General features: G+C 30.8%; 50 protein-coding genes and 2 pseudogenes. 48 read left to right on the top strand and 4 right to left on the bottom strand.

Annotation, left to right across the window (positions count from 1 at the left end; translation table 11 throughout):
• On the top strand, positions 1-258 hold a 258-nt coding region (locus HGPB_RS06505; RefSeq protein WP_019132887.1), incomplete at its 5' end, for an IS3 family transposase.
• 68 nt (positions 259-326) lie between these two features.
• Here HGPB_RS06505 and HGPB_RS06500 read toward each other — a convergent pair.
• Positions 327-1,343 (bottom strand): PTS sugar transporter subunit IIC, encoded by a 1,017-nt coding sequence (locus HGPB_RS06500; RefSeq protein ID WP_019132886.1) that lies wholly within the window; start codon positions 1,341-1,343, stop codon positions 327-329.
• A 241-nt stretch (positions 1,344-1,584) separates the two neighbouring features.
• On the opposite strand from HGPB_RS06500, the gene HGPB_RS06495 reads away from it, so the two are divergent.
• From HGPB_RS06495 to HGPB_RS06380, 23 genes are all read left to right on the top strand, one after another.
• Positions 1,585-2,511 carry a substrate-binding domain-containing protein gene (locus HGPB_RS06495; RefSeq protein WP_019132885.1) on the top strand — a complete coding sequence of 309 codons (927 nt, stop codon included), beginning with the start codon at positions 1,585-1,587 and terminating at the stop codon, positions 2,509-2,511.
• 48 nt (positions 2,512-2,559) lie between these two features.
• A complete protein-coding gene (gene pstC / locus HGPB_RS06490; RefSeq protein ID WP_019132884.1) occupies positions 2,560-3,474 on the top strand; it encodes a phosphate ABC transporter permease subunit PstC in 915 nt (304 codons plus the stop codon).
• Positions 3,471-4,361, top strand: a complete 891-nt coding sequence (gene pstA, locus HGPB_RS06485; protein WP_019132883.1) for a phosphate ABC transporter permease PstA — start codon at positions 3,471-3,473, stop codon at positions 4,359-4,361. Before pstC ends, pstA begins: the two co-directional genes overlap by 4 nt.
• Entirely contained in the window at positions 4,358-5,110 is a 753-nt protein-coding gene (gene pstB / locus HGPB_RS06480; protein WP_019132882.1) for a phosphate ABC transporter ATP-binding protein PstB, read from the top strand. Before pstA ends, pstB begins: the two co-directional genes overlap by 4 nt.
• A 4-nt stretch (positions 5,111-5,114) precedes the next feature.
• On the top strand, positions 5,115-5,747 hold the full coding sequence (phoU, locus tag HGPB_RS06475; protein WP_019132881.1) for a phosphate signaling complex protein PhoU: 633 nt from the start codon (positions 5,115-5,117) through the stop codon (positions 5,745-5,747).
• A 1-nt stretch (position 5,748) separates the two neighbouring features.
• Positions 5,749-6,432, top strand: a complete 684-nt coding sequence (locus HGPB_RS06470; RefSeq protein ID WP_019132880.1) for a response regulator transcription factor — start codon at positions 5,749-5,751, stop codon at positions 6,430-6,432.
• Entirely contained in the window at positions 6,425-8,104 is a 1,680-nt protein-coding gene (locus HGPB_RS06465) for a sensor histidine kinase (protein ID WP_019132879.1), read from the top strand. Before HGPB_RS06470 ends, HGPB_RS06465 begins: the two co-directional genes overlap by 8 nt.
• A 684-nt stretch (positions 8,105-8,788) precedes the next feature.
• The gene (locus HGPB_RS06455; RefSeq protein WP_019132877.1) at positions 8,789-9,472 is read left to right on the top strand and encodes a hypothetical protein; all 684 of its coding nucleotides are present in this window, start codon (positions 8,789-8,791) and stop codon (positions 9,470-9,472) included.
• 160 nt (positions 9,473-9,632) lie between these two features.
• Positions 9,633-11,015 (top strand): bifunctional UDP-N-acetylglucosamine diphosphorylase/glucosamine-1-phosphate N-acetyltransferase GlmU, encoded by a 1,383-nt coding sequence (gene glmU, locus HGPB_RS06450; RefSeq protein ID WP_019132876.1) that lies wholly within the window; start codon positions 9,633-9,635, stop codon positions 11,013-11,015.
• A gap of 9 nt (positions 11,016-11,024) precedes the next feature.
• Entirely contained in the window at positions 11,025-11,981 is a 957-nt protein-coding gene (locus tag HGPB_RS06445) for a ribose-phosphate diphosphokinase (protein WP_019132875.1), read from the top strand.
• A gap of 4 nt (positions 11,982-11,985) precedes the next feature.
• Positions 11,986-12,549, top strand: coding sequence for an aminoacyl-tRNA hydrolase (gene pth, locus HGPB_RS06440; RefSeq protein WP_019132874.1), 564 nt, complete (start codon positions 11,986-11,988; stop codon positions 12,547-12,549).
• Positions 12,550-12,595: 46 nt separating this feature from the next.
• Positions 12,596-16,066: a transcription-repair coupling factor gene (gene mfd / locus HGPB_RS06435; RefSeq protein ID WP_019132873.1), complete on the top strand. Its 3,471-nt coding sequence runs from the start codon at positions 12,596-12,598 to the stop codon at positions 16,064-16,066.
• 46 nt (positions 16,067-16,112) lie between these two features.
• Positions 16,113-17,240, top strand: coding sequence for a peptidylprolyl isomerase (locus HGPB_RS06430; protein ID WP_019132872.1), 1,128 nt, complete (start codon positions 16,113-16,115; stop codon positions 17,238-17,240).
• 127 nt (positions 17,241-17,367) lie between these two features.
• Positions 17,368-18,228, top strand: a complete 861-nt coding sequence (locus tag HGPB_RS06425) for an SAM-dependent methyltransferase (RefSeq protein WP_019132871.1) — start codon at positions 17,368-17,370, stop codon at positions 18,226-18,228.
• A 235-nt stretch (positions 18,229-18,463) separates the two neighbouring features.
• The gene (locus HGPB_RS06420) at positions 18,464-18,745 is read left to right on the top strand and encodes an HU family DNA-binding protein (protein WP_019132870.1); all 282 of its coding nucleotides are present in this window, start codon (positions 18,464-18,466) and stop codon (positions 18,743-18,745) included.
• A gap of 57 nt (positions 18,746-18,802) precedes the next feature.
• Positions 18,803-19,045, top strand: a complete 243-nt coding sequence (locus HGPB_RS06415; RefSeq protein ID WP_019132869.1) for an RNA-binding S4 domain-containing protein — start codon at positions 18,803-18,805, stop codon at positions 19,043-19,045.
• An 84-nt stretch (positions 19,046-19,129) separates the two neighbouring features.
• On the top strand, positions 19,130-19,438 hold the full coding sequence (locus HGPB_RS06410) for an FtsB family cell division protein (RefSeq protein WP_019132868.1): 309 nt from the start codon (positions 19,130-19,132) through the stop codon (positions 19,436-19,438).
• 24 nt (positions 19,439-19,462) lie between these two features.
• A complete protein-coding gene (locus tag HGPB_RS06405) occupies positions 19,463-19,762 on the top strand; it encodes a S1 RNA-binding domain-containing protein (protein WP_019132867.1) in 300 nt (99 codons plus the stop codon).
• A 139-nt stretch (positions 19,763-19,901) separates the two neighbouring features.
• Positions 19,902-21,239 (top strand): tRNA lysidine(34) synthetase TilS, encoded by a 1,338-nt coding sequence (tilS, locus tag HGPB_RS06400; RefSeq protein ID WP_019132866.1) that lies wholly within the window; start codon positions 19,902-19,904, stop codon positions 21,237-21,239.
• Positions 21,232-21,774: a hypoxanthine phosphoribosyltransferase gene (hpt, locus tag HGPB_RS06395; RefSeq protein WP_019132865.1), complete on the top strand. Its 543-nt coding sequence runs from the start codon at positions 21,232-21,234 to the stop codon at positions 21,772-21,774. The genes tilS and hpt overlap by 8 nt, the downstream gene beginning before the upstream one ends.
• Positions 21,775-21,816: 42 nt before the next feature.
• Positions 21,817-23,736 carry an ATP-dependent zinc metalloprotease FtsH gene (gene ftsH / locus HGPB_RS06390; RefSeq protein WP_019132864.1) on the top strand — a complete coding sequence of 640 codons (1,920 nt, stop codon included), beginning with the start codon at positions 21,817-21,819 and terminating at the stop codon, positions 23,734-23,736.
• Positions 23,737-23,897: 161 nt separating this feature from the next.
• The gene (locus tag HGPB_RS06385; protein WP_019132863.1) at positions 23,898-24,431 is read left to right on the top strand and encodes a hypothetical protein; all 534 of its coding nucleotides are present in this window, start codon (positions 23,898-23,900) and stop codon (positions 24,429-24,431) included.
• Between the two features lie 46 nt (positions 24,432-24,477).
• Positions 24,478-24,861 (top strand): DUF1284 domain-containing protein, encoded by a 384-nt coding sequence (locus tag HGPB_RS06380; RefSeq protein ID WP_019132862.1) that lies wholly within the window; start codon positions 24,478-24,480, stop codon positions 24,859-24,861.
• Positions 24,862-25,161: 300 nt separating this feature from the next.
• On the opposite strand, the gene HGPB_RS06370 is transcribed toward HGPB_RS06380, so the two are convergent.
• Positions 25,162-27,555, bottom strand: a complete 2,394-nt coding sequence (locus tag HGPB_RS06370; RefSeq protein ID WP_019132860.1) for a transglycosylase domain-containing protein — start codon at positions 27,553-27,555, stop codon at positions 25,162-25,164.
• Positions 27,556-27,702: 147 nt separating this feature from the next.
• On the opposite strand from HGPB_RS06370, the gene HGPB_RS06365 reads away from it, so the two are divergent.
• Complete coding sequence (locus tag HGPB_RS06365) at positions 27,703-28,251, top strand: hemerythrin domain-containing protein (protein WP_019132859.1); 549 nt, start codon at positions 27,703-27,705, stop codon at positions 28,249-28,251.
• Between the two features lie 27 nt (positions 28,252-28,278).
• Here HGPB_RS06365 and HGPB_RS06360 read toward each other — a convergent pair whose 3' ends face one another.
• Positions 28,279-28,695 (bottom strand): biotin transporter BioY, encoded by a 417-nt coding sequence (locus HGPB_RS06360; RefSeq protein ID WP_245543865.1) that lies wholly within the window; start codon positions 28,693-28,695, stop codon positions 28,279-28,281.
• Between the two features lie 214 nt (positions 28,696-28,909).
• Positions 28,910-29,335: a biotin transporter BioY gene (locus tag HGPB_RS06355; protein WP_019132856.1), complete on the bottom strand. Its 426-nt coding sequence runs from the start codon at positions 29,333-29,335 to the stop codon at positions 28,910-28,912.
• On the opposite strand from HGPB_RS06355, the gene HGPB_RS09010 reads away from it, so the two are divergent.
• From HGPB_RS09010 to HGPB_RS06250, 23 genes and pseudogenes are all read left to right on the top strand, one after another.
• A complete protein-coding gene (locus HGPB_RS09010; RefSeq protein WP_019132855.1) occupies positions 29,334-29,501 on the top strand; it encodes a hypothetical protein in 168 nt (55 codons plus the stop codon). The genes HGPB_RS06355 and HGPB_RS09010 overlap by 2 nt on opposite strands.
• A 166-nt stretch (positions 29,502-29,667) precedes the next feature.
• Positions 29,668-30,459 (top strand): type III pantothenate kinase, encoded by a 792-nt coding sequence (locus HGPB_RS06350; protein WP_019132854.1) that lies wholly within the window; start codon positions 29,668-29,670, stop codon positions 30,457-30,459.
• A complete protein-coding gene (locus HGPB_RS06345) occupies positions 30,452-31,408 on the top strand; it encodes a tRNA dihydrouridine synthase (protein WP_036738573.1) in 957 nt (318 codons plus the stop codon). The genes HGPB_RS06350 and HGPB_RS06345 overlap by 8 nt, the downstream gene beginning before the upstream one ends.
• Positions 31,409-31,495: 87 nt before the next feature.
• Positions 31,496-31,972, top strand: coding sequence for a transcription elongation factor GreA (gene greA / locus HGPB_RS06340; RefSeq protein WP_019132852.1), 477 nt, complete (start codon positions 31,496-31,498; stop codon positions 31,970-31,972).
• A 9-nt stretch (positions 31,973-31,981) separates the two neighbouring features.
• Complete coding sequence (gene lysS / locus HGPB_RS06335; protein WP_019132851.1) at positions 31,982-33,904, top strand: lysine--tRNA ligase; 1,923 nt, start codon at positions 31,982-31,984, stop codon at positions 33,902-33,904.
• Positions 33,905-33,967: 63 nt separating this feature from the next.
• Positions 33,968-34,249 carry a CD1845 family protein gene (locus HGPB_RS06330; RefSeq protein WP_019132850.1) on the top strand — a complete coding sequence of 94 codons (282 nt, stop codon included), beginning with the start codon at positions 33,968-33,970 and terminating at the stop codon, positions 34,247-34,249.
• Between the two features lie 83 nt (positions 34,250-34,332).
• Positions 34,333-35,106 (top strand): replication initiator protein A, encoded by a 774-nt coding sequence (locus tag HGPB_RS06325; RefSeq protein ID WP_019132849.1) that lies wholly within the window; start codon positions 34,333-34,335, stop codon positions 35,104-35,106.
• Positions 35,103-35,930 (top strand): ATP-binding protein, encoded by an 828-nt coding sequence (locus HGPB_RS06320; RefSeq protein WP_019132848.1) that lies wholly within the window; start codon positions 35,103-35,105, stop codon positions 35,928-35,930. The genes HGPB_RS06325 and HGPB_RS06320 overlap by 4 nt, the downstream gene beginning before the upstream one ends.
• Positions 35,923-36,408, top strand: coding sequence for a PcfB family protein (locus tag HGPB_RS06315; RefSeq protein WP_019132847.1), 486 nt, complete (start codon positions 35,923-35,925; stop codon positions 36,406-36,408). Before HGPB_RS06320 ends, HGPB_RS06315 begins: the two co-directional genes overlap by 8 nt.
• Entirely contained in the window at positions 36,405-37,139 is a 735-nt protein-coding gene (locus HGPB_RS06310; protein WP_019132846.1) for a phage antirepressor KilAC domain-containing protein, read from the top strand. Before HGPB_RS06315 ends, HGPB_RS06310 begins: the two co-directional genes overlap by 4 nt.
• Positions 37,132-38,127: pseudogene (locus HGPB_RS06305) on the top strand (type IV secretory system conjugative DNA transfer family protein); the annotation flags it as partial. The gene HGPB_RS06310 and the pseudogene HGPB_RS06305, both read left to right, overlap by 8 nt.
• A 96-nt stretch (positions 38,128-38,223) precedes the next feature.
• Entirely contained in the window at positions 38,224-40,050 is a 1,827-nt protein-coding gene (locus HGPB_RS06300) for a recombinase family protein (RefSeq protein WP_019132844.1), read from the top strand.
• A gap of 100 nt (positions 40,051-40,150) precedes the next feature.
• A pseudogene (locus tag HGPB_RS09035) lies at positions 40,151-40,303 on the top strand (TetR/AcrR family transcriptional regulator); the annotation flags it as partial.
• Positions 40,304-40,363: 60 nt separating this feature from the next.
• On the top strand, positions 40,364-40,762 hold the full coding sequence (locus HGPB_RS06295; RefSeq protein WP_000184354.1) for a hypothetical protein: 399 nt from the start codon (positions 40,364-40,366) through the stop codon (positions 40,760-40,762).
• A gap of 171 nt (positions 40,763-40,933) precedes the next feature.
• Positions 40,934-41,527 (top strand): MptD family putative ECF transporter S component, encoded by a 594-nt coding sequence (locus tag HGPB_RS06290; protein ID WP_001005732.1) that lies wholly within the window; start codon positions 40,934-40,936, stop codon positions 41,525-41,527.
• Positions 41,528-42,214 carry an energy-coupling factor transporter transmembrane component T family protein gene (locus HGPB_RS06285; protein WP_000398547.1) on the top strand — a complete coding sequence of 229 codons (687 nt, stop codon included), beginning with the start codon at positions 41,528-41,530 and terminating at the stop codon, positions 42,212-42,214.
• 12 nt (positions 42,215-42,226) lie between these two features.
• Positions 42,227-43,642 carry an ABC transporter ATP-binding protein gene (locus HGPB_RS06280; protein ID WP_019132843.1) on the top strand — a complete coding sequence of 472 codons (1,416 nt, stop codon included), beginning with the start codon at positions 42,227-42,229 and terminating at the stop codon, positions 43,640-43,642.
• A 3-nt stretch (positions 43,643-43,645) separates the two neighbouring features.
• Positions 43,646-45,358, top strand: coding sequence for an ABC transporter ATP-binding protein (locus HGPB_RS06275; RefSeq protein WP_019132842.1), 1,713 nt, complete (start codon positions 43,646-43,648; stop codon positions 45,356-45,358).
• A 1-nt stretch (position 45,359) separates the two neighbouring features.
• On the top strand, positions 45,360-47,102 hold the full coding sequence (locus HGPB_RS06270; RefSeq protein WP_019132841.1) for an ABC transporter ATP-binding protein: 1,743 nt from the start codon (positions 45,360-45,362) through the stop codon (positions 47,100-47,102).
• Between the two features lie 256 nt (positions 47,103-47,358).
• Positions 47,359-47,775, top strand: a complete 417-nt coding sequence (locus HGPB_RS06265; protein ID WP_019132840.1) for a sigma factor-like helix-turn-helix DNA-binding protein — start codon at positions 47,359-47,361, stop codon at positions 47,773-47,775.
• A gap of 83 nt (positions 47,776-47,858) precedes the next feature.
• Positions 47,859-48,188, top strand: a complete 330-nt coding sequence (locus HGPB_RS06260) for a DUF3847 domain-containing protein (RefSeq protein WP_019132839.1) — start codon at positions 47,859-47,861, stop codon at positions 48,186-48,188.
• Positions 48,189-48,435: 247 nt separating this feature from the next.
• Positions 48,436-50,088: a MobQ family relaxase gene (mobQ, locus tag HGPB_RS06255; RefSeq protein ID WP_019132838.1), complete on the top strand. Its 1,653-nt coding sequence runs from the start codon at positions 48,436-48,438 to the stop codon at positions 50,086-50,088.
• Between the two features lie 2 nt (positions 50,089-50,090).
• Positions 50,091-50,703: phage replisome organizer N-terminal domain-containing protein (locus HGPB_RS06250; RefSeq protein ID WP_019132837.1), on the top strand; the 613-nt coding region annotated here is incomplete at its 3' end.

The raw sequence follows: 50,703 nt of genomic DNA, 5'->3' as shown, positions 1-50,703 counted from the left end.
GATGAGCTTAAAAAGCATGGTATAAGACAATCAATGTCAAGAAAAGGGAATTGTTATGATAATTCTATTATGGAAACATTCTTTGGAAGATTAAAAAATGAAGTGTATTATGGCTATGAAAAGAGCTATAGTTCTTATGAAGAATTTTCTAAAGCAATAGAGGAATACATCTATTATTACAATAACGAAAGAATTCAATCAAAAACAAAATGGATGCCACCTACAAAGTATAGGTTAGCATCCACTACAACTAATTAATTAAATATTGTGTCCAGTTTTATGGGTACACATCAATTTAAATCTCTGATCTTTCTTTTTTTGCAGTTTTAGTTAAGTTTCATATCTCCATCTTTTATAAGTCCTTTAGATCTCATAATAGCATAAACTATATAGGATATAAGTGCGGGTAATATTATATGAAGTCCAATTATTAATAAAAATAATTTTCCTGATGGAGTGTAAGAACTCATAGCATTAAAGGTTCCAATTTGTCCAACAAGACCGGATGTACCCATGCCTGCACCAAGTGGTGTGTTTTCCATTTTAAATATGCAGGTTGATATTGGTCCAAGTATTGCCGATGCAATAATTGGTGGAATAAATATTTTTGGATTTTTAATTATATTTGGAACTTGTAGCATGCTGGTTCCAATTCCTTGGGCTGCTAGGCCTTCAAGACCATTATCCTTAAAAGAGATTACAGCAAAACCAATCATATTTGCACAACAACCAACTGTTGCTGCACCAGCTGCAAGTCCTGATAAGGATAGCATAATACAAAGTGCTGCAGATGATATTGGTAGAGTTAGGACAATTCCAACAATAACAGAAACTAAAATTCCCATTATAAAAGGTTGTTGATTAGTAGAAAACATAATTAGGTTTCCAAGACCAAGCATTAAATTTTGTATGTAAGGTCCTATAAATGTTGCAACAAACATTCCAGAAAGAACTGTAACAACAGGTGTTACAATTATATCTAATTTTGTTTCTTTAGATATAAGCTTTCCTAATTCAACTGCGATTATTGTTGCAATAAATACTCCAATTGGTCCACCTTGTTCGTAGGCACTTATGCCCACTAAAGTGGATGAAAACATTACAAGGTCTGGAGCCATTAAAGAATATGCAATTGAGATTGCTATTGCAGCACCAGCTGCTTGATTAGCAACAGGCCAGATTACATCTGTAAAAAAGCCAATGTTAAATTCTTGACCTATGGTGTTAAGAATAGTACCAACTAACAAAGAAGCGAACAAACCATAAGCCATGGCACCCATAGCTTTAATAAAATAAATTCGCCAAGAAACATATACATGTTTTCTTTTTAAAAATTCTTTCATGTCATTTCCTCTTTCGCCGAATTTTATCACTTTGTAAAGTGATTTTATAAGTATGATAACAATAAAATTATAACATAGATATAAATAAGTGAAACTCAAAGACTTAAATTTGCAGAATTACAGGAAAAAGTTTTGTAAAATATTTTACAATAAATTTACACTTTAGTTTATGGAACTTTACATATCATTTCTATAATGTAAATGAAATTTAAATAATAAATCATTTGAAAGGGAGAAAGAAATGAAATCAAGAATTTTTGGTAAGAAAATAACTTTAGCTGTTTTAGTAGGTATTTTAACTTTATCTTTAGCAGCATGCTCTGGAAAAAATAATGCAACTAATAATACAGCTGATGCTAATGCTAAAGAAGACACAAAGACTGAAGCAAGCGCAGAAGGAGCAATTAATGCTATCACAAGAGAACAAGGTTCTGGTACAAGATCAGCATTTACTGAAATTACAGGTGTAATGGAAAAAGATGCTGATGGAAATGAAGTAGATAATACTTCAGAAGAACTTAGTGTTCAAAATTCAACTAATGCTGTTCTTACAGCTGTATCAAATGACGAAAATGCAATTGGATATATTTCACTTGGATCATTAAACGATACTGTAAAAGCTCTTAAAGTTGAAGGCGTTGAAGCAGATCACGATAAGGTTAAATCAGGTGACTACAAAATAGCAAGACCATTTAACCTAGTTTATAAGTCTGATCTTGATCCAGCAGCTCAAGACTTAATTGACTTTATTATGTCTGATGAAGGACAAGAAATTGTATCTAATGAAGGATATGTTGGAGATCCTCAAGGTAAAAAATATGAAGGATCTGGATCAACTGCTCATTTAACAATAGCTGGTTCAACTTCTGTAACTCCACTTATGGAAAAACTTATTGAAGGATACAAAAAATACAATCCAGACTTCCAAGGCGATATCCAAGCTACAGGTTCATCAGCAGGTGTAAAAGCTGCTCAAGATGGTTCAGCTCAAATTGGTATGGCTTCGAGAGAAATCAAGCCAGAAGAAACAGGCGTTGAAAAATTAGTTATAGCTATGGATGGTATTGCAGTAATTGTAAATAATGATTCTCTAGTAGAAGATTTAACAATTGAACAAATAAAAGATATCTTTACTGGCAAAATAACTGACTGGTCTGAAATTAAATAAGTAAGTTTAATTTAAAGAAAAGAGTTTATTATGGAGAATAACACATTGATGGAGAATAAAACTTATATACAAAAAAAATCATATAAGCCAAATAATTTTGCAGGCAAAGATTTTAAAGAAACTATAGTAAAATATTTATTCTTGCTATGTGCTCTTCTATCGGTTCTATTCATAATATTGATATCTGTCTTTATATTTCAAGGTGGATTCAATGTTTTTAGGGTAGTGGGGATTAAGGATTTCATCTTTAATAAAAGTTGGGCTCCGATGAATACCCCGGCATCATATGGAATATTACCAATGATATTTGGATCTGTAATAATTACTTTTTTGGCATCTATTATGGCAATTCCAATTGCTGTATTTTCAGCGATTTATCTAGCAATAGATTGTCCAAAGAAAGTCTATAGATTTTTAAAACCAGCACTAAATCTAATGGCTGGGATTCCTTCTATAGTCTATGGCTTTTTTGCACTAACTGTTATAGTTCCAATGATGAGAGATATGTTTGGTGGAAATGGAATGAGCATATTAACTGCTTCAATACTATTATTAATAATGATACTTCCAACAATTATAAGTATCTCAGAATCTGCCATAAGAGCGGTACCTAAATCTTATTATCAAGGGGGTATCGCTCTTGGTGCTAATCACGAAAGAGCAGTATTAAAAATTGTACTTCCTGCAGCAAAATCAGGAGTTTTTGCAGGAATAATTTTAGGAATAGGACGTGCTATAGGAGAAACTATGGCTGTTATATTAGTAGCTGGGAACCAAACAAGATTAACATTTAATATATTTAAAGGAATCAGAACTATGACTACGAATATAGTTCTTGAAATGGGATATGCAACCGGCATGCACGCTGAAGCTTTAATCGCAACAGCTTGTGTATTATTTATATTTATTTTAATAATAAATATATCTTTCTTTGTCGTAAAGAAAAGGAGTGAATACATGTGATTACTGCTTTAAAAATTATTTTCGTTCTTGCAGCTATTTTGATAGCTTCAGCTCTATATCTAAAAAAAAGAAACGAATTAAATCCATATAGATACTTTTCACTAGTATCTATAATATTTACATTCGGATCATTAATATCAATAGTTGTTTATATAATAACTATGGGCATACCTCATATAAATACTCAGATGTTTTCTCTAGAATATACAACAGATAATGTGACCATGCTTCCATCTATTATTACTACTTTAATAGTTGTTGTACTTGGAATATTAATAGCAGCACCAGTTGGAATATTTACGGCAATTTATCTAGTTGAATATGCAAAAAGTGGCTCAAAAGTTGTAGAAGTAATAAGACTAGCAGCAGAAACTCTACAAGGAATACCATCAATAGTTTATGGACTTTTTGGTATGTTGTTTTTTGTAAATAGGATAAATCTTGGATATTCAATATTATCGGGCGTATTTACAATATCAATAATGATTTTACCTTTAATAATAAGATCAACCGAAGAAGCACTAAAATCAGTAGATAATTCTTTAAGAGAAGCAAGTTTTGGACTTGGAGCAGGAAAGCTTAGAACAATATTTAAAGTTGTACTACCAGTTGCAATACCAGGAATACTTGCAGGAGTTGTACTTGCTGTTGGACGTATAGTTGGAGAAACTGCTTGTCTAATTTATACATTAGGTACTGCAACATCTTTACCAAAAGGACTATTCTCCTCTTCAAGAACTCTAGCCCTTCATATGTATATGCTTTCATCAGAGGGACTATACGTTGGAGAAGCTTATGCAAGTGCCATGGTGCTACTTTTAGTAGTAGTTTTGCTTAACTTTATAGCAACAAAAATTGGAAATAAAATATCGGAGGTAGAAGTTTGAGCAAGATAGAAGTTAAAGATTTAAATCTTTGGTATGGCGATTTTAAAGCTCTAAAATCAATAGATATGGACATAAATGAAAATGAAATAACAGCCTTTATTGGGCCATCAGGTTGTGGAAAATCAACCATGCTTAAATGTATAAATAGGATGAACGACCTTGTAGAAGATTGTAAGATAAAGGGTTTAATAACACTCGATGGGGAAGATATATACCAATCAAACTACAATGTAAATACTTTAAGAAAAAGAGTTGGCATGGTTTTTCAACATCCAAATCCATTTCCTAAATCAATTTATGACAACATAGCATTTGGACCAAGAACTCATGGAATAAATAAAAAAAGTACTCTTGATGAAATTGTTGAAAGATCTTTAAAACAAGCGGCTATTTGGGATGAAGTTAAGGATGATCTTGATAAGAGTGCAATTTCTTTATCAGGTGGTCAACAACAAAGACTTTGCATAGCAAGAGCCTTATCAGTTGAGCCAGAGGTAATATTAATGGATGAACCAACATCAGCACTTGACCCAATTTCTACAGGAAAAATTGAGGACTTGGTAATAGAACTTAAAAAGCAGTATACTATAGTCATGGTAACTCATAATATGCAACAAGCATCGAGAGTTTCAGATAAAACTGCCTTTTTCTTAACAGGAGAAGTAGTTGAGTTTGGAGATACATTAAATATTTTCTCAAAACCTGAAGATAAAAGAACCGAAGACTATATAACTGGAAGGTTTGGGTGATAGGATGAGAGAAAAATTTGACAGAGATTTAGAAAGGTTAAATGAACGACTACTAGAAATGGTAACTTTGAGTGAAAGAGCCATTGATAAGGCAGTTACCTTAATAGATGTTGAAAATGAATTAGTAAGAAGAGAAGTTTATAACCTAGAAGAAGAAATTGATAGCATGGAAAATCTAATTCAATCAGATTGTTTAAGGATGATAGTTGAGCAACAACCAGTAGCAAGTGATTTAAGGACAATAACAGCGGCCTTAAAAATGATAACAGATCTTGAAAGAATTGGAGACCAAGCAAGAGATATTGCAGAAGTTACTAAAAATCTAAACCATAAATATGACTTTGAAGATATTGATGGTATAGAAAAAATGGCAAATGCAACTACAAAAATCGTAAAAGAATCTGTTGATAGCTTTGTAAACAAAGATTTAAAAGCAGCAAAAACAATTCGAGAAAAAGATGATATTGTAGATGATTTATTTGTTGAGCTTAGAAATAAGCTAACTAAGCACATAGAAGAAGGCCATCCAGACTCTGCAAATATTGTTGATTTAATTATAATTATAAAATACTTAGAAAGAATTGCAGACCATGCAGTAAATATCTCAGAATGGGTTATTTTCTCAATTGAGGGATAATATGTTGATATATATAGTTGAAGATGATAATTCTATACAAAAACTAATAGAATATGCATTAAAATCAAAAAATTATTCATGCAAGGGTTTTGAAAAGGGAAAAGAGTTTTTCAAAGAAATGGATAATGAAATTCCAGATTTAATATTATTAGATATTATGCTACCAGATATGGATGGGATAGAAATACTAAAAATATTAAAACAAAATCCCAAGACAAATGATATACCAATTATGATGATAACAGCAAAAACATCTGAATATGATATAGTTAGTTCCTTAGACATGGGGGCAGATGACTATATGAAAAAACCATTTTCTGTCTTGGAACTACTTTCTAGAGTGAATGCACTTCTTAGAAGAAAGAGTAAGAATGAGCAAGAATTTCTAGAATTTGAAGGAATAAAAATTGATTTATTAAGAAGAAAAGTTTTTGTTGATGGCAAAAATATAAGTTTGACCTATAAAGAATTTGAATTATTAAAATATATGATAAGCAATGTTGATATAGTCTTATCAAGAGAAAATCTTTTAAATTCAGTGTGGGGCTATGACTATGAGGGCGAAACAAGAACTGTTGATATGCATATAAAGTTTTTAAGAGAAAAATTGGGTGATAAAAGAGATTTGATACACACTGTAAGAGGTGTTGGTTATAAAATCTCAATGAGGGACGATAATGAATAAAAGAATTTATAGAAGCCTTATATTTATTGCATTTCTAACTCTTATATTAAGTACAATTGTATCTTTATTTGTAAATTATAAATTCTATGAAAAATCCAGCATAGATAATATGAGCAATCTTACAAATATAATAAAAGAAGACTTAGAAAACACTGATGATAGAATTGAATATCTAGAAAGGGCATCAAGAATTAATAGCAAGATAAGAATATCCTACTTTGACCAAGGAGCCAATCCTATATTTGACTCAAAAGCCGATGTAAAAACTATGGAAAACCATGGCAATAGAAAAGAAATAATTAATGCCAATAGTAGCATAGAAAAAAAGGCAACTAGGTATTCTGAAACTTTATCTACCGATAGTGTATATATTGCTTACAGGCTAAGTGATGGATCTTATATAAGACTAGCTAGTCCAATAAATACAATTGCTGGCAGCTTTTTTAAGATTTTGCCAATCAATCTGATTTTAGCAGTCTTTATTTTTATTATAGCTATGTTTATATCCAAGAATTCCACTAAAAAAATCTTGGAACCACTAAACAAATCATCATCTGATCCTGAATCAGTAGATTTAAGTGAAATACCAGAAATTTCTCCCTTTGTAAGAGAAATAACAGCTCAAAAAGATATAATTGCTAAGCATCTAGAGCAAATAAAAATCGAAAGAGATACGATTGGACTTATACTTGAAAATATGAGAGAAGGTCTGTTGATCTTAGATAGCGAAAAAAATATCTTAGTTATAAATAAAAAGGCTACAGAATTTTTATCAAGCAATCTAAACTCTTCAATGGGACTAAACGATAAAAATATTTTATATGTAACTAGGGAAGAAAAATTAATAGATTCAATAGAAAATTCCTACAAGGGTAAATCCTATTCTGATTCAATAGAAGTAGGAGATAAAATAATAAAATATTATGTAAATCCTGTCTATATTGGCGATGAAATATCAGGATCTATCGTATTATTAATAGATGAAACAAAAAGACAAAGGCTTGAAAAAATAAGGGAAGAATTTTCTGCCAATGTTTCTCATGAATTAAAAACACCACTAACTTCAATATGTGGATTTGCAGAACTTTTAAAAAACGATATGGTTGCAGTAGATGATCAAAAAGAAATAATAAATAGCATCTATTCAGAATCTAATAGACTTTTAGACTTGATAGATGAAATTATTAGAATTTCTAGCCTAGAATCATCCGTAACAGTAAAAAAAGAAGATGTAAATTTAAGAGAAATAGCAGATGAGCTAGCTTATCAGTTTAGAGATAAGGCAGAAAAGAAAAATGTTAGAATTATCGTTAATGGAAATGAAAAATTGATGGCTAATAACACCATGATGTGGGAACTTCTATCAAATCTTTTAGACAATGCCATAAAATACAATAAGGAAGACGGCAGTGTAAAAATTGATATGTCCAGAGATAATGACAATGTTATCTTGTCAGTAGAAGACACAGGAATTGGCATTGATAATAAAGACCTCGATAGGGTTTTTGAAAGATTTTACAGGGTAGATAAGTCTAGGTCCAAAAAATCTGGTGGAACAGGACTCGGTCTAAGTATAGTAAAACACATAATTAAAAATCATGATGGTAATTTAAAAGTAGAATCTGAATTAGGAAAAGGAACAAAAATAACTGTTTATCTTCCAATTGACTAATTCATATAAAAGATAAGCGGCTTAGCCGCTTTTTTTATGCCTTCTTACATATACTTATTTGATTTAAAAATATATACATGATAGCCTTGACTCAGAAATGAAATCAAATCAAGGAAAGGATGGTTAAATATGAGAAAATGTGTACTTACTTTAGGAATATTTGAGATAATATTTTGTCTTTTCACCATATCTTATTATATAGGATTTGAAAAATTTTCTTATTTTAAGCTATTCCTTATACTTCTTCCAAGTCTTGCTTGTATTTGGATAGCAATAAGCAAAAAACCACTTGAGAATGAAATTTTTGGAAAGTTTTTAACATATGCTTTTACCTTATTTTATTTTATAGTTTATTCAAATTTAGTAAAGGATTTGGATTTCGGTTTTTTTAAAGAAACTTTATTTTTTCTTGTTTATATTTTAAGCTTAGGTGTTTTTCTTACATTGAAAGGAAAAATTTTATTAAAAGAATAGAATAAAATCATATAACTTTTAAAAATTCACTCAAGAGACAAATTATATTATAAATTTTATTAAATTATACAATTAAAAACAGGAATTTGTTGAATTAATTTTACTTAAAAATATATATAAATTTACTTAAAAAGGGACTAAAAAGTCTCTTTTTTTGTGGTCTTTATCCCTATAATAATTTATAATTAAGAAAAGATTATGAGGTGAAATATGAAAAAACTACTGGATAATATAGGGGGATTAGATTTCTATTTACTAGGCCTTAATGAGGTCGATGAACTTCTAGACTTTTCTGATAAGATATACCAAGAAATAGAAGATAAATCCACTTTTTTTCGTACAAGCAAGGAAGAAATTGTAAACTATTTAGAAAACGGATCTTTTCTTCTTGGAGTTTATGATGATGATAAACTTGTTGCCTTCAGAATGACAGTAATTGAAAAATATAAAGATTCTTTGATTTATAATCTTATTGACAAAATTGATGAGGAAGAAGATATTATCTGCAATGACTCTTGCATGGTAGATAAAAATTATAGGGGAAGATCACTTCAAAATATTACAAGAGATTTGACAATAAATAACTTGCTAAAAGAAGATTTTAGACATTTTTATTCGACAGTTTCGAATAAAAACTACCATTCTTTTAAAAATGTATTTAAAAATGGATATACTATGGTAGATTTTAGGACTGTTTATCATGATAAAGAGACTGGCGAAGATTATGATAGGTGTATTTTTTACAAAGATATTCAAGATCCTTTTGAATTTTTAGATCATGAAAGAAGGATCCATCATGAGGACATAGAAGAGTTTAAAGAAGCCTTAAATTCTGATTACTATGCTTGTGATTGTGATGAAAAAGATATAATTTTTAAAAAAGTGAGGAAGTAAGGCATGTTTATCATGCCTTATTTTTAACTTGGTCTAGATATTTTTATTTTTTTGTTTTATCCTTGTAATGATAGTATAATTTAAGTAAATAAATAGTGTTGTGATAATTAATTTTCGAATATATAATATATTTAGAAAAATAAAGAGGTGCGATGATTTAATGAGAGTCTGCGTAATACTTGCAGCGGGTGAAGGCTCAAGAATGAAGTCCAGTGAACCGAAGGTGCTTCATGAAATTCTGGGCATGCCTATGCTTGAGTATATTATTTTAAATGCTAAAGAATCAAATATAGAAAAAATTAATATTGTTGTTGGACACGGAGAAGAAAAGATCAGATCACATTTTAAAGATGATGATTCCATATCTTTTAAATCTCAACCAATAGGGGACCAATATCCTTATGGAACAGGTTTTGCTGTCATGCAAACCCTAGACAGTTTCTCAGATGATGATACTGTCTTAATTTTAAATGGTGATACCCCTCTTATAAGATCGCAAACTATCGATGAACTTATAAAATTCCACGAAATAAATAACTATTCAGCAACAATACTTACAGCTAATATGGATTGTCCTTTTGGATACGGTAGGATTGTAAGGGACGAAAATGCTGAAATCAAACAGATTGTTGAAGAAAAAGATGCTTGTCAAAAAGAAAAGCTAATCAGAGAAATAAATTCAGGGATTTTTGTATTTAAGGGAAAATATTTAAAAAAGGCTTTAGAAGATTTGGATACAAACAATGAACAAGGTGAATTGTATGTAACTGATACGATTGCAAATCTTGCTAAGTCTGGCAAAAAAATTGGTGGATATAATCTAAAGGATAACACTGAAATTCTTGGTGTAAATTCTAGAGATAATCTTGCAAATTGCACAAGGATTATGAAAGATAGGATAAATAAAAACTACCTAGTGAATGGAGTTACAATGATAGATTCTCAATTTGTAACTATTGAACCAAAGGTAAAAATAGGAAAAGATACAGTAATTTATCCTGGAGCAGTCCTACAAGGAGATACTGAGATAGGCGAAAATTGTGTGATTTATGGAACTTCAAGAATTGTTGATTCAAAGATTGGAGATAATGTTTCAATAGACAATTGCCTAATAGAAGAATCAGTTGTAGGAGAGGGAACAAAACTTGGACCTTATGCTCATTTAAGACCTAATTCTAATATTGGAAAAAATACAAAGATAGGAAACTTTGTTGAGGTTAAAAATTCAAAAATCGGTGATGGAACAAAGGCTGCCCATTTAGCTTATATTGGAGATGCTGATATTGGCGAAAATGTAAATATAGGTTGCGGTGTAATCTTTGTTAATTATGATGGAAAAAATAAATTCAGATCAACAGTAGAAGATAATGCCTTTGTTGGATCGAATTCAAATATAGTTGCTCCTGTTACTGTTAAGGAAAATGGATATATAGCAGCAGGCTCAACTATAACTAAAGATGTTGAAGAAGGAGAGCTTTCAATAGAAAGAGCTAGTCAAAAAAATATAAGTGGATGGGTAGAGAGAAAAGGTTTATTAAAATAGGAGGATATAATGGCCAATTGCGACGTTAGAGAGATTAAGATTTTAACAGGTAATTCTAATCACAAGTTAGTAGATAAGATTTGTGAAATTTTAGGAGTTGAACAAGCTAAGTGTAAAGTTTCGACATTTTCTGATGGAGAGATTGCCATAGATATTGCTGAAACAGTAAGAGGTGATGATGTTTATGTAATTCAATCTACATCAAATCCTGTAAACAATAATCTAATGGAAACCTTGATCCTTCTTGATGCTTTAAAAAGAGCATCAGCTTATAGAATAAATGTAGTTATGCCTTACTATGGATATGCTAGACAAGATAGAAAAACTAAGGCAAGAGAACCTATAACATCAAAGCTAGTAGCAGATTTATTGACAGCTGCTGGAGCACAAAGAATAGTTGCAATGGATTTACACGCTGGTCAAATTCAAGGATATTTTGATATACCAGTTGACCATTTAACTGCAGTCCCAGCCCTAGCTAATTATTTCAAAGATTTTGTCAATCCTGAAGAATATATAGTAGTTTCTCCAGACCTTGGAGGAGTAACAAGGGCGAGAAATTTTGCTAATGAATTAAATTTACCAATAGCAATTATAGAAAAAAGAAGACCAAAGCCAAATGTTTCAGAAGTAATGAATATAATTGGCGATATTGAAGGCAAAAATGCAATCTTAGTTGATGACATAATTGATACAGCAGGAACTATTTGCAATGCTGCAGTTGCTCTTAAAAAGAATGGAGCAAAAAATGTTTATGGCTGCGCAACTCATGGAGTTTTATCAGGACCAGCAGTAGAAAGACTAGAAAATTCAGTTATGGAAAAATTTATTATAACTGACACAATAGACTTTAAAGATGCAGATAAGTGCAAAAAAATAGATGTAGTTTCAGTTGCTCCAATTTTAGCTGACGCAATAAAGAGAGTAAACACTAACACTTCAGTATCAGCTATGTTTACAAGGTGATAATTTGTATATAGTAGCAGGACTTGGAAATCCGGGAGACGGATATAAGAGAACTCGTCACAATGTTGGCTTTCTTGCAATAGATAGTTTGGCAGATAAGCTCGGGGTCCAAGTAAATAGATTAAAATTTAAAGCCTTAATTGGCGAAACAAATATAAAAGGTGAAAAAGTTATACTAGTAAAACCACAAACTTATATGAATAATAGTGGAGAATCCATAAGGGACATAGTAAACTTTTATAAAATTGATCTAGCAAATTTGATAGTCATAGTTGATGATATAGATATTGATTTTGCAAGTCTTAGGATAAAAAAGAAGGGATCAGCTGGAACCCACAATGGACTAAAATCGATAATATATCAATTAATAGATGATGAATTTCCAAGAGTAAAAATTGGAGTTGGCAAGAAAAGACAAGGACAAGACTTGGCAGATTTTGTACTTAGCAAATTTTCTAAAGATGAAAAACCAGAAATTGAAGATGCAATAGATAGAGCTTCAGATTCAGTTATAGAAATAATAGAAAATGGAGTAGAATCTGCAATGAATAAATTTAATGGAAAATGATGAATCGGGAGAGTTTACTTTCCCGATTTATTAATGAGGTGATGATTTGAATTTTTTAATAGACCCAATAATAAATACTAAAAACTTTGCAGCTATAGAAAGTTCAATAAATAATAAAAAAACACCACTAGCCGTATTTGGAACAGTTGAAGGTCAAATAAGTCAACTCTTGTACAGTCTTATTTATAAAAAACACAGGCCTATAGTTTTTGTAGCAAAAGATAGCCTAAGAGCTAGGAAGGTCTATGAAGACTTAAATTCTTTGGACCTAGAAAATGTTGATCTCTTACCTAAAAAAGATATCTTTTTATATGATAGATATTTAAAAACTGGAAACAATATAAAAGTAAGGTTAGAAAGTCTTGAAAATATAGCGACAAATTCCACAGATGTTTTAGTTACTAGCCTAGACTGTCTTATGGAAAAATTAAGCCATGTAGACTTATATAAATCCTATTTAAGTGAATTTAAAATTGGCGATGAAGTTGATATCAAAAATTTAAGTCAAAAACTTATTGACATGGGATATGAAAAGGTTGAACAAGTTGAATCTTTTGGACAATTTGCCATAAGAGGGTCAATAATAGATATTTATACTGGCAAGGGAGCTATAAGGATTGAATTATTTGATGTAGAAATTGATTCAATTAGGTATTTTGATGTAGTAAATCAAAGATCAATTGAAAATATAGAAAGCTTTATAATATCTCCAGCTAGCGATTTTTTAATAAAAGATGAATATAAAAAAGATATATATAAAGCCCTAGAAAAAGATATGAAGTCTGCAAAAATTAAGGATAAGACTAGGCTAGAAAGCAAATTTTCAAAATACTTAGACTATTTAAGAGAAGATATGGCAATAAATAATATCGATCTTTTAATTCCTTATCTAGGAGAAGATAGGCTTTCAAGCTTTTTGGATTATTTCGAAGAAAAACCCCTCATAGTTTTTGAAGAATCTAATATTTCTATAGATAAATATTTAAATGAGGACCAGTTATTTAAGAACAATCTAGCAGAGATGATAGAATCGGGAGAGGCTTTAAAGTCTCACGAAAATATAAACTATGACTTTAATGATTCTATAGAAAAAATAAAAACTTATAACTTAATTTTACTAAGCAGTCTATCTACTAAACCCCATTATTTTAACCCAAGAGAAATAGTAAATATAAGAGCACGCTCAGCAATTTCTTACAAGGGCAGGATAGATTTATTTGTAGAAAATTTAAAAACCTATTTTGATAAAAACTACAAGATAGTGATAATGGCTGGTGATGAAAAAAGAAGCAAACTTCTCAAGGAACTTTTATTTGACAAGGGAATAAATGCAGTTTACAGCCAGGACTTTAATAGAGAAATTAAAGAGCAAGACATAATTATAACCAAGGGCACCATAAACGAAGGTTTTGATTTAGTCGAAGAAAAATTTTTATTATTAAATTATAGGGAAATTTACGGGACCAACAAGAAGAAAAAAAGATCCAACAAGAAAAAACCACTTAGTTTTGAAAATTTAAATGTCGGCGACTATGTAGTCCACGAGGCTCATGGAGTCGGAAAATATATTGGCACTCAAAAACTAAAGGTAAAAGATGCGACAAAAGACTATGCGGTAGTTGAATATAGGGGACAAGATAAATTATTTCTTCCAATTGAAAACCTAGACTCAATTTATAAATATTCTTCCCAAGAAGCCAAAGCTCCAAAAATAAATAAATTAAATTCAGTCGATTGGAATAGAAAAAAAGCCAAGGCTAAAAAATCTCTTGAAAACATAGCTGAAGACTTGGTAAAACTCTATGCAAGTAGGATGCAAAAAGAAGGCTTTAGATTTAGTGAAGATAGCGTATGGCAAAGAGAATTTGAAGACTCTTTTGAATACGAAGAAACTCCAGGCCAGCTAAGAGCCATAGAAGAAATTAAAGAAGACATGGAATCAAATAGGCCAATGGATAGGATTTTATGTGCAGATGTTGGATATGGAAAAACAGAAGTTGCACTAAGGGCAGCTTTTAAGGCAATAATGGATGGAAAACAAGTTGCTTTTTTAGTTCCTACAACAATACTTGCCCAGCAACACTATCAAACCATGGTAGATAGGTTTAAAGATTTTCCAATAAGAGTTGCACTTTTATCAAGATTTAGGACAAAAAAAGAACAAACCATAGACCTAGAGGATTTAAAAAAAGGTTCAGTAGATATAATAGTTGGAACTCATAGGATTTTATCAAAAGATGTAAAATTTAAAGATCTTGGGCTTTTAATCATAGACGAAGAACAAAGATTTGGAGTAAGAGATAAGGAAAAATTAAAAATGATTAAGGAAAATGTAGACACCTTAACCTTAACAGCAACTCCGATTCCAAGGACTTTACAAATGTCTATGATAGGGATAAGAGATGTATCTGTTATAGAAGAGCCACCAGAAGAAAGATTTCCAGTTCAAAGTTATGTAGCAGAATACAACGACATGATGATAAGAGATGCTGTGATTTCAGAACTTGAAAGAGATGGACAAATCTATTTTGTTTACAACCAAGTCGCAAACATGGACAAAAAATTAATAGAATTACAAAATTTAATTCCGGAAGCTAGGATAAAAGTTGCTCATGGACAAATGCCTACTAATTTATTAGAAGATACCATGTATGAATTTATGAACCATGAATTTGATCTTCTACTTTGCTCAACAATAATTGAAACTGGCATGGACATAAAAAATGTAAACACCATGATAATTTCAGATGCCAATAGACTTGGTTTGTCTCAGCTTTACCAATTAAGAGGCAGGATAGGTAGGTCGAATAAAATTGCCTATGCATACTTTGTATATCCTGCAAATTATTCTTTAACAGAAATTGCCCAAAAAAGATTAAAATCAATAAAAGAATTTACAGAGTTTGGATCGGGCTATAAAATTGCCCTAAAAGATTTAGAAATTAGGGGATCAGGAAGTATTTTAGGAGCAAAACAAAGCGGTCATATTAATAGCATAGGTTATGATCTTTATATTAAATATTTAAAAGAAGCAGTTTCAAAACTAAAAAATCAAGACATCGAAGAAGAAATCGATACAAGCATCGATTTAAAAGTCGACTCTTATATACCAGAAGATTATATAAAAGATGATAATTTAAGAATTGATTCTTACAAAAAAATAGCCAGCATAGAAAATGAAGAAGATAAGATGGATCTTATAGATGAATTAATAGATAGGTTTTCAGATATTCCCTATGAACTTATGAATCTTATAGAGATAGCTCTTTTAAGAAATAAGGCAAAGAAACTTGGAGTAATTTCAATAATACAAAAAAATAATGAATTTGAAATTAAATTAAATGATCTAGAATTAGAAACAATAAATAGGATTGCTGCAAAATATAAAAAATTTGAAATTAGTGCAGATAAAGAGCCAAGTTTTAAAGTATTTAATCTAAAAGACCCAATCAATGATATAGGAGAAATTTTAGAAATTTTAAAAGTTACACAAAAATCACACAAGAAAACTAAATAAATAGTGTATAATGATTAAGATGATGAAATATGAAAGGATGATAAATTTGAATAGTAAAATTAAAGCTTTTATGAAAAATATTGCTTTAACTTTTATGGTAGCAATCTTAATGTTTACAACTGCTTGTAACAAGGGACCAGAAGGTGTTGTTGCAAAGGTTAATGATGCAGAAATAAGTCAAGAAGAATTTGATAGAGATTATGCTGCTCAAGCAAATAATGCAATACTTATGTCAAACAATGCAGACATTTTAGAAGAAACAACTGATCAAAATCCACAAGTAACTATGGGACAAGAAATCAGAAGACAAGTTCTTGAAAATTTAATTCAAATGGAACTTGTAAAACAAGATGCTCAAAAGAAAAATATAAAAGTAGATGAAAATAAGGTTACTGAACAAATAAATGCTGTAAAAGAACAAATCGGTGGAGAAGAAGTTTTTAATGAACAATTAAAAACAGTTGGTATGACTCCAGAATTTTATGAAAATTATGTAAGAAATACAGTATTAATGAATGATTATTATGAAGCTTTATTAAAAGAATTTGAAGCAGACGATAAGCAACTTGAAAAGTATTACAATGACCACAAAGATGAATACTTTACAGCAACAGCTTCTCATATTTTAGTAGCTGATGTTGATGAAGCTAATAAAATAAAGAAAGAACTTGACAAGGGAGCAGACTTTGCTGAAATGGCAAAGGAAAAATCACTTGATCCATCAGGAGCACAAGGTGGAGATCTTGGAACTTTCAACAATGGAGAAATGGTTCAACCATTTAATGATGCTCTAAAAGTTATGAAAAAGGGAGAAATCTCTGATCCAGTAAAAACAGATTATGGCTATCATATAATCAAACTTACAGACAAAAAAGCAAGAACTTTTAAAGACCTTAAAGATGAATTAAAACAAACATATGCACAAGAAAAAGTAAAAGAATATGTTGATAAGCTTCAAAAAGATGCAAAAATCAAGAGATATCTTGATCCTAAGGATGACTACAAGTTACCAGAAAAATACCAAGTAGCCCTTCCTAAGACTGCAGAAAACGAAAAAAATGATAAGGCTTCAAAAGAAGCAAATAAAAATGCAAAAACAAATGCTAAGGTAGAAAACAAGGCTGAAGAAAAAGCAAATAATACTAAAGCAGAAAATAAAGCTGATAATAAATAATTATCTAAAGATACAGGGAATATTTTTATTCCCTGTTTTTTTATTGATAAAAATATTAAAAATAAATTAAATGCTTTTAGACTTTACAATTATTTTAAATAAACATAAAATACAAGAGAGGTGAAATATGATATACATTATTGGTTTAGGTTCGACAGATGAAAAAGGTCTTAGCCTTGAAGCTTATGAGCAAATAAAATCAAGCAAGAGAAATTTTTTAAGAACCGATAAACACCAATCTATAAAATTATTTAAAGACCAAGAAATTCCATATAAGAGTTTTGACTATCTTTATGAAGAAAAAGATAGTTTTGAAGAAGTTTATGATGAAATTGTAGACATCTTACTAAAAGAAAATCAAAAAGCAGATTTGAATTATTGTGTTCCAGGAGATCCTTTTATAGCTGAAAAAACAGTTGTAAAATTACTTGAAAAAACAAGTGACTATAAAATTATTTCTGGCATGTCTTTTATTGAAGCAATATTAAGAGCTGTAAAAATTGATCCGACAAAAAACTTTCAGCTTATGGATGGGGATGATTTTGATCCACACAAAATTAATACTAGTGCGGATATAATAATCACCCAAGTTTATAATAAAAGAATTAGCATAGATTTAAAACTTGCCCTTAGTGAAATATATACAGATGACTACATGATATATTTAGTAACTGATGCAGGACTTGCTAGCGAAGATATTTATCATATTCCAATCTATGAGCTAGATAGGATAGAAAATATAAACCATCAAAGTGCAATTTTTATACCAAAAGATGAGGATAATATAAGTCTTGGAAAAATTATAAAAAAACTTGAAGAAAATACAGATTTAAAAGAAGATTTTTATATGGAAGAAAACGAACTTGATGCTATGTTAAATGAAACATCAAAATATTTAAAATCCATAGTTAAATTAAATTTAGAGGGGTATTATTCATATAAAGAAATTCTTGAACTTATATATGAAAATATATCTAAAAATCAATGATTTAGCTATTTTACTATGGAAAATCAAGATTTCTTAATGTATAATTGTTTATAGCCTTTGAATTTATTGGATGAGCGTTTAGATCAAAGACGCAACAAAACAATAATCAGCACGGATAGATAGTAATTGATTTAATAAAAACTTTTATTTATTAAAAGTTAGGAAAATATATTATATTTCAATAAATGTATAGGCTTATAGTATAAAATTATGAACTTATTATTAGGAGGATTTTATGAACAAATCAGAATTAGTTGCAAGTATTGCAGAAAAAAGTGAATTATCAAAAAAAGATGCAGAAAAGGCTCTTAACGGATTTTTAGACTCAGTTCAAGAAGCTCTTGCAAGTGGAGAAAAAGTTCAATTAGTTGGATTTGGAACTTTTGAAGTTAGAGAAAGAAAAGCAAGAGAAGGAAGAAACCCAAGAAATCCAGAAGAAGTTATCAAGATTCCTGCATCACTTGCTCCTGTGTTTAGATCAGGAAAAGCTCTTAAAGAAGCAGTTAATAAAAAATAAAAATTTTAGGGAAGCTTAGCTTCCCAATTTTTTTATTTTAAATAGAAAGTGGTAAATATGAGAATAGATAAGTTTTTAAAAATATCAAGAATAATAATAAGAAGAACAGTTGCCAAAAAAGCTTGCGATGCTGGCAGGGTAAAAATTAATGATAAAGTTGCTAAAGCAGGCGATGAGGTAAACATTGGAGATCTTATTGAAATAAGTTTTGGAGACGATACAAGAAAATATAAAGTTCTTGAAATTAGAGAACAAGTTGGCAAAAAAGAAGCACAAGATTTATATGAAATAGTTGATTAATTTTAAGCTTTTATTTATCTTAGAAGCCTTTAATTCTTGAAATTCTAGGACTTTAATGTAATAATTAACTTGGAGGTCATTATTATGAAAAAGGCTAGTAGATTTCCTTTGATGCTTTTTTTAGTTATACTAATTTCTGTTTCTTATGGAGCTTTTGTTATTAGTTCAAATCTTTCACAAAGAAACGAAAAATTGGCAGAAATATCAGATAAAAAGCAAAAAGTCGAACAACTTAATAAGGATATAAAAGGGCTGGAAAAAGAAATTAAAAATTCAGGCTCTATTAAGTATGTAGAAAAAGTGGCAAGAGAAGAATTGGGCATGGTTAAACCTAAAGAAGTGGTATATGTCGATAAAGAAAAAGCCAAGGAAAAGAATAATAATGATTTTTAAAATTATTACAGGAGGATTTTATTAATGGAATTATCTGTTGGTCAGATAGTTGACGGAGAAGTATCTAATATAATGAAGTTTGGAGCATTTGTTGATCTGGCTGATAATAAAAGTGGCCTAGTGCACATTTCAGAAATATCAGATGATTATGTAGAAAAAGTATCAGACTTTTTAGAAAAGGGACAGAAGGTAAAGGTAAAGGTTTTATCAATTGACGATTCGGGCAAAATTGCTCTTTCATTAAAGGATGCTAAAGAAAAGAAAAAAGTTGAAGAAACTGATTTTCCAAAGGAAAAAAAAGCAAGAAAAAGACCTCTCATTTGAAGATAAAATTGCAAAGTTTTTAAAAGATTCTAATGAAAAGCTTGAAAAAGCTAGATCTAGACAAAACTCAAAAATGTCAAATAGATCAAGAAGATAAATAATAGGTCATCAATGATGACCTTGTTTTTTTATTAAGAATATGAAGGAAAAATTTTTAAATAATATAAAAAAATTTAATATGATAAAAGATGGCGACCGGGTCATCGCTGCAGTCTCTGGTGGAGCAGATTCGATTTTCTTGCTTCACAATCTGATTGAGCTAAAAGAATATATAAATTTTGACTTAATAGTTGCTCATGTAAACCATGGTATAAGAGAAACGGCTTTAAGAGATCAGGAATTTGTAAGAGATTTATCTAAAAATTACAAGTTAGATTTTGAACTAGAAAAAATTAGGATGGATCTTTATGCAAAAGAAAACTCCATGACAGAAGAAGAGGCTGGAAGATTTTTAAGATATAAATTTTTTAACAAGATAGCCGGGAAAAATGGTAAAATATTTCTTGCCCACAATGCGAATGACCAGGTTGAGACACTTTTGCAAAGAGTGATCAGAGGAACTGGAATAGAAGGGCTTGCTGCCATGGACTATGTAGCAAATAATTTGTATAGACCCATGCTAGATATAAAAAGATCTGAAATCATTGATTATCTAGCGACCAATAATTATTCTTTTGTTGAAGATGAAACCAATCAGATGGACATCTATGGCAGAAACAAGATAAGACTAAATGTTATTCCCTATCTTAAAGAAAACTTCAACCCACAGGTTGATGATGCCATACTTAGACTAGTAGACTTATCAAGAGAAAATATGAATTTTATCAAAGAACTTGTAGATAAATATCTTGATAAAAATTATAAAAATGGTATTTTAAATATTAAAGAACTAAGAGCTCAAAATCCTTATTTTATAAGTGAAATTTTAAGAGAATATTTAAGAAGAGAGCTTAGGACAATTGAAGGAATAAGCAGGCTAAACTATGAAATCATAGTCCAAGCTATAATCAAGGAAACTTCCTTTAAAAGCAATATAGTAAATAATAATTTTCTAGAAATTTCCTATGACAGTTTGTATATAAAAGATGAGGATAAAAAGATTTTTGAAGAAGAAATCTTTTTAAAAGAAGGCAAAAACGAGACTAGCTTTGGAAATTTTGAGCTTGAATTTAACTCAGAATATAAAAGTGGTAAAAATATAATTTCTATAGACCAGGATAAAATCGTAGGGAAATTAAGACTAAGATACAGAAAAGCTGGAGATAAATTTGTTCCCTTTGGTATGCAGGGCTATAAGAAATTAAAAGACTTTTTTATAGATGAAAAAATTGAAAAATATAAAAGAGATAAGATAGCTATCCTGACTGATGATGAGAATATTATTTGGATAGTGCCTTATAGGATGGATAATAGGTATAGGCTTAGCAAGGATAGTAAAAATATTTTAAATATTAAATACGGAGGTTATGATGACTAATAAGCTAGCAGATGATATTAAAGAAATCTTGTATGATGAAAAAGACATTGCTAATAAGGTTCAAGAATTAGCTGATAAGATTAATGCAGACTATAAAGATGGCCTAGTTGCCATAGGCATATTAAAGGGATCAATACCTTTTATGGCAGACCTTATTAGAAAAATAGATGTGCCTTTAGTTATGGATTTTATGGATGTTACTAGCTATGAAGGAACTACTAGTTCTGGAGAAGTTAGAATTTTAAAAGACCTATCAACTAGAATTGAAGGAAAAGATGTTTTAATTATTGAAGACATAATAGATACGGGCATAACCTTATCTTATTTAACAGAAGTTTTAAAAAGTAGGGGAGTTAAGAGTCTTAAACTTTGCACTCTTTTAACTAAACCATCAAGAAGATCTGAAAAGATAAAAGTAGATTACGTAGGCTATGAAATAGAAGATAATTTTGTTGTAGGCTATGGAATGGACTATAACGAAAACTATAGAAACCTACCATATATAGGTATTTTAGACGAAAAAGTCTATAAATGATATATATCAAATATGTTATAATTTGATGAGGAGAGTGATAGTTTGAAAAAGAGAATAAGTGGTGTGTCACTCTATCTTATGCTTATAGTGCTTGTGCTAGTGGGACTGAAGTTCTTTTCTCCACCAGTAGAAACTATTCCAGAGGTAGATATTACACAATTTATAAATTCAGTAAAAGCAAATGATGTAAAAGAAATTGTCTATGATTCTAGAGAAGTAACTTATCAAACAAAAGATGACAAAAGTTATCACACAGTTATTCCTCAAGAGGCAAGAGTTTATATATATGATAATTATATTTCAAAAGCAATAGAAGAAAATAATATAAAAGTTACTAGTTTAAAGGATAAGGAAACTCCTTTTTATATTGAGTGGATTCCAACAGTCTTTATGCTTGTTATATTTATAGGATTTTGGTATTACATTATGAACCAGTCTCAAGGTGGAGGCTCTAAGATGAACTCCTTTGGAAAATCAAAGGCAAGAGTCCTAAAGCCAGATGATAAAAATCATGTAACCTTTGATGATGTTGCAGGTTTAAAGGAAGAAAAAGAAGAACTAAAAGAAATTGTAGACTTTTTAAAAAATCCTAAAAAATTTATAGATATGGGAGCAAGAATTCCTAAGGGAGTTTTATTAGTAGGACCTCCAGGAACTGGTAAAACATATCTATCAAAAGCAGTTGCAGGCGAAGCCAAGGTTCCATTTTTTATAATGAGTGGATCTGATTTTGTTGAAATGTTTGTCGGAGTTGGAGCATCTAGGGTAAGAGATTTATTTGAATCTGCCAAGAAAAATTCACCTTGCATAATCTTTATAGATGAAATTGATGCAGTAGGTAGAAAACGTGGTGCAGGACTTGGCGGCGGCCATGATGAAAGAGAACAAACTCTTAATCAACTACTTGTTGAAATGGATGGATTTTCAAACAACGAAGGCGTAATAGTTATGGCTGCAACAAACAGACAAGATATACTTGATCCAGCTCTTTTAAGACCAGGTAGATTTGATAGAACTGTTTTTGTTGGCAAACCTGATGTTGCAGAAAGAGAAGCAATTTTAAAAATTCACTCTAAAAATAAAAAGACTTCTGATGATATAGTATTAAAAAATATAGCCAAAAAGACACCAGGCTTTACACCAGCAGACCTTGAAAACCTAATGAATGAAGCAGCTCTTTTAGCCGCAAGAAGAAATAGTCCTCTTATAGAAATGGAGGATGTTGAAGAAGCATCTATAAAAGTTCAAGCAGGACCAGCAAAAAGATCAAGAGTTGTAACAGAAAAAGAAAGAAAACTTACTGCAATCCACGAAGCAGGACACGCAGTAGTTTCAAGATCACTTCCTGGAACAGATCCTGTTGATTTAATAACAATAATTCCAAGAGGAATGGCAGGAGGCTTTACAGCCTATATACCAGAAGATGAAGTAAACTTTATGACTAAAAGCCAGCTTGAAAATGAGCTCGTTTCCTTGCTTGGAGGAAGAGTTGCAGAAGCTTTAGTCCTAGAAGATATTTCAACTGGAGCTCACAATGATATACAAAGGGCAACAGCCATGGCAAGAGAAATGGTTAAAGAATATGGCATGAGCGATAATATTGGACCAATCAACTATGGCGATGGAGATGAGGTCTTTATAGGAAAAGATCTTGGAAGAAGCAAGTCTTATTCAGAAAAAACAGCAGCTCAAATAGATGAAGAAGTCTCTAGGATGCTAAATGATTCCTACGATAAGGCTAAAAAAATTCTTACAGAAAACATGGTTAAACTAATAAAAGTATCAGATGTTTTATTGGAAAAAGAAACCATAAAACGTGACGAATTTGAAAGAATATTTTCTGGTCAAGAAGAAATTTCTAAAGACCACCAAGATGGATCATCTTATATAAAAGATGAAGACCTTTCCAAGGAAGCAAGAGATATAATAGATAAAGATGGACAAAGTGATTTGACTAAATAAGATATAAACCCCGAGAGGGGTTTTTTCTTTGCCTAAAATTATAGAAATAAAATAAATAATAATATATAATTTTATTAAGATAAATTTTATTTTAGCTATGAGAAATAGAGAAATAAAATTTTAATTTATGATTTGTTAGGAAGAGCAGAAGGAGGGAAACTATGTTACTTAGACAAAGCATGATAGTTTTTGGAATGTTCATACCGATTATATTACTTGCAGTTAAGATAGGACTTATTGTTTATATCTATAAAGATGCAGAGAGAACTAATAGAGATCCTTGGCTTTGGGTTTTACTTGCCTTATTTACTTCATCTGTAATAACTTTGATAATTTATATGATTGTAGTTGATGAAAGTAAGGATTATAAGAAAATTAAATGCAGTTTTTGTGGAGAGGAACAAAGCCTAGATTATGACACTTGTATTTCCTGCGGCAAAAGTTTAGTTAAAGATGAAAGATACATAGTTAACAATAAAAAGCCAAACACAATAGTAAAAGTATTGCTTGGACTAGGTATAGTAGGATTTATATTAACAATATTTTTATTTATAGACATGATTTTTGGTGCAGTATCATACAATAGTTATCCAGAACATGTGGAAACAGACAATTTTATATATGAAATGAATAGCAATGAGCGAGTTGAGCAAGAAGCAACTGATGGAAGTAATGGCTATATTTTAGAAGAATAATTGTATCTTATGATCATTTTATAGAGATTTGACAGGAGGTAATGAAATGAAAATAAGAGCCCACCACGGACTTTGCACAAGAAATTTTGTAGGTGAAGGTTATAGTGATGACTTTTCAAGAAATATGAAAAAAGTTATAGACTATTTGGAAGAAGAAAATCCTCAAGTAGAAATTGTAGCTGAATTAGACGAAATATGTAAAAAATGCCCAGAGAATTTAGGAAAAATTTGCCAGTCTCAAGAAAAGGTCATGAACTACGATAAAAAAGTCCTTGAGCTAACTGGGATAAAAGAAAATACCAGGATGAAATGGAAAGAATTTTACCAAGCTTGCAGCGATAAAATTTTTGACCAAAGCCTAAGACCAAAAGTTTGTGGAGCCTGTCAATGGAACGAACTTTGCCTTGAAGTTGAAAGTAATAGACAATAATATTTATTTAAACGATACGAGATTTTTGTATCGTTTATTTTTTTATATACCTTTAAAAGTAATTTATATATTTAGATTTTATTTATTAGCTATTAATAAAAAATTTAAAATTATTCAACTTAAGGGTGGTAAGGTAAGAGTTAGGATGAAAGCCACTATTAATAAAATCTTCTATAAAATGTGTCCTAATATAAAATTTATAATTTAATATTCTTTTGTAAAAGAAAAGTGTAGACTAAATGCTGATAAAAAAAGATCTTATGGAAATCCATAAGATCTTTTTTTAATTAATCAAAGATTTTAATCATTGTTATTTGATTTTCTCGATTTTTTCTTGCTCTTCTTGTTATTATCCTTGTTCTTTTTCTTGTTGTCATTGTTATTATTATCGTCGTCTTTTTTCTCTACTTTTTTCTTTTTAACAAAAGCCCACTTGTTTTGGTAGTGAGGAGTAGTTCCTTCTACAAAGTATTCATAATGACCGCCAACATACTTTCTGTATAAACCAGTTTCTGGTTTTTCGAAGTCTTTATTTTCTAGGTCCTTATGAATTGGCTTCATAAGTTGTCTCCAAAGTGATGCAGCTGCAGAGGAACCAAAAGGTAAAGGTTCATGAAGGTCATTACCTATAAAGACTGAGCATACATAATAAGGAGTATATCCAATGAACCATACTTCTTTTTTATCATTTGTTGTACCAGTTTTACCAGCTATAGACATGCCAGAAAAGTTTGCATTTCTACCGGTTGAGCTTGTTACAACTTCTTCAAGAATATCTGTCAAGATAAAAGCGTTTTGTGGAGATAGAACTTTTTTGCCTTCATCCTTTTTCTCATAAATTACATCCCCAGAAGAGTTTGTTATCTTATCTATAAAAGTTGGTTTTTCATAAACTCCACCATTAGCAAGGGCTGTATAGGCTCCTGCCATTTCAAGAGGTGATATACCATGAGTCATTCCTCCAAGTGCTAAGGCTGATGGGTTTTGGTCGTTGTGTTTAGGATTGTCTTTTGGCCATACAAGAGTTGAAACGCCAAGGTTTTCAAGATTTTCCATGATAAGCTTCATAGCTTTTTCTTCATCTACTGCCTTAGAATAAGAGAAGTTTTTATTAGAAGCTGCATTAAAGTCAACTCCGATATCTCTAGAAACTAAATATGATCCAACATTTGAAGATCTGACTAGTAATTTTCTAATTGTGGACCAACCTGCGTATGATCCAACGTTTTTTGGTCTCCAGCTTGGGAATAGATTACTTGGAAGAGGTGCATCTAAATAGATATCTCCAGCAGTCGATCCATTATTAAAGGCTGTCATGTATACTGAAATTGGTTTTATACTTGATCCTGGTGATCTTGGAGAAGTTGCTCTATTAAAGTTTGAACTTCCAGCAATTCCTCTACCACCTATTAGAGCCTTAACTTGTCCAGTATGTGGATCTAGTAAAACAGAACCAACTTGAGGTTGTTTAACTCCATTTTCATCAAGTCTTGTTCTTGGGAAAATATTGTCGTTATTAATTATATCATCCATTTGTCTTTGAAGTTCAAGATTCATTGATGAATAGATTTTGAAGCCACCAGTGTATAATTTATTGTGAGCTTCTTCGTCGGAGTAGCCAATAGATTTTAATATTTCTATTGCCTCATTTTTAACTTCATCAACAAAGTATGAAGAAAGGCCTTTTTCTTCTCTTTGTCCAATATTTATAACAATATCTTCATTTATAGCTTCTTGGTATTGGTCTTCATTTATATATCCTTGTTTTTTCATAAGCTCTAGAATTAATTCTTGTCTTTGCTTAGATACAGGATTAAAGACGGCTTTCATAGGAATCAAAACATTGTTTTGAATCTGCTTGTAATCAAAATTATCTATTCTTCCTAATTCTAAAAGTTGTTTTGCATAGTCAAGAGTTTCATCATTATTTACAGTTCCTGATGTGAGAGGGATAAGTAAAAGTTGTAAACTCTCAAGATCATCCTCAGGAGTTATAAATTCTTGATTGTAAGGTGTGTATTTTTCAGGTCTATTAGTAACACCTGCTATAAGAGCAGACTCTGCAAGACTTAGCTGGCTAACATCTTTGTTAAAGAAAGTTTGTGCAGCTGCTTCAACACCAACAGTTCCCTTTGAAAAACCTGCTGAATTTAAATATGCTTCAAGTATTTGATCTTTTGAAAGGTTTGCTTCTAATTCAAAAGCATAATAAACATCAGTTAGTTTTCTCTCTATACTTTTATTTGAAGATGTATATAAGTTTTTTGCAAGCTGCATACTTATTGTTGAACCACCTTGAACTATTCTTCCTGCCTTAATGTTTTCAACCAAAGCTCCAACAAGTCGTCTAAAGTCGACGGCATCATGTTTATAAAATCTCTCATCTTCAACAGCAATTACTGCATATTTTAAAGAATCAGGTATTTTATCTAGGCTAACATATTGTGAAAATTCATTTAGTACAAGAGTTTGTACAAGCTCACCCTTGTCATCATAAACGCGTGAGGTTTCATTTATAAGACTTCTATAGTTTTCCGCATCGATTACAGGAGCTTTTTTTAGAACTGATAAAATAGATGTTCCTGCAAAAGTTCCAACAAATATTATAAGTGCAAGTAGCATTGTAATTATTATTTTTAGGATGCTGGAAAACCTTATAGATTTCCTATTCCTCCTATTTTTAGTAGAACCCATTGAACTACCTCCTTGATAGTTAATATTATAACAGATTAACTAATCTTTTAAAATTAATAATAAATTACAAAATATGATAAATTAAAGCTTCAAAAGCAAAAAAATATAGTAATATAATATATAGTTAGTAAATAATTAGGAGGAAGTATGGACTATATAAAGTATTTGGAAGAAGAGCATGCAATAATTAATAGAGTATTAAATAGGGTTGAGGAAAAGTGTGTAAGTATTGTGGAAGATAATAAAGTTGACATTAAGTTTTTTTCTACATTCGTAAACTTCACCAGAGAATTTACAGATCAAGTTCATCATGCTAAAGAAGAGGGTATCTTGTTTAAAGATATGGTTGAAATAATAAAAGGACCTGCTATAAATGTAATAAATCATGGAATGCTTGTTGAACACCAACTTGCAAGACACTACATAGCAAGCCTTGATGAAAATATAGCTCAATATATTGAATATAAGACTCCACTTGCTAAGGCTCAAATACTTGCTAATGCTTTAAGCTATGTGAATTTAATGAGGTCTCATTCAAAAAAAGAAAATGATTTAGTATATCCATTTTCAGAAAGAATGTTTGAAGACGATACGAAAGAAATGATTCAAGAAAAATTTGATGACTATATAAATAGTAAAGCTAACGAAAGAAAGCAAAAAAGAAAAGATCAATTATTAAAAATATTAGAAAATTAAAAGAGGCCATTGGGCCTCTTATTTATTTTATATAAGTTTTTTAATTCTAGGTGCGATAAGCACAGACGTAACCATCTTTAAAATGTTTCCAGGAATAAATGGAATAAGTCCAGCTTGTAAAACTGCATATAAAGAACCAAGATCAGTTCCAAGATATTTAAGCATGTAGTACATATAAGTTAAGCCAACAATATATAAAACTACAACTGCTGAAAAAACAACTAAAAAACTTTGCACATAATTATTTATGTCAATTTTTTTAGAAAGAAAAGAAATCATAGGGGCAGCTATCATAAAACCTATAATAAATCCAAAGCTTGGACTAAAAAATGTTGAAGGACCGCCAGAAAATCCTGCAAAAATTGGAAGACCAATTATTCCAAGTAGAAAATATACAAAGCAAGTTAAAAATGCTTCAAAAGGAGTAAGCAATAAACCTGCCATAAAGACAAAAAATGTTTGCAAACTTATTGGTACAGGTCCAATTGGCAAAGATAAAAATGCACCGACAGCTATAAGAGCTGCAAATAGAGCGATTTTAGTTATAGATCTAGTATCAAGTTTTGTTTTTGTATTAGTATTAATAATAATTCCTCCTAAAGATATAAATATTTTGTCAAATGAGCTAAATAAAAAGGAGCTTTAAGCTCCCCTTTTATTAAATTTGTGTAATAGCTTTTTTTATCCTAGGTGCAATCAAAACAGCTATAAGCATTTTTGCAATATCACCAGGAATAAATGGAATAAGTCCAGCTTGTAAAACTGCAGTCACAGTACCAAGGTCTGTTCCAAGATATTTAAGCATGTAGTACATATAAACTAAGCCAAGAGCATACAATACAACTTCAGCAATAAGTAAAATTGAAAAACTTTTTACATAATTATTTAAATCAATCTTTCTAGATAAAACTGAAATTATTGGAGCAATTAGCATAAAGCCAAGTACAAAACCAAAGCTTGGTGCAAAAAATGAAGATGGGCCTCCTGAACCACCAGCAAAGATTGGAAGTCCGACTACACCAAGTAAAAAGTATACAAAACAAGTTAAAAATGCTTCGGTAGGAGTAAGTAGTAAACCTGCCATGAAAACAAAAAATGTTTGTAAACTTATTGGTACAGGACCAATAGGTAGTGATAAGAAAGCACCAATTGCAATAAGCGCTGCAAGTAATGCAATCTTAGTTAGCGATCTAGTATCAAGTTTTGTTTTTGAATCAGTATTAATAGTGATCCCTCCTTATAAATCATAAACATTATAAAATAACAAATGACTTATGTCAACAATAGAAGTGTAAAGGTTGACAATAATAAAAATTTACTATAATTATATTTTATATATCTAGTCTTTGTCTTGAAAATTCTATAGACTAGATATATACTAAAAAAAATTATAAAAATTTATAAAAGAGGTTATATATGTTATTAGTTATAGATGTAGGAAATACAACAATTGTTTTTGGAGTTTATCAAGATGATGAACTTGTTAGCGACTTTAGAATAGCTACAGTAAAGACAAGAACTTCTGATGAATATGGGATGTTATTTTACAACACTTTAAAACATTCCAACATAGATGTAAATGAAATTGATGATGTAATAATATCATCAGTTGTTCCAAACTTGATGCACACTCTACCAAGCATGGTAATAAAATATTTTAATAAAAGACCGATAATAGTAAATAGAGACTTAAGACTTGATTTGAATATAGAATATACAAATCCAGATGAAGTTGGAGCGGACAGATTAGTAAATGCTGTTGCTGCAATCAAAGATTACGGCGGACCATGTATTATTATCGATATAGGAACTGCAATGACTTTTTGTGTAATCGATGAAAATAATAGTTACTTGGGCGGTTTAATTTTACCAGGAATTGGAATATCAGCAGATGCACTTTTTACTATGACATCAAAACTTCCAAAAATTGAAATTGTAAAAGTCGATAGCGTAATACAAAAAACAACAATAAGTTCTATGCAAGCAGGTTTGTACCAAGGATTTACTTGCACTATAGATGGAATTATTACAAAAATTGCAAATGAACTTGGTAAAAAACCAGAAGATATAAATATTATTTCAACTGGTGGCTTCTCTTCTTTACTAACGGCTGATTCAAAATACAACATAATAATAGATAGGTTTTTAACTCTAAGAGGATTAAAAATAATCTATGATATGAACAGAAGGGATACTTTTGTTGAATAAGTTCTATGGAGCAGTATTATCTCCGCTTGCAGGCTATACAGATATGACCTTTAGAGAAATTTGTGCAGAACACAATGCTCTAATGACAGTAACAGAGATGGTTAGTGCCAAGGCCATATATTTTAAGGACAAAAAAACTGAAATCCTTTTAGAAAAATCTCCAAAAGAAAATAATGCAGTTGTTCAACTATTTGGAGATGATCCAGATATAATTGGCCAGGTAATAAGAGAAAAAATTAATAAACTTGACTTTGATGGAGTAGATATAAACATGGGATGTCCTGCTCCAAAAATCGTAAAAAATAATTGTGGATCGGCTCTTTTGGACCAACCAGACCTTGCCTATGAAATAATGAAAGAAGCAGTAAGATCATCTAATAAACCAGTTTCTGTAAAGATAAGGAAATCAATCAGAGGGGTTGAATCTCTTGAGATTGCAAAACTTGCTGAAAAAGCAAAAGTTTCTTACATCACAGTTCACGGAAGAAGTAGGGAAGAGTTTTATGAAGGCTTGGCAGATTGGGATTATATAAAAAAGGTTGTAGAAGCAGTAAAAATTCCAGTAATTGGAAACGGAGACATAAATTCCTACGAAGATAGTAAAAAAAAGATAGAATATTCTGGCGTGGCAGCAGTCAGTATAGGAAGAGCTGCAATAGGAAATCCATTTATCTTTGATGAAATATATAAAAAACAAAAAGGTTTAGACTATCAAAAACCAAGCGATAAGCAAAAAATTGAACTGGCAATTGACCACTTGAGAAGAAATGTCCAAGATAAGGGAAATAAACAAGGAATTTTAGAGATGAGAAAGCAATTTGTTGGCTATTTTAAATCTATGAGAAATTCCAAAGAACTTAGAAATAAAATCAATAGGAGTTTAGACCTAGAAGAAATTATAAAGATGATTAATGAGTATGCTCTAGAGCTTGATCTTCTTGACAACTAGGCATATTTAAAATATAATAGCTTCGACTATAAACCAAACATTAGGCGTTTTAGCGCCTAATTTTTATATTATGAGGAGAGATTAGTTTTGGTAGAAAAAGATATATTCTTCACCACTGAAGGATTAGAAAAAATTGAATCTGAAATTGAATACTTAAAAACTGTAAGAAGAAAAGAAGTAGCTGAAAGAATAAAAGTAGCTCTAGGATATGGAGACCTTTCAGAAAACTCTGAATATGATGAAGCAAAAAATGAACAAGCTCAAGTAGAAGAAAGAATTGCAAAACTTGAAGCTATGGCAAGAAATGCAAAAATAATAGATGAAAAGCAATTAAATAAAGAAGAAGTTAATGTAGGATCTATAGTTAAGATCAAAGACCTAAGTGATGGCGAAGTTGAAGAATATTCAATAGTAGGTTCTGCAGAAGCAGACCCACTAGAAGGCAAAATCTCAAACGAAAGCCCAGTAGGTTCTAAATTAATAGGATTAAAAGTTGGGGACCAAGTTGAAATTGAAATCCCTGATGGATTTGTAAAATACGAAGTATTAGAAATTTCTTTTTAGGAGGTAAAAATGCAAGGTTCTGACGAAAAAAAGCTTAATGAGATGTTGATTTTAAAGAGAAGAAGACTTGAAGAATTAAGAGAAACTGGCAAGGACCCCTTTAAAGTCACAAAATATGAAGTTAGCAATTTTTCAACTGATATAAAAGATAAGTTTGAAGAATTTGAAAACAAAAATGTCTCAATTGCAGGACGTATAATGAGCAAGAGAAGACATGGAAAGATCGCCTTTTTAGATATACAAGATAGCAAGGGAACAATCCAAGTATTTGCTAGAAAAGATGTATTAAACGAAGGTTATGAAGATGTAAAAGGTTATGATATAGGAGATATCATAGGTGTAGAAGGCGAAGTATTTAAGACAGAAGCAGGAGAAATCACAGTAAGAGCAACAGCTACACAACTTTTATCAAAATCTCTTCAAATATTACCAGAAAAATTCCACGGACTAAAAGATCCAGACTTAAGATATAGACAAAGATATGTAGATTTAATAGTAAATCCTGAAATAAAAGAAGTTTTCTTAAAGAGAACTAAAATACTAAAAACAATAAGAAAATATCTTGATGATAAGGGATTCTTAGAAGTAGATACACCAATTCTTTCAACAGTAGCAGGTGGAGCAAATGCAAGACCATTCTACACCCACCACAACACACTAGACTTAGACATGCAACTAAGAATAGCCAACGAACTATTCTTAAAAAGACTAATAGTTGGTGGATTTGACAAGGTATACGAAATGGGCAAAATGTTTAGAAATGAAGGAATGGACACAAGACACAACCCTGAATTTACAAACATTGAACTTTACCAAGCCTACGCAGACTATGAAGAAATGATGAGAATAACAGAAAGTATATTCGAGGCTTGTGCTATTGAACTATATGGTACAACAGTTATCAACTACCAAGGAACAGAAATAGATCTTAAAGCACCTTGGAGAAGAATAACAATGATAGATGCTATAAAAGAATATGCTGGAGTTGACTTTAATGAAATTGAAGAAGATGAAGAAGCAAGAAATATAGCAAAAGCTAAGGGACTTGAAGTTCAAGAAGACTGGACTAGAGGAAAAATCATATCTGAAATGTTTGAAGAATTCTGCGAAGCTCAGTTAATTCAACCAACATTTGTTACAAAACATCCAGTAGAAGTTTCACCACTAGCAAAAAGATCACCAGAAGATGAAAGACTAACAGACAGATTTGAAGCTTTCATAAATACTTGGGAGTTTGCAAATGCCTTTTCTGAACTTAATGACCCAATCGACCAAAAACAAAGATTTGAAGAACAAGTTAAAGAACATGAAAAAGGCGACGAAGAAGCGCATCCAATGGATTATGACTTCGTAAATGCACTAGAAGTTGGACTTCCACCAACAGGTGGACTTGGAATAGGAGTAGACAGAATGGTGATGCTACTAACTGACCAAGCAAGCATAAGAGATGTAATCTTATTCCCAACAATGAAGCCAATAGGCTTAGAAAAGGCAGAAAATGGGGATTCGTCAAAAGAAACTTACGAAACTTACGACAAACTTACGACAGAAAAAATCGACTTTTCAAAAGTAAAAGTAGAGCCATTATTTGAAGATATGGTTGATTTTGATACATTCTCAAAATCTGATTTTAGAGTTGTAAAAGTCAAAAACTGCGAAGAAGTTCCTAAGTCAAAAAAATTATTGAAATTTACATTAGATGATGGTTCTGAAAAAGAAAGAGTTATTTTATCTGGTATTAAGGAATATTACAGCGCAGAGAGCTTGATTGGAAAGACATTGCTTGCGATTTGTAATCTTCCTCCACGTAAGATGATGGGAATCGACTCAGAAGGTATGATTATATCTGCAATTTGTGAGTACGACGGAGAAGAAAAACTTAACTTAATAATGTTGGATGATAATATTCCAGCAGGATCAAAATTATATTAAAGGACACGCTAATTATGAAACTGGGGTTTGTTATGAATCCCAGTTTAATTTTTAGGAGTATGTATGAGATGGATAATTAGAATAATTTTATTACCGATAAGATTAGTGTTGGGTTTGCTCATAGCTTTTTTAACCTTCATATTAAGTTTGAGTACTGCGTTGTTAAGCGTAGTTTCTACTTTGATTTTTATAATTGGATTAGCTAGCATTTTTCAAGGAGACAAGCAAATTGTAATGGAAGCACTAATATTAGCATTTTTATTTAGTCCATTTGGATTACCTAAATTAGGTATATATGTTATTGGATTATTAGAATTATTAAACTATACAATAAAATCAATTTAAAGAAAAATAAATATTAGACAATCGTAGACGATAGAAAGAAATAATTCTGTCGTCTTTTTTTATTTCACAGAAAGGAGGTAAGGATGAATTTTGATTATTTTTATAATAGGCAATCTGAGATGTATAACTTCATTAGGTTGCCTAGGGTATTAATGGAAGATGAGATTTTTGAGAGCATATCTATTGAAGCAAAAGTTTTATATTCATATATGCTTAATCGAATGGGTCTTTCATATAAAAATGGTTGGATAGATGAAGATGGAAAAGTCTTTATTTACTACACAATTGAAAGTATAAAAGATCAATTTAATTGTGCCAGTGAAAAAGCAAATAAATTAATAGCTGAGCTTGATATTAAGTCAGGAATAGGACTAATTGAAAAGAAAAGACAAGGACTTGGAAAGCCTAATAGAATTTATGTTAAAGACTTTATGAGCATATTTAATAATATGGAATTTAAAAATCAAGAAGTTCGAAAAACAAAATTCCAGAAGTTCGATAATCGAAATTCAAGAGATTCGAATATCGAAAGTCAAGATTTTCGAAAATCGGAAGGTAACTATAACAATATTAATAATAATGAGTTAAGAAAGAATGATTTTAGTAAGGGGCAAAAGCCTTATGGAATATATAAAAATATATTTTTGACTGATGAAGAATACAAGGACTTAACAAATGAGTTAGGAAGCAGAATTAGTGAGTACATTGATAGATTATCGTCATATATGAAAGCAAATAATAGAGCGTATCAAGATCATAAGGCAACGATAATCAATTGGTATCTTAATGATCAGGCGAAAAGCATTAATGACAAATCAACAAGAAAAATGAATTACGATATAGGAGAGAGTTTATGAAAAACTTAAAAGATTTTGTATTAAGAGAAAATGATATTGAAAGAAATGGACATATCTATTGCAAGGTATGCGGTAAAAGAGTTGATGGAGAATTACTTGACCTTGGATTTACAAAGTTTATTCCAAGAATTAAATGTGAATGTGAAATAAAAAGAGATAGAGAAAACGAAGAAAGAGAAAGACTGATGAAAATATCGTTATTGAAAAGAGATTGCTTCTCATCTCCAATCCAACACCAGTATACTTTTGAGAAATTCTTAAATGAAAAAGGTCAAGCCTATAAGGTTGCCTATAATTATGCTAAGAGCTTTGAGCAAATGAAGGAAGACAATGTTGGACTTTTATTTTATGGAGATGTTGGTAGTGGAAAGACTTATCTTGCTTGTTCAATTGCAAATGAATTAATCGAAAGAAAACAAGTTAAAGTTAAGATTTTGAACTTATCTCAGGTTATAAACCAAATACAAAAATCTGCATTTAAGCTATATTCAAATGAAATTATAGATAACCTATCTAATATTCCTTTGTTAATCTTAGATGATCTTGGAATTGAAAGGGATACATCTTATGCAAGAGAACAGGTATATAACATTATAAACTCAAGATACTTAAAAGGCAGGCCGACAATTTTCACTACAAACTTATCATTGGAAATTATTCAAAATCCAAACATTGACCTTGAGTATCAGAGGATATATTCAAGGATACTTGAAATGACAATACCAGTTAAAGTTACGGGAGAAGATTTTAGAAGAAAAATCCAACAAGAGAAGTTAAGAAAATACAAAGAGTTACTTTTATATGGAGGTGGAATAGATGATTAATGAAGAAGTATCTAGGTCAAGTCTTAATCTTGAAGTAAGGCTTGCAAAAGCAACAAGTAAAGCAATTCTTGATGCCTTAAAGAAAGTACACAAGCAAATAGAGGAACAAGGAGGCTTGAAAAATGTAATAAAAAATAATGGAGAAGAAGTAAAGCTAAAAGATATGGTTAGAAAGGGACAGTTAGAAGAAATTAATCTAAAAGATCCTGAGTTAAAAGAACTAAAGAAAATTTTAAACAAACACGGAGTGAAGTTTTCTGTTATGAAAGATAAGGAAACTGGCAACCACTCTGTGTTTTTTCAATCTAAGGATATAAAAGTAATGGAACACGCCTTTAAAAAAGCAGTTAAGGCTTCTGAAAGAAAGGCCGATAGAAAAGATTCAATAACGAAGACTATAAATAAGTTTAAAGATATGGCTAAAGATACCATTAGCAAAGATAAAGTTAAAAATAAACATAAGGAGCAAAGCTTATGATAAGTAATTTAAAAACATTTGAAAATAAGAATTTTGGGAAACTCACTGTTATAGAAAAAGACGATGAGTTTTTCTTTATAGCAAATGAAGTAGCAACTATGTTGGGATATGTCAATCCGAGGAAAGCTGTTTATGACCATGTAGATGAAGAAGATAAGGGTGTAACGAAATGGAACACCCCTGGAGGAATACAGAATATTTCAATAATTAACGAATCAGGATTGTATTCACTTATCCTCTCATCAAAGCTACCACAAGCAAAAATATTCAAAGCTTGGGTAACTAGAGAAGTCTTACCAAGTATTAGAAAAAATGGAGGATATATAGCTGGTCAAGAAAAGAAAACTAACGAAGAGCTACTTGCAGATGCAATTCTTGTAGCCAATAGAATTATTGCCGAAAGAGAAGAAGAAATTGAAGAATTAAGACCAAAGGCAGACTATTATGACAAATTAGTAGATTATAATCTACTTACAAACTTTAGAAATACTGCCAAAGAGTTAGGAATACCACAAAATCAGTTTATAAGTTTTTTAATGGATAAAAGATTAATTTATAGAGATAAGAAAAAGAAACTCTTACCTTATGCAGATAAGAATAAGGGATATTTTGAAGTAAAGGAATGGGTTGATCCACTAGGTACACTTGTAGGAATACAAACATTTATAACACCAAAGGGAAGACACTACCTACTAATTTTATTAGATAGCGAAGGTTTTTACGATGAATAAGATATTGGAAGCTATTCTTTCTGATATTAAAAACCTAATTAAAATAGACAACCCAAAGAAATTTATATTAGCAAACATTCCTTATCTATCCTTTTTCTATATTGGAAATATCTTTTCTAAACACATCAATTCTTATGTAGGAGGAGATATTATTGATAGATTAATGGTGGGGATTTCTGATATAGGAACTTTATCTTATATACCAAGCCTTAATCCAAAGGACTTGTTAGTGGGTATTTCAGTTGCTGCTATGCTCAAGTTAATTGTTTATAGCAAAGGAAAAAATAAAAAGAAATATAGGCAAGGGAAAGAATATGGATCTGCAAGATGGGGAGAAAGCAAGGATATTGCTCCATACATTGACCCTAAGTTTGAAAACAATGTTCTCATAACTAATACCGAAAGACTTACAATGAACTCAAGACCTAAAAATCCTAAATATGCTAGAAATAAAAATGTATTAGTAATAGGTGGTTCTGGATCAGGTAAAACAAGATTTTATGTAAAGCCAAATCTAATGCAAATGCACTCTTCCTATGTAGTAACAGACCCTAAGGGGACACTTGTGTTAGAGTGTGGAAAAATGCTTTATGAAAATGGATATGACATAAAAATTTTAAATACAATAAACTTCAAAAAGTCCATGAAATACAATCCCTTTGCTTATCTTCGATCAGAAAAAGATATTTTAAAGCTTGTTCAAACCATAATTGCTAATACCAAGGGAGATGGAGAAAAGGCAGGAGAAGATTTCTGGGTAAAGGCCGAAAAGCTATATTACACTGCCCTTATCGGTTATATTTATTATGAAGCTCCAGAAGAAGAAAAGAACTTTAAGACACTTTTGGATATGATTGACGCAAGTGAGGTCAGAGAAGATGACGAAACCTATATGAACCCAATTGATAGGCTATTTGAAGCTCTTGAAAAGAAAGACCCTAGCCATTTTGCAGTTAAGCAATATAAGAAATATAAGCTGGCAGCAGGAGTAATAGAATTAAGGAGAACACTTAATCACTGTTTTAGTGAAATATGTACTTCTTAATTCTTTTTTGTTTAAGAAATTAAGAGGAAGGAGGAAAAAGTGAGGAATTTTGAAAAGATAACAGCACTCTATGAGAGATTAAGTCGAGATGATGAACTTGAAGGAGAAAGTAACTCAATCGTTAATCAAAAGAAAATCCTTGAAGAATATGCAAGTAAGAATAATTTAACCAACATCATCCATTTTACAGATGACGGAATAAGCGGGACACAGTTTGATAGACCAGGCTTTATGGAAATGATGAATGGAGTAAATACTGGAAATATCGGTTGTATCATCGTAAAGGATATGAGTAGACTCGGCAGAGATTATCTCAAAGTCGGTCAATGTATGGAGATATTAAGACAAAAGGGCGTAAGACTGATTGCTATCAATGATAATGTAGACAGCTTTTACAGAGAAGATGATTTTACCCCTTTTAGAAATATTATGAATGAATGGTATGCAAGAGATACTTCAAGAAAAATACAATCTACATTTAGATCAAAAGGAGAAAGTGGAAAGCATACGGCAAGCACTCCACCTTATGGCTACATCAAAGATGAAAAAGACAAAGATAAGTGGGTTGTAGATGAAAAAGCAGCAGAGATAGTAAGGCGAATATTTAACCTGACCATGCAAGGCAATGGTCCGTATCGAATAGCAAAGATATTGGAGAGTGAAAAAGTAGATATACCCGCCTATCATCAACAGAAATTAGGCTATGGACTATATCAAAGCAAAAACTTTGAACATCCCTATCGTTGGTGCAGTTCAACTATAGCAAGCATTTTAAAGAAACAAGAATACTTGGGGCATACAGTCAATTTCAAAACCAGAAAGCACTTCAAGGACAAGAAAAGCAAATATGTATCCGAGGATAACTGGCTTATTTTTGAAAATACACACGAGCCAATCATAGACCAAGAAACCTTTGATAATGTGCAAAGGATAAGAGGAAATGTAAAAAGGTATCCTGATGGTTGGGGCGAATATCACCCACTAACAGGATTGATGTATTGTGCGGATTGTGGGAGCAAGATGTATGTTCATAGAACAAGCAATTATAAGAATATTCCCTATTACACTTGCAGTGCCTATACCAAAACACCTTGTGGCACACTTTGTCCATCAGCACACAGAATAAAAGCAGAAGTAGTCTTAAATCTTATTAGGGAAACACTAAAAGATATTAAAAAATACCTTTATGAAGATAATGAAGCCTTTATCCGTTCCATTCAAAATGAAATGGAAGAAAAGGAAAAAATAGAGATAGAAAAGAAATACACAAGGCTTATTGACAGCAAAGGAAGATTACAGGAATTAGAAAGACTGATGTGTCGTATCTATGAAGATATGATCCTTAACAAAATACCAAATAGCAGATATGAAATACTAAATAACCAATATGAAACGGAGCAGATAACTTTAAGTAAAGAAATTAAGGATTTGGAGCAGCAGGTATCAAGATATGAAAAAGAAACAGACAGAGCTAAAAAATTTATATCTCTTATCAGTCGTTATGAAAACTTTGATGAACTTACAACTACAATGATAAATGAGTTTGTAGAAAAGATTATCGTACATGAAAGAGATAGAAAAGGAAGTCAGACATCAAAGCAAAAGATAGAAATTTACTTTAATTTCATAGGCAATTATGAACTGCCACAGGCGGAGTTAAGTGATGAAGAAAAACAAAAACTTGAGGAAGAAGAAAGAAAAATCGAAGAAAGAAAAGACAAGCTACATCAAAATTACCTGAAACGAAAAGCAAGCGGAAAACAGAAAGAGTATGAGGATAAATATAAGGCAAGAAGGGAGCAGAAGAAACAAGAGAAATTAAAGGTTTTGAAAAGAGAGGGGATACCGGCAAGAGATTTTCAGTAAAGGCAAGAGATTTTCAGTAGAATATTGTGGATTGACTTTGAGGTTAGATTATGCTAAAATAAAGTAAACGGTGTTATCTTAATTTGGGAGGTGAAACTTACTGAGAGACAAAGATGTTACAATAGAGAAAATATTAAAAAGTGCAAAAAGCGAGTTTACAGAGCATGGATTCGAAGAGGCTTCTATTCGCACTATTGCTAAAAATGCAGGAATTACGCCTGGTGCAATATATAAGCATTTTAAATCTAAAGAAGATATTTTTAAAGTACTTGTAAGTCCTATACTTAATCACTTATACAGAAGAAGTAAAGAATTGACAAATCAAGCGATTGAAGAAATTAAAGTAAATGGTTTACAAGCTTTTGGAGAAAAATCTGATGATAGTAATAGGGAATTATTGGAATTTATTTACCAAAACGATCCTATAGTTAATCTTCTGTTTAACTGTTCTCAGGGTACGGAATTTGAATCAATTCGTCATGATTTAGTGAATCTTGAAGTGCAGGGCGCTAAGAAATTAATTGAGATTCTTAAAGAAAAAAAGATTGAAGTAAATGATTTGAATGATGATGAACTTCATGTTCTTTATACAATGGCATGTACGCCTTTATTTGAGGTAATCACACATAGGTATCCATATAATGAAGCCTTAAATTTTATCGATATGATGGAGGCAGCAATGAATTTTGGTTGGAGGAGGATTATTAAATGAAAACATAATATAAAATTAAAAAATAATAAATTTTGAAATCGGGTTAATCCCGATTTTCTGCGTTTTATGGAAAGTAAACAATAATAAGAAAAATTTACCAGTAAAGATTATTTTGAATCAATCATATTGCAACTGGTAAATAAATATAAAAATTTAAATGGAGGTATTCAAATGAATGAAAGAAAATTAAAAACAAAAGATTTAGTTAACATCGGTATTTTTTCGGTAATATACATGGCGTTATCAATGGCGGTAATGTTTATTCCTGTGTTTTCTCCGATACTTTGGTTATTATGGCCAGCAATGACAGGCATAATATGTAATTTTATTTACATGTTGTTGGTCTCTAAGGTGCCAAAACCAGGAACGGCTTTACTTTTGATAGCAATTACAGGGATTATATATTTTGCTATAGGAGAATGCACTTTTACAATTGTCATAACTTGCGTTATTGCAGGGGTTTTAGCAGAAATTACTAGAAAAATTTTGGGATATAAAAGTCAAAAAAGCGTAATAGTATCTTCAGGATTGATTTGCATTGGGTTGATTGGCTCACCATTGCCTATGTGGTTGTTCCAAGAATCTTATATGAAGTCTATTATTAAAATGGGAATGAGTCCAGAATATGTAAATAAATTACAAACTTTAATTTCAATTCCAACACTTATCGGGATGATCATTACTGCATTTATTGGAGGAGTCATTGGTGCATATATAGGTAAAGCAATGTTCAAAAAACGTTTTGAGAAAGCTGGAATTATGTAAATGGAGGGTATTGTAAGAGGCATTATAAAGCTAAATCCACTAACTGAAATCATTTTTTTGATTTCAGTTAGTATTATTAGCTTTGCAAATAATAGCTTAAAATTAGATTTTTTTATTCTTTTAATTGTTGCTATTATAGCGTTATTTATGGGACTTGTTAAAATATCTTTAAAGGCATTATCTATGTTTGTATTATTACAGGGATTGAAATATTTTGTTTTGCCGATTCTACCAGATGTCATATCAGCACATTTTGGATTATTGGTGATTCATGCTCCTAAGTTAATACCGATTTTTTTAGTTGGTCAAATTCTTGTAAAAACTAATCCTATACGAAATATTATGTATGCCTTAAAAATGATGCATTTTCCAAAAAGCCTAATTATTTCTCTAGCAATAGGCATCAGATATTTTCCATCTTTAAGAGAAGAAAAAATATTAATCTCAGATGCAATAAAAATAAGAGGCGTGACTGGATTTAAAAAGATACAATTAGGACTAATATCATTAATAGTTACAGCTTCTAATACCGCAGATGAATTAGCTCAGGCTATTACAGTAAGAGGGATAGAAAATCCTGCAAGAAAGACTTTTATGGATGATGCAGGATTTAACATTTGGGATCTAATAATTATTCTATTATGCATTCTGATGTTCTTTAATTTAAAGTTCAAGTTATTTTTATAAGAGGTACGAAACATGATTAATATAAATGAAGCTTCATATTCCTATAAGAGAAGCTTAGAAGAACAGTTAAAGAAAATTTCAATAAAGATTAATCAAGGAGAAGTTATCTTATTATGCGGAAAATCTGGTTCTGGGAAAACAACTATAACAAAATTAATCAATGGATTGATTCCTCATTTTTTAGAGGGAAATTTATTAGGAAATATTTTTATAAATGGGATAAACACAAAACAAATGAAGATATATGAAATTTCTGAAAAAGTGGGAACAATTTTTCAAAACCCCAAAACACAGTTTTTTAATTTAGATTCAGATAGTGAACTAACATTTGGATTAGAAAATTTAGGTGAAAACCCTGATAAAATAAAAAGACAAGTTTTTAAAGTGGTACGTGATTTGGGAATTGAAAGATTAAAAAACAGAAATGTTTTTATGATGTCAGGTGGAGAAAAGCAATTACTTGCTATTGCATCTATTTATGCTACCAATCCAGATGTATATGTGTTTGATGAACCTTCTGCAAATATTGATGAGTATGGCATTGAAAGAATAAGAGAGATGCTTATAAATCTTAAAACTCAGGGCAAGACAATTATTATTTCTGAACATAGACTCTATTATTTAATGGATTTAATTGATAGAGCTATTTATTTACAAGACGGAAAAATAAAATATGTTTTTTCAAATGTGGAATTTTCTTCAATTAGTGATGACTCACGAAAGAAACTAGGACTTAGAACTTTTGTAAGAAAGAAAAATGATGATTTTGCAAATCCTGTCACATTTTGTGAATCTGATGACTTTGTAGTTTCAAATTTAGAATATGAAAATAAGAAACAAAAAATTTTAGATAAGATAAATATTTCCGGAAACAAGGGAGATATTATTGCAATAACAGGTAAAAATGGTCAAGGAAAAACAACATTAATGAGAATTTTGTGTGGACTGTTGAAAGAAAACGAAGGAAAAATAAGCTATAAAGGAAGTCCCATAAAATATAAAAAACGAAGAAAACTTTGTTATATGGTTATGCAAGATGTAATTCATCAGTTTTTTTCGGAATCTGTAAGAGATGAATTTAGTTTATTTGATTCTAAAATAGATGAAAAGCAAATAGATAATATTCTAGAAAAATTAGATCTTAAAAAATTAGATCATCGTCATCCTATGTGCTTATCAGGAGGTCAAATGCAGAGACTTTCTGTAGCATTGGGGATGTTAATGAATAGAGAAATTATTATTTTGGACGAACCAACGAGTGGACTTGATTATACAAATATGCTCGAAATAAGCAAAGTCATTAAAGAATTTTCAAATAATAAAATTATATTTATTGTTACGCATGATAATGAATTGATTGATAGTACATGTAATAAATTATTGGAAATTTGCGATGGCAGAATAAAAAGATTTTATGAAAGAAGGTAAAAGATGGATATCTTAAAGGGACATAAAAGCAAGATTTTCGCAGCTGTATTCATTGCGATAATAGGAGTAGGATTTGGTGTAATACCTTATTTTTCTGTAGCAGCCATTATTAATAACTTGGTTGCAAAAAATACAAATTTAAATAATTATTATCCATATATTTTTGCTGTATTTTTGGGATTTTTAGCAAGTATATTATTTCATGAAATATCTACTATTATTTCTCATAATCTTGCCTACAGGATTATTGAAGATAAAAGAAAGTTATTAGCTGACAAATTAAGTAAAATTTCTATGGGAGAAGTTGAAAGAAAAAGCAGCGGACAGTGGTCTCAATTTATGGTGGAAACACTTGATAAAATGGAAAAACCGATTGCTCATGTGATTCCAGAAGTTATTGCTAATATATTTATTCCTATAGTATTGATCATAACAATTTTTATAATGGACTGGAGAATAGGAATTGCAAATTTACTTACAATTCCATTGGGATTATTGTTCTCAATGTTAATGATGCGAGGTTATGAAGAAAAATCTAAAAGATACCAAGAAGCAGCTAAAGCTATGAATACGACAATGGTTGAATATGTAAATGGTATTAAAGTTATAAAAGCATTTAATAAATCAGCATCATCATTTGGGAAATTTAGAAAGACTGTTGAAGAAAATAAGAACGCAATGCTTGATTGGTACTTGAGTGTTTGTTTTTCAATGACAGCAACTATGGAAACTATCCCGTCAACTATGGTATTCGTTTTACCAGCTTCCTTGTATTTCTTTATGAAGGGTAGTGTTGAAGTAGGGACTCTTATCATGTGTATATTGCTATCATATGCTTCATATAAACCATTAATAAAAGCTATGAGTCATATGGAAACAATAGCAAATATAAAAGTTGTATTTGAAGAAATAAAAAAGATAATGGAAATTCCTAACTTAAAAAGAGGAGAAGAAGTAAGAGACATAAAATCTTATGATGTAGAGTTTAAAGATGTTACATTTGCATATGAAGAGTCAAAGAATGTATTAAATAATATTTCGTTTAGAGCAAATGAAAATGAGTTAACTGCAATCGTTGGAAATTCAGGTAGTGGAAAGTCTACTATTACAAAACTAATCGCAGGATTTTGGAATGTTTCTAATGGAGAAATTTTAATTGGAAAAACAAATTTGAACGAATTGCCTTTAAAACAGAATATGGAGCTTGTTAGCTATGTGTCACAAGAAAACTTTCTTTTTAATAAAACAATATTAGAAAATTTAAAGATGGCGAAGGAAGATGCGAGTATGGATGAAATTAAAGAGGCTTGTGAAAAAGCGAGTTGCTATAATTTTATAAAGAGCCTACCAAATGGATATGAAACTATTGTAGGAAAGGGAGGAGCAAATCTTTCTGGAGGAGAAAAGCAAAGAATTGCAATAGCTAGGTGTTTTTTAAAGAATAGTCCTATTGTACTACTTGATGAAGCAACAGCATATTCTGATCCTGACAATGAATCAGTTATTCAACAGTCTATTGATAAGTTAATTAAAGATAAAACAGTGATTATGGTAGCTCACAGGTTATCTACAATTGTAAATGCAAATAAAATAATTGTGGTGGATAATGGAGAAGTAATTGAAGAAGGCACTCATAAACAATTACTAGAGTTAAATGGGAGATACAAAAAAATGTGGGATGTATATACAGAATCTAAAGAAATCGAGGTGATATAAAGTGAGAGAATTGATAAAAACTTTATATGAGGTGTCAGGGTCATATTCAAATAAAATAACAAAAATGCTTATTTTTGATATATTTAAGGGAGTATTTGAAGGAGTTTCTTTAGGTGCAATTCTATTATGTTTGACCAAAATTTGTGAAAATATATTCACGAACCAAAGCATTTTAATGAAAGATGTGTATATTGTTTTTATTATTGCAGCTATAAGTGTGGTGGGAAAAATTATATTTGGATATCTGGCTGATAAAAACAAATATATTGCTTCGTACAATTTAGGAGCAGAAAATAGATTATATATTGGTGATCGTTTAAAAAATGTAAACATGGGATATTTCAGCACAAATTCTTTAGGGAATATAGCAGGAGCATTGTCAACTGTTATAGGTGAACTTGAAACAATAGGAGTTTTTATTATTGAGCAAATGCTTGTAGGTACAATACAGACATTAATTATGGTTATTTTCATACTACCTTATGATTTTGCAACAGCTATAATTATATTGTTGACTTTGATTGTTGGAACCTTAGTAAACTTATTTACACAAAAAAGCACAGATCAACTAACAGAGAGATTGTTAGGACTTAAATTGGATTTAAGTGAAAAAATGCTTGAGTATGTAAATGGGATAGGAATAACTAAAGCATTTGGAAAAGATCAAAATACAGTTAAGGAACTAAACGAAAGTATTACAAAAAGTCGCAAAGGCTTCCTTGCTGTAGAAAAAATTTTAGTTCCAACACAGTTTTTATTCTTGTTAGTATTTAAACTTGGTATTTGTGTGATAATTTTTAGTTCTATCATAAGATATTTATCAGGGGATATTGAAGTTACTAAAGCTATTATATTAATTGTTATGAGTTTTGTTGTTTTTTCTGGATTTGAATTAGCAGGAAGTATGCAGAGTATTAAGGGTGTTGCTGTACGAAATCTTAATACTGTTATAAATTTAAGAAATTTACCTGTAATTGAAGAAGGTGAAATGACAGAAGTAGATAAAGCAGAAATATCAATGAACAATATTTCATTTTCTTATGGAAAAGAAAATCTTTTCAATAATCTAAGTATGCTTGTTCCAGATGGAAAAACAACTGCTCTTGTTGGATTTTCAGGAAGTGGTAAAACAACACTTTGCAATTTAATGGCGAGGTTTTGGGATGTAAATTCTGGCGAAGTAAAAGTTGGAAATCTAAATATTAAACAGTACAAGTATGATGAATTGCTTTCAAATTTTAGCTTTGTTTTTCAAGACGTGTATCTTTTTGATGATACCATAAAAAACAATATTAAGTTTGGTAATCCAAATGCAACAGATGAAGAAATGATAGATATTGCCAAAAAAGCTCAGTGCCATGATTTTATTATGAAATTGCCAAAAGCTTATGATACTGTTTTGCAAGAAGGGGGTTCAAACCTATCGGGAGGTGAACGCCAGAGAATATCTATTGCGAGAGCTATGTTAAAGCCAAGTAAATTTGTAATTCTTGATGAGGCAACTTCAAGCGTAGATCCAGAAAATGAAAAACAATTATTGATTGCTTTGAAAAACTTATTAAAAGGCAAAACTGTTATTGTAATTGCACACAAGCTTTCTACTGTAAAAAATGCAGATCAGATAGTTGTTTTAAAAGACGGTGTTATAAAACAAGTAGGAACACATAGTGAACTTGTATCTAAACATGGAATATATAAGGATTTTATTGAAATCAGAAAACAATCTGAAGAATGGGTAGTTTAGAAAGGTTTGATATATGAATATTAGATAGATGTAAGAAACGGGGGAGTAAGATGAAAAAGACTTTTCATATAGAAGAAAGAAATAACAAAAAATTCTTCTTGCCTTATAGTTTCTTATTATCTCAAGCAACTAAATATATCTAAAGAAAAGATAGATTCATTTCTTTTCGGAGGACTATTTACACCAAAGTGTAGAAGTCCTCCTTTTTTTATTCTCAAAAAGCAAAAACAGAGAGCATAAAAAGGAGGATTACACAATGGACAAAAAAGAATATTTCCTTTATGTCAAAGGAAAAGCCGTACCTGTAAGTGAAGAAGTCTATAAAGCCTACTGGAAGATAACAGAGCATGAAAAATATCTCCAAAGAAAAGATTGGAAGCATAATGTTATACCATTTTCAGCACTGGATCATGATGGACACTTTGTAGATAACATCATAGATGAAAAAATAGACTTAGAAAAAATTGTAGAAGTAAAAATGCGAATTGAAGAACTTCATAAAGCATTAAATACTCTAACACAAGAAGAACGAGAGCTAATGGAAGCCATCTTCTACAAAGAAGAAAGCCTAAGGTCAATCAGCAGAAGAGAGAAAGTTACACATCAAGCAATCAGCGGGAGGAGGGACAGAATTTTAGAAAAACTGAGAAAGATTTTAGAAGATAAAATCTAAAAACTTGGAAAGGTTAAGTGTCAAAAAAGGTGCTTAACCTTTCTTTATAGAAACAAATAAATACTAAAACGGAGGAATGAAAAATGAAGAAAGAAAACACATTACAGGAAGTACATGGACAAATTTCTGAACTACAGGAAGAAAGAGAAAAGTGCGATATAAAGCTGAAGCAATTACAAAATCAAGGTAAGAAATTAGAAAAGCTGGCAAATGAAAAGGAACGAAGAAGAAGAAATCACAGGCTTATTCAAAGGGGCTTGATAGTAGAAAGAGTCATTAAAAAACCTCTAATATTCACCAATGAGGAGATAGAAGAATTACTTAAAGTTGCTACTGATACAGAAGAATACAGACAAGCCTATGAAGAAATGATAAATGGGAAAGATACAGAAGATAAAACAGACATCGAGTAGACAGAATAAAAAAACTTAGTTTTTTCAGAAGCTCCCTGCAAGGGCAAAAAGCTTCGCAGAACGCAAAGCACCCTTTAGGGTGTATAATTGCGCCCTTAGAAAAACTAAGGGATTTTAGCAAGTCTTTGAAAATCCAAAACTTAATAAAAATGTATTGATGAAGCAGATAGGAAAAGATACAAAAAATAACCTGTCTGCTTTTTCCTTTACCTGAAAACAAACAAAAAAATGAAAGGAGCTTATACAGATGGCAGAAACATTTCACTTTAGTATTTCTATGATAAGCAGAGGTAAGAGTAAATCAGCAGTTGCAAGTGCAGCATATATCTCTTGTGAGAAAATCAAAAATGAATGGGACGGAGAAGTTCATGACTATCATAATAAAAAAGGACTTTTACATTCAGAAATCTTCTTGCCGGAGAATGTCCCCATAGCATTAAAAGATAGAACTACTTTATGGAATAGCATTGAACTAAATGAGAAAGCAAGCAATGCACAGCTTGCAAGAAACTTCATTATCGCCTTACCGAAAGAATTATCTTTTGAAGAAAATAAAAAACTCATTACCGAATTCATACAAAAAAATTTTGTGTCAAAAGGAATGATAGCAGACCTTGCAATCCATGATGAAAGTGATGAAGAAAATAACAATATCCATGCTCATATTATGACTACCCTTAGACCAATCAATGAAAAAGGAGAGTGGCAGGCAAAAAGCAAAAAAGAATATGTTCTTGATGAAAACGGAGAAAAGATAAAATTAAAAAGCGGTAACTACAAAACAAGAAAAGTAGAGCTGACGGACTGGAACGATAAAGGCAACGCAGAGAAATGGAGAGAGAATTTTGCAAGCCTTTGTAATCAGTATTTAGAAAAAAATCATCAGGAAAAGAGAGTGGATCATCGCTCCTACAAAAGACAAGGGATAGAAGAAATCCCAACCATTCATTTAGGAGCAAGTGCCAGTGCCTTAGAGAAAAAAGGAATAGAAACCGACAAAGGAAACATCAACAGAGAAATCAAAAAGCATAATTCCTTAGTAAAAGCCATCAAGAACAAGATAAAAGAAATCACCTATTGGATAGACTCTTTACTTGGAAATCTGCAAGCAAAATACGATGAGTATAAACAGACCAAGAAAGATGAACTTGAGAATAAAGCGGAACTCTTTAACCTCTATGAATATATTTCTATCTACAACGAGATACAGGGAGAAAAATCAAAAAATTTATCCTACTACGGACAGATAAAAAAGGGGAATGCAGACCTAAAGAGATTTGTAAAAGCAATCTACTATTTGAAAGATAATAAACTTCAAACCATAGCAGACCTACAAGAAAAAGTCATTGAACTGGCAAAGCAAAGTAAAAAGATAAGTGGTGATATTCAGAGTAAAACACAAAGAATAAAAGACTTAAATCAGTGTGTAAGCTGCATAGACTCTATCAAAGAAAACAAAGAGGTCTATCAGGAATACAAGAGCAAAACCATATTCAAAGACAGCTTTTACAATTCCCATAAAAAAGAAATAGACAGATACCTAAGAGCAAGAAAGACCATAGAAAAAATCACCGGGACATCAGCCATAAAGTCGAGTGATTGGCAAAAAGAAATATCAAGTCTTGAAAATGAGATACAAAGTTTAACGGAAGATAAAGCTAAAGTACAAGATGAATTTAAGCAGATAGACCATATCAAATATGCAGTAAAGATTGTCAATGATGAGTATGGAATAGATTTATCCATAGAGATAGACAAGGCAATTAAGAGGGGAGATAAACCAAGTGTAATTGCACAACTGAAAAAATTTCAAGAGCAAGAGGAAAGAAAGGGTCAGTACAAACAAAAAGCAAAAGAAAAGGCTAAAGAAAATTATAAAAATAAAGGGGAGGAAAGATAAAAATGGCAGACAACAGAAGATACTATTGGTTAAAATTGAAAGAAGATTTTTTTACAGATAAGAGAATCAAAAGGCTAAGAAAAATATCAGGAGGAGATACCTATACAATCATTTATCTTAAATTGCTTTTACTTAGCTTAAAAGATAGTGGGAAGCTGTATTATGATGGAGTAGAAACAGACTTTATCAAAGAGCTTGCCTTAACGATTGATGAAACGGAAGATGATGTAATGGTTACAGTAAATTATCTTGTAGCACAAGGATTGATGGAGATAATTACAGAAAATGACGAGTATTTTTTAACAGAAATTCCAAGTCTTATAGGTTCAGAAACAGCTTCTACAAGGCGTTCAAGAAAATCGAGAGGACAAAAAGCGTTGCAATGCAACACTGGTGCAACACCTTGCAACCTTTTGCAACAAAACTGCAACGGAGATATAGAGATAGATAAAGAGATAGATATAGAGTTAGAAAAAGAGGGGGAGATAGAAAAAATATCCCCCAACCTTTATGGAGAATATAAAAATGTTTCCTTAACCGATGAAGAATATGGGAAGTTAAAGGATAAAATGCAAGGTCATAGGGAAGAAATGATAGAGAAGCTGTCAACCTATA

Origin of the sequence: Peptoniphilus obesi ph1 (assembly GCF_000311865.1) — a bacterium.
In the GTDB taxonomy this organism is placed as follows: domain Bacteria; phylum Bacillota; class Clostridia; order Tissierellales; family Peptoniphilaceae; genus Peptoniphilus_E; species Peptoniphilus_E obesi.
This window is presented reverse-complemented; position numbering and strand designations above follow the sequence as displayed.

What these genes read in the sequence shown, in the direction of transcription:
- HGPB_RS06500 (WP_019132886.1), bottom strand. Translation starts at nt 1,343, where the DNA reads ATGAAAGAATTTTTAAAAAGAAAACATGTATATGTTTCTTGGCGAATT.
- HGPB_RS06495 (WP_019132885.1), top strand. Translation starts at nt 1,585, where the DNA reads ATGAAATCAAGAATTTTTGGTAAGAAAATAACTTTAGCTGTTTTAGTA.
- pstC (WP_019132884.1), top strand. Translation starts at nt 2,560, where the DNA reads ATGGAGAATAAAACTTATATACAAAAAAAATCATATAAGCCAAATAAT.
- phoU (WP_019132881.1), top strand. Translation starts at nt 5,115, where the DNA reads ATGAGAGAAAAATTTGACAGAGATTTAGAAAGGTTAAATGAACGACTA.
- HGPB_RS06470 (WP_019132880.1), top strand. Translation starts at nt 5,749, where the DNA reads ATGTTGATATATATAGTTGAAGATGATAATTCTATACAAAAACTAATA.
- HGPB_RS06465 (WP_019132879.1), top strand. Translation starts at nt 6,425, where the DNA reads ATGAATAAAAGAATTTATAGAAGCCTTATATTTATTGCATTTCTAACT.
- HGPB_RS06455 (WP_019132877.1), top strand. Translation starts at nt 8,789, where the DNA reads ATGAAAAAACTACTGGATAATATAGGGGGATTAGATTTCTATTTACTA.
- glmU (WP_019132876.1), top strand. Translation starts at nt 9,633, where the DNA reads ATGAGAGTCTGCGTAATACTTGCAGCGGGTGAAGGCTCAAGAATGAAG.
- HGPB_RS06445 (WP_019132875.1), top strand. Translation starts at nt 11,025, where the DNA reads ATGGCCAATTGCGACGTTAGAGAGATTAAGATTTTAACAGGTAATTCT.
- HGPB_RS06425 (WP_019132871.1), top strand. Translation starts at nt 17,368, where the DNA reads ATGATATACATTATTGGTTTAGGTTCGACAGATGAAAAAGGTCTTAGC.
- HGPB_RS06420 (WP_019132870.1), top strand. Translation starts at nt 18,464, where the DNA reads ATGAACAAATCAGAATTAGTTGCAAGTATTGCAGAAAAAAGTGAATTA.
- HGPB_RS06415 (WP_019132869.1), top strand. Translation starts at nt 18,803, where the DNA reads ATGAGAATAGATAAGTTTTTAAAAATATCAAGAATAATAATAAGAAGA.
- HGPB_RS06410 (WP_019132868.1), top strand. Translation starts at nt 19,130, where the DNA reads ATGAAAAAGGCTAGTAGATTTCCTTTGATGCTTTTTTTAGTTATACTA.
- HGPB_RS06405 (WP_019132867.1), top strand. Translation starts at nt 19,463, where the DNA reads ATGGAATTATCTGTTGGTCAGATAGTTGACGGAGAAGTATCTAATATA.
- tilS (WP_019132866.1), top strand. Translation starts at nt 19,902, where the DNA reads ATGAAGGAAAAATTTTTAAATAATATAAAAAAATTTAATATGATAAAA.
- hpt (WP_019132865.1), top strand. Translation starts at nt 21,232, where the DNA reads ATGACTAATAAGCTAGCAGATGATATTAAAGAAATCTTGTATGATGAA.
- HGPB_RS06385 (WP_019132863.1), top strand. Translation starts at nt 23,898, where the DNA reads ATGTTACTTAGACAAAGCATGATAGTTTTTGGAATGTTCATACCGATT.
- HGPB_RS06380 (WP_019132862.1), top strand. Translation starts at nt 24,478, where the DNA reads ATGAAAATAAGAGCCCACCACGGACTTTGCACAAGAAATTTTGTAGGT.
- HGPB_RS06370 (WP_019132860.1), bottom strand. Translation starts at nt 27,555, where the DNA reads ATGGGTTCTACTAAAAATAGGAGGAATAGGAAATCTATAAGGTTTTCC.
- HGPB_RS06365 (WP_019132859.1), top strand. Translation starts at nt 27,703, where the DNA reads ATGGACTATATAAAGTATTTGGAAGAAGAGCATGCAATAATTAATAGA.
- HGPB_RS06360 (WP_245543865.1), bottom strand. Translation starts at nt 28,695, where the DNA reads ATGGCAGGTTTATTGCTTACTCCTTTTGAAGCATTTTTAACTTGCTTT.
- HGPB_RS09010 (WP_019132855.1), top strand. Translation starts at nt 29,334, where the DNA reads ATGAAAACAAAAAATGTTTGTAAACTTATTGGTACAGGACCAATAGGT.
- HGPB_RS06355 (WP_019132856.1), bottom strand. Translation starts at nt 29,335, where the DNA reads ATGGCAGGTTTACTACTTACTCCTACCGAAGCATTTTTAACTTGTTTT.
- HGPB_RS06350 (WP_019132854.1), top strand. Translation starts at nt 29,668, where the DNA reads ATGTTATTAGTTATAGATGTAGGAAATACAACAATTGTTTTTGGAGTT.
- lysS (WP_019132851.1), top strand. Translation starts at nt 31,982, where the DNA reads ATGCAAGGTTCTGACGAAAAAAAGCTTAATGAGATGTTGATTTTAAAG.
- HGPB_RS06330 (WP_019132850.1), top strand. Translation starts at nt 33,968, where the DNA reads ATGAGATGGATAATTAGAATAATTTTATTACCGATAAGATTAGTGTTG.
- HGPB_RS06325 (WP_019132849.1), top strand. Translation starts at nt 34,333, where the DNA reads ATGAATTTTGATTATTTTTATAATAGGCAATCTGAGATGTATAACTTC.
- HGPB_RS06320 (WP_019132848.1), top strand. Translation starts at nt 35,103, where the DNA reads ATGAAAAACTTAAAAGATTTTGTATTAAGAGAAAATGATATTGAAAGA.
- HGPB_RS06315 (WP_019132847.1), top strand. Translation starts at nt 35,923, where the DNA reads ATGATTAATGAAGAAGTATCTAGGTCAAGTCTTAATCTTGAAGTAAGG.
- HGPB_RS06310 (WP_019132846.1), top strand. Translation starts at nt 36,405, where the DNA reads ATGATAAGTAATTTAAAAACATTTGAAAATAAGAATTTTGGGAAACTC.
- HGPB_RS06290 (WP_001005732.1), top strand. Translation starts at nt 40,934, where the DNA reads ATGAATGAAAGAAAATTAAAAACAAAAGATTTAGTTAACATCGGTATT.
- HGPB_RS06285 (WP_000398547.1), top strand. Translation starts at nt 41,528, where the DNA reads ATGGAGGGTATTGTAAGAGGCATTATAAAGCTAAATCCACTAACTGAA.
- HGPB_RS06280 (WP_019132843.1), top strand. Translation starts at nt 42,227, where the DNA reads ATGATTAATATAAATGAAGCTTCATATTCCTATAAGAGAAGCTTAGAA.
- HGPB_RS06275 (WP_019132842.1), top strand. Translation starts at nt 43,646, where the DNA reads ATGGATATCTTAAAGGGACATAAAAGCAAGATTTTCGCAGCTGTATTC.
- HGPB_RS06265 (WP_019132840.1), top strand. Translation starts at nt 47,359, where the DNA reads ATGGACAAAAAAGAATATTTCCTTTATGTCAAAGGAAAAGCCGTACCT.
- HGPB_RS06260 (WP_019132839.1), top strand. Translation starts at nt 47,859, where the DNA reads ATGAAGAAAGAAAACACATTACAGGAAGTACATGGACAAATTTCTGAA.
- mobQ (WP_019132838.1), top strand. Translation starts at nt 48,436, where the DNA reads ATGGCAGAAACATTTCACTTTAGTATTTCTATGATAAGCAGAGGTAAG.